Source organism: Pseudomonas sp. ENNP23, assembly GCF_001728945.1.
GTDB lineage: Bacteria > Pseudomonadota > Gammaproteobacteria > Pseudomonadales > Pseudomonadaceae > Metapseudomonas > Metapseudomonas otitidis.
Window position 1 is genome coordinate 1 of sequence record NZ_LYSP01000045.1, and the last position, 47,677, is coordinate 47,677.

The window sequence follows — 47,677 nt, forward strand, 5'->3', positions numbered from 1 at the left end:
AAAGAAAAAGCCCCCAGGTATTTCTACCTGAGGGCTTTTGTATGTGGCGCAGCGGACGGGACTCGAACCCGCGACCCCCGGCGTGACAGGCCGGTATTCTAACCGACTGAACTACCGCTGCGCGTCGGTTTGGACTTGCGTCCGGTGAAGCTTTGCTTTGGAGCGTCTGGCGCTTGCCTTTCGGCTTTCGCCTCATCCCGGGCATGACCCTGGATGGGAAATAAGTGGCGCAGCGGACGGGACTCGAACCCGCGACCCCCGGCGTGACAGGCCGGTATTCTAACCGACTGAACTACCGCTGCGCGTCGGCCGGACTTTCGTCCGAAGTATCACAAGGAGTGGTGGGTGATGACGGGATCGAACCGCCGACCCTCTGCTTGTAAGGCAGATGCTCTCCCGGCTGAGCTAATCACCCATCGCCTTGCGAGGCGCGCAATTTACGCAGAGGGCTCACCTAAGTCAACACCCTGCTTGAAGTTTTTTTCATTGAGGCGATTTTTCGAGGGGTGAAGGAAAGCCCTCGCGACCGCCCTTTCACCCTCAGGCGGAGCACTCAGTTACCGACCCTCAATGTCAGCCGGGCAGCAACGCGTCCCTCTTCCGCACGATCAAGGCCTGCTTCCTCGATGCGCACGCCCTGGGCCTCCAGCGCCACGAACCAACGCAGCAGTTGGGGGAAGGCGGTGGGCTGCAGGCTGACCTGTACCTGGCCGGGTGCGTCGCTGTCCATGCGCTCGACCGAAAGGCCCTGTTCTGCGGCACTGGCGGTGACCAGCCCCTGCAGGCGTTCGGGTTCGACGCTGGCCTGGGGCCGCTCGACGCCGGCCCGCGCCTGGGGCGCCTGGGCCTGCATGTAGAGGTTCAGCGCACGTTGCTGCTCGAAATACCGACGCGCCTCCAGCATCCCGTTGTGGGCTGGACGCCAGAGGGCGAGGTACAGCAGGACCAGCGCCAGAAAGCCGCCCAGCGCCGCCAAGGCCAGCCGGTCACGGGGCGGCAGGGCTTGCCAGCGAGTTGCCGCGCTGGAGGTCTGCCAGTGGGTATGCAAACGATCCCTGAGAGTGGCCATGCTCATCCTCCGATCACCAATCGTGCGCTTACACCGTCACCTTCACGGCTGGCAGAGCCCATCTGCACGGCCAGCCCGGCACCGATCAGGCGCTCGCGCAGCCGCTCGAGCGCGTCAAACCCAGGCGCCTGCACCTGCAGGGCCAGGTCGCCACGTGTCTCGCTGAAATCCAGTTGCTGAATGCGCACCACGGCGCCGTCCTCCAGCAAAGCCCCGGAGGCCTGCCCGAGGGTTTCCAGCAACTTGCCTTGCCCGGGGCGGCTGCCCTCGGCCAGGTGCTGGTCGAACTGCGCCCGCAGGTTCACCAGCCGGGTGTCCTGGGGGAACAGCTCGCGGTAAAACGCCTCGTTGGCCTGGGCATAGGCATTCCCCTGGTGCCGCAAGTGCCAGCCCTGAGCCAGGTAGAAGCCGCACTGCAGGATGGCCCACAGCCCCACGAGCCCCAACGCCGGCCGCCACAATGCCCACTGCCGGTTGGGCTGGCGGACTTCGAACTCGCCTTGCGCCAGCTCGGTGCCTTGCCAGCGGGCCAGGTCGACATGGCTGTCCTGCACGCCCTCCCAGCGTTCGATACCCTCCAGGCTGCGCCGGTCAGCGCTCGCCTGACCGATCCACGGGTGCGAACAGGCTTCACGCAGCATCGACCAGTCCTCGTCCTGCACGCTGAGGCGGGAAACACCCTCGCCGCCCAACAGCCAGCGGCCGTCCAGCCAGAACAGCCGGGTGCCTTCCAGCGGCAGCAGGTCCGCGTCCACCTGCAGGCTGCTCGGTGCTGCGCCGCTCGCCGTTGCCAGGTCGATCCATGACGTCAGCCACGCCTGGCGCACGGCAAGCACCCGGTGGCGACCGTCCTCCAGGGGCTCCCCAACGGCCAGATGCAGGCCGTCCACATCTTCGGCCAGCAGCTCCTCCACTGCGAACGGCAGGGCCTGGCGCAACCAGCGTGCCTTCTGCGTCGGCAGGCGCACGGCGCAGGCGGTCACCGCCTCCACGGGCAGCACCAGCCGCCAGTTGCTGCCTGCGGCCGCCACGGCATCGGCAAACGGCAGTCGCCGCACCTCGCCCCCACTGACCAGTCGTACCTCCAGGTCACCCATCACCCACTGCAGGGCCTGGGGCGGGAGGAACACGCTCGTCTGAATCATTGTTTGTCCTGCTCCTTGTTGAGGGTGAGCGGCACTCCGCCCTGTCCCAGATCGCGTGCCAACACCCGTACCCGACCGTCATTGCTGCGCTGCAGGGTGCTCACCAGCACCTGCCGGCGGTCGCCCAGACGGACTTCGCTGATCACGCGGAAATATTCACTGCCCACCGCCAGGCCCTGGGCTTCGAGACCGAGGCCCGCCAAAACAGGCTGGCCGAGGAAGGCGTCCACTGTCTTGAACCCTTCGCGGCCGCGGGTCGCCACCAGGGATTCGGCCACGGAGGGGCTGAGGGTATCGCCCAGGCTGGAGAGCACCAGAGCCCCGGCGGTGTTGACATTGAGGGTGGCGTCGCTGGGCAGAGCGGTGACGAAGGGCAGCAGGCGACGATAGTCGGCCTCTGTCATGCCGGCCAGCAGACGCAATTCGGATACATCCGCCATCACGCGGTTGGCTGCGCGGTAAGGCGGCTGATTCAGCAGGTACTGGTTGTCTTCGGCGCCATTGGCACCGGTCGGTTCCTGGTCCTTGTCCAGCCAGTCCACCAGGCGATCGCCGTAGGGCGCCTCGATGCCCAGGCGCAGCAACAGGCGGCGGAACTGCTTGAGCCCCTGCTCGTTCACCCGCCCCTGGCGCACCACGCCATTGAGGTTGAAGCGTGCAGTGGCGTCCTCGATGCGCACCACCAGTTCACCGCCGTCGTCCAGTGGGAAGCTGGTCAGCGGACGCGCCCAGGCTTCACCCGGGTGGTCCACCGGGGTGCGCGGGTCGCCGGTGCGCAGGTCGCGAACCAGGATCGCCCGGGCCAGCGCCTCACCCCCCAGGGCGTACTGCAACGCCTGGCGGGTATGCAACTGGTTGGCACTGGAGCGAATGGCCAGCTCCTGGCGGGCGATGAGCCCGGCACAAACGACCGTCACCACAGCCACCACCAGCAGCACGGTGATCAGGGCCACGCCCCGCTGCGCTCTCATTGGGCACCTTCCTCGGGAAGCGGTGTTTCCGAGTTGGGGTCGTTGCTGTTGGGTCCCGGCTTGCGCTCCTGCGGCTCGTCCACCAACCGCAGGACACGACGCAGCTCGCCGTAGCGGCGGTGCTCCAGGGTCACTTCGACGGCCTTCGGTACTTTCTCCAGGCGCTTGCTGTCGCTTTCGCCGTCCGGCGGCCAGGCCTCCAGCCAGTTGTCGTCCTTGTCCAGATAACGCAGGCGCAGCCGCGTGACACCATCCAGCGCCTCCTGGACCCGGGGCTGGCTGTCCTGAGCCTGATCGAGCACCGTCCAGTAGCGGCGTTCGAGTTTTTCCCCGGAGAGCTGCCAGCGCACCCGCTGCAGGCCTGAGCGCAGCGCGCCCATGGGATTGCGCCAACCGCTGCGGGTGAACTCGAAGCTGTCGTTGTCGGCGCGCTCGCCCAGCAGCGCACTGCGCCATTCGCCGTTGGGGTCGCGCACGGGGCGCACCACCACCTGCTGCAGGTCACGCTCCAGTGCGGCCATGGCACGCACCAGCTCGCGCAGTTGCTGCTCCTGCACGCGGGTGGCGCGGTCAGTGGCCAGCACGCTGTCGAGCATGCGGTAGGTGCCCAGGGCCAGCAGCGCGAAGATGGCGATGGCGATCAGCAGTTCCAACAGGGTGAAGCCACGCTGGCGGGTCATGGCGTGGTCTCGATGAAGCCGACCAAGCGGGCGGCAGCGCGCTCTTCGAGCTTGCCGCGCTCGCTGCGCTCGGGCCGCTGGGCCACCCACAGGGTGACCCGGCGCAGGGCGGGGTCGGAGGTGGCCTCTACCTGGCTCTGCCATTCCCAGCGCCGGCCGGCCATCTGCACCTCACCCTGGTCACGACCTTCCGCAGGAGGCGTGCGGCTCAGTTGCATCTCGGTGAGACGGTTATCGGCCACCCACATGGCCAGGGTCTTGTCTTCCAGGCGGGCGGCATTGCGCAGGCTGCGGCCACTGGCCGTCAGCACCGAGGCGGCGACCACGGCGAAGATCGCCAGGGCCACCAGCACTTCCAGCAGGGTGAAGCCGCGCAGCGCTTTCATCCCGCGCGTCCACGCACGACCGGCTCGACCCGAGGCAGGCGGAAGCCGTCGCTGCTCAGTTGCAGACGAATACCGTCCTTGCTGCGCTCGCCCATCTCCAGGCGGAACGGGCTGAGCTCACCGCTGGAGAGAATCAGCAGTTGTGGCGTCCGAGCATTCGGGTTGCCCTTCTTCTCATCCCCATCGGCAGCACTGCCCGGCAGCACCAGGGCATCGCCTTCCAGTTCGAGCTTCATCTCCGCCCAGGCGGGCAAGGTGTGGGGCTGCTTCCCCACTGGCTCCCAGCGGGCCTTGGCCTCGTCGAAGCGCAGCACCTGATAGCGGTCGCTTTCCAGGCGCAGGCCGTACTCACGGTTGTCCAGCACGGCCTCGTCCACCAGCACGCCGATGAGACCGGCCAGGCGTTCGGCTTCGTTGTTCAGTTCGCGCGAGGGCCCGGCAATGCCAGTGCTGAAGACCGCCAGCCCGACCAGGCAGCCGATGATCACCAGGACCACCAGCAGCTCGATCAGGGTGAAGCCCCGGGCCCCGCGCGCGCCCATCAGTTGTCCCAGTTACCGATGTCGGCATCGGCGTCGGTACCGCCTTCCTTGCCGTCGGCGCCAAAGGAGTACAGGTCATACGGGCCCTTGGTGCCCGGCGCCAGGTACTGGTAGGGGTTGCCCCACGGGTCGACCGGCAGACGCTTGAGGTAGCCGTCCTTGTTCCAGTTCTTCGGCTGCGGGTTGCCGCTGGGCTTCTTCACCAGCGCCTCCAGCCCCTGCTGGGTGCTGGGGTAGGCGAAGTTGTCCAGCTTGTACATGTCCAGGGCGGCGCCGACGGCCTTGATGTCGCCCTTGGCGACGGTGATCTTGGCCTGGTCCGGGCGGTTCATCACCTGGGGCACCACCAGCGCGGCGAGGATGCCGAGGATGACCACCACCACCATGATTTCGATGAGGGTGAAGCCCCTCTGTAGACGGCTCGATTTCACGCGTTTACCCCACGAGTTGGTTGAGAGAAAGGATGGGCAGGAGAATAGCCAGGACGATGACCAATACCACGGCGCCCATGAACACCAGCATGAAGGGCTCGAACAGCCCCACCAGCAGCGCGATCTGCGCGGCCAGGTCGCTTTCCTGGTTGCGGGCAGTGCGGGCCAGCATCTGGTCCAGCTCGCCGGAACGTTCGCCACTGGCCACCATGTGCAGCATCATCGGCGGGAACTGGCCGGTCTGCTCCAGGGCGCGGGTCAGGCTGCCGCCTTCACGGACCTTCTGCGCCGCCAACACCACCTCGGCGCGGATCACCCGGTTGGCGATGACTTCGGCGGCAATGCCGAGGGCCTCCACCAGCGGCACGCCGCTCTGGGTGAGAATCGCCAGGGTGGAGGCGAAGCGCGCGGTGTCGGTGGCACGCACCAGGCGCCCCACCAACGGTATCCGCAGCAGGATGCCATGCCAGCGCTGGCGCGCTGCCTCCTGGCGCAGCGCCAGACGGATCGCGGTGATGCCGGCCACCGCCAACAAGACGGCCAGCCAACCCCAATGCTTGACCAGGTCGCTGAGGGCGATCAGGCCACGGGTGAGCAGCGGCAGGGTCTGCCCGGAATCGATGAACACCCGAACCACATCCGGCACCACGAAGCCCAGCAGGAAACCGACGATGCCGAGGGAGGCGCACATCAGGATCACCGGGTAAAGCAGGGCCAGCTGGATCTTCTGCCGCGACTGCTGGCGTTGCTCGGTGTAGTCCGCCAGTTGCTCCAGCACCGGGCCGAGGTGGCCAGCGTGCTCGCCCGCCGAAACGGTGGCGCGGTAGAGCTCGGGGAAGGCAGCAGGAAACTCGCGCAGGCTGCCGGCCAGGCTGTGACCCTCCAGTACCTTGGCGCGCACCGCCAACAGCATCGACTGGATGCGCGAAGAGGTGGACTGAGCCGCCGCAGCGCGTAGCGCCTCCTCGATGGGCAGCGCCGCCTGCACCAGGGTCGCCAGTTGGCGGGTCACCAGGGCCAGGTCACGGGCGGACAGCCCCCGGGCGAAGCCGAAACGTTGGCCGCCGACGGCCTGCTCGCGGGTGCGGGTGGCCTTGACCTCCAGCGGCGCCAATTGCCGCTCGCGCAGCAGTTGGCGGACCTGGCGGGCACTGTCGGCCTCCAGCACGCCCTTCTGCTGGCGCCCGCGGGCGTCCAGGGCGATGTATTCGAAGGCGGCCATTTACTCCTCCCGGGTGACGCGGAGGACTTCTTCCACGGTCGTCACGCCTTCCAGCACCTTGCGCTTGCCGTCGTCACGGATGCTCGGGCCGAAGCGACGGGCGTGGCGGGTCATTTCCTGCTCGGAAGCGGCATTGTGGATCAGGCTGCGCATGTGGTCGTCGAACACCACCAGCTCGTAGATGCCGGTTCGCCCACGGTAACCCTGCTGGTGGCACTCACTGCACCCGCGCGCGTGATAAAGGGTGGCCGGCTGAGCCGGATCGACGCCCAGCAACTGGCATTCCGCCGCGTCGGCCTGGTAGGCCTCCTTGCAGTGGGGGCAGAGCACCCGCACCAGGCGTTGAGCCAGCACACCCAGCAGCGAAGACGACAGCAGGAAGGGCTCGACACCCATGTCCACCAGGCGGGTGATGGCACCGATGGCGCTGTTGGTGTGCAGGGTCGAGAGCACCAGGTGGCCGGTGAGTGAGGCCTGTACGGCGATCTCGGCGGTCTCGTGGTCGCGGATCTCACCCACCATCACCACGTCCGGGTCCTGACGGAGGATGGCCCGCAGGCCCCGTGCGAAGGTCATATCCACCTTGGGATTGACCTGGGTCTGGCCGATGCCTTCCAGGTGGTACTCGATGGGGTCCTCGACCGTGAGGATGTTGCGGGTGCGGTCGTTGAGGGTGGTGAGGCTGGCGTAGAGGGTGGTGGTCTTGCCCGAGCCGGTGGGGCCCGTGACCAGCAAGATGCCGTGGGGCTTGCGCACGGTCTCCTCCATCAGCGCGCGGTCCCGCGCACTCATGCCCAGGTGCTGCAGCGTGAGGCGCCCGGCCTGCTTGTCCAGCAATCGCAGCACCACCCGCTCGCCGTTGGCCGAAGGCAGCGTGGAGACGCGAATGTCCACCTCGCGGCCGGCCACCCGCAGGGAAATGCGGCCGTCCTGGGGAATGCGCTTCTCGGCGATGTCGAGCTTGGCCATGACCTTGATTCGCGACACCAGCAACGTCGCCAGCTCGCGCTTGGGCTCCAGCACTTCACGCAGGATGCCGTCGACGCGGAAGCGCACCACGAGGCGCTTCTCGAAGGTCTCCAGGTGGATGTCCGAGGCGTTCTCACGGATCGCTTCGCCGAGGATGGCGTTGATCAGGCGGATGATCGGTGCATCGTCCTCCTGCTCCATCAGGTCGGTGGTCTCGGGCATCTGCTCGGCCAGCGCGGCCAGGTCCAGGCTGCCGCCCAGGTCCTCGGCCAACTGCATGGTGGCGGACGAATCGTGTTGATAGGCCTGGGCCAGGGCCTGGTCGAAGGCCTCGGGGGCAAGCGCTCGGAACGGCAGGCTGCGCCCGACGAAGCGTCGGGCCTCGGCCAGGGCCACCAGCTCGGCACCCTGGCGATGGGCCAGGCAGGGTTCGGCGCCATCCTGAAGGAAGACACCGTGGCGCTTGGCGAAACCGAATGGCAGGCGCCGTAGCGGCGCGTCCAGCGAAGAGGAATTCATCCGTGTCATGCCTTAATGAAATCACCCCGGAATCGTCTAGCACGGGGTCTGACGGTTGTTCGGCGAATCCCTGCCGAATTCTTTTCGTTGTGCTGCCGGATGCACGGCAAGTCGTAAAAAAACGGCGCTATCTTTAGCACATCGTCGCCGGTCGTACATCTTCCGGACGCTTGCAGCGTGATCCATTCGTGCTGCTATGATCAACGCACTTTTTCCCCGACATACCCCCACAATCACCACTGACTCGCCTCGCGGAGACTCTCTTTTGCACGTTCCAGGTGCCCGATATCGCTTGCAGGAAAAGGCCCCCGTCGTCGTCGGGGTGGCGCTGATCGCAGCGATGAGCCTAAGCCTCGCCTGGCAGACTGCCGACTGGATCCGCCTGCTGCGCACCCCCTCCCCTACCGGTAGCGATACCCCGCAGATGGCGGCAGTTCCGCCCAGCCTGGACCGTCTGGAAAGGCTGTTCGGCCCCGTCCGCATCCAGCAGGAGGGACCGCCGCCGGCAACCAACCTGCGCCTGGTCCTGCTGGGCAGTTTCATCAACGCCGACCCGGCACGTTCCAGTGCCATCATCCGCGCGGACGACAGCAAGCCGAGGCGGATACTGGCAGGCGAGTCGATCAGCGACGGCGTACGCTTGCACGCTGTCTACCGCGACCGGGTGGAGATCGAACGGGGAGGCCGCCTGGAGACCCTGACCTTTCCCCACACCCGCACCACCCGTGCATCCGTTTCGCCGGTGATGGACGCAGCGCCCGCCGATGGAGCGATCGAGGCACTCGAAGGCCTTCAGGACGAGAATGCCGCCGAGCTGCGTGAGCGCATGGAAGCCCTCAGAAAACAGATGGAAGAATCCGGTGGCCTGCCCCTGGACTCACCGCCCGAACAGCCCATGGAAAGCGAATGAATCAATGCCCACAGCCCTCTCGCGCCTGAGTATTGCCGTACTGGTCGCCGGACTCGCGACCGCCCCGCTCCCCGTTTTCGCTGCCGAACCCGTGTCCGCCTCCAGCAGCAGCCAGCAGGACAGCTGGACGATCAACCTCAAGGACGCGGACATCCGCGAGTTCGTCGACCAGGTGGCCGACATCACTGGGCAGACCTTCATCGTCGACCCGCGAGTGAAGGGCCAGGTGAGCGTGGTATCCAAGGCGCCACTGAGCCTGTCCGAGGTCTACCAGCTGTTCCTCTCGGTGATGGCCACCCATGGCTTCACCGTCATCACCCAGGGTGACCAGGCGCGTATCATCCCCAACGCCGAGGCCAAGGCCGAAGCCGGCAACGGCCCGCAAGCGCCGGATACGCTGGAAACCCGGGTCATCCAGGTCCAGCACGCCTCGGTCACCGAGCTGATCCCGCTGATCCGCCCGCTGGTGCCGCAATACGGCCACCTGGCGGCGGTGACCTCAGCCAACGCACTGATCATCAGCGACCGCGCCGCCAACATCGCCCGCATCGAAGACCTGATGCGCCAGCTGGACCAGAAGGGCGACCGCGACTACACCGTGCTCAACCTGCAGAACGCCTGGGTGATGGACGCTGCCGAGGTGCTCAACAACGCCGTCACCCGGGGCCAGGCCAAGGGCACCAACGCCGCCCAGGTGATCGCCGATTCCCGTACCAACCGCCTGATCATCGTCGGCCCGCCTTCGGCCCGGGCCAAGCTGGTGTCCCTGGCGCAGTCCCTCGACACACCCACCGCGCGCTCGGCCAATACCCGAGTGATCCGCCTGCGCCACAACGATGCCAAGTCCCTGGCGACCACCCTCGGCGAGATTTCCGAGGGCCTCAAATCCCCTGAAGGCACCGAGCAGAAGGGCAAGCCACAGAACATCCTCATCCGCGCCGACGAGAGCCTCAATGCCCTGGTGCTGCTGGCCGAGCCGGACACGGTGAATGCACTGGAAGACATCGTCCGCCAGTTGGACGTGCCCCGCGCCCAGGTGATGGTGGAAGCCGCCATCGTGGAAATCTCCGGCGACATCAGCGACGCCCTCGGCGTGCAGTGGGCCGTGGATGCCCGCGGCCGTACCGGTGGCCTGGGCGGCGTGAACTTCGGCAACACCGGCCTGTCGGTGGGGACCGTGCTCAAGGCCATTCAGGACGACAAGGTCCCGGACGCGCTGCCGGATGGCGCCATCATCGGTATCGGGACCGACCATTTCGGCGCCCTGGTCACCGCACTGTCGGCCAACAGCAAGAGCAACCTGCTGTCCACGCCCAGCCTGCTGACCCTGGACAACCAGAAGGCGGAGATCCTGGTGGGCCAGAACGTGCCGTTCCAGACCGGCTCCTACACCACCGATTCGTCCGGAGCCAACAATCCCTTCACGACCATCGAACGCAAGGACATTGGCGTGACCCTCAAGGTCACTCCGCACATCAACGAAGGCGCCACCCTGCGCCTGGAGATCGAGCAGGAAATCTCCTCCATCGCCCCTAGCGCAGCGGTCACCGCCAAGGCCGTCGACCTGGTCACCAACAAGCGCTCGATCAAGAGCACCATCCTCGCCGAGGACGGCCAGGTGATCGTGCTCGGCGGCCTGATCCAGGACGACATCACCAGCACTGACTCCAAGGTGCCGCTGCTGGGCGACATTCCCCTGCTCGGCCGGCTGTTCCGCTCTACCAAGGACAGTCATGTAAAGCGCAACCTGATGGTGTTCCTGCGGCCTACCGTGGTGCGCGACCGTGCCGGCCTGGCGGCGCTGTCGGGCAAGAAGTACAGCGACATCCGCGTGCTCGGCGACCCGGGCCCGCAACGCAGCCGCCCGAGCATCCTGCCGGCCGAACCCGTGCAACTGTTCGACGGCCAGGGCACCCCGGCCATCGACCTGCGCCCCTGAAACGCAAACGGGCGGTGACGCGCCAGCGCCACCGCCCGTTCAGGCCCCTCCCCGACCTCAGGGCACCTCTAAAAACTACCTGCGTTGTCATCGCAGCGTTAAAAGCAGGCTCAAAATGCTCATTTACCGCACGTAAACTGCGCTTTTTCGCCTGCTTTCGCCTTGCGCTGACCGCCTCGCCTACGTTTTTAGAGCCCCCCCCCTCAGTCGAGGTAGACCATTTTGCGGGTCATCCCGCCGTCGACGCGGTAGTCCTGACCGGTGACGAACGCCGCCTGGTCGGACAGCAGCCAGGCCACCAACGGTGCCACATCCTCCACCAGCCCGACCCGGCCCACCGGGTGCTGGTCGTGATCCAGCTCGGTGAGCGGCACGGCTTCGCGCTCGGCACGGTCACGACTATCGATCCAGCCTGGGCTGACCGCATTCACCCGTACATCCGGCCCCAGGCTGATGGCCAGGGCATGGGTCAGCGCCACCAGGCCCCCCTTGCTCGCGGCATAGGCCTCGGTATCCGGCTCGGACTGGTGGGCACGGGTGGAGGCGATGTTGACGATCGCTCCCTTGTGGGCCCGCAGGTACGGCGCGCAGTACTTGGCCAGCAGCATGGGCCCGGTGAGGTTGATCGCCAGGGTGCGGTTCCAGGCCGACAGCTCAAGACTTTCCAGCGGTGCGCCGTGGGGGTCGGCAACGGCGGCATTGCACACCAGGGCATCCAGCCGGCCGAACTGGCCGAGGACCTCGGCGATGCCCACCGCCACTTGGCTCTCATGGGCCACATCCATGCCGACGAACCAGGCGTTGGGTCCCAGCGCCTTGGCGACCTTGGACCCCCGAACCCGGTCGATATCGGACAACACCACTTGCCAGCCTTCAGCCAGCAGCCAGGCCGCTACGCCCAGCCCGATGCCACGGGCCGCGCCGGTGACCAGCGCGACCTTGCCGTTGTTGGCGAGGCAGGTTTCGACACGCCACTCCATCACAGAACCGCCAGGCCTCGCGCCAGATCCGCCTGGATGTCGGCCACGTCTTCCAGGCCCACCGCCACGCGGATGAGGTTGTCGGCGATGCCGGCATTGGCCCGCTCCTGGGGCGACAGCCGCCCGTGGGAGGTGGTGGCCGGGTGGGCGATGGTGGTCTTGGTGTCTCCCAGGTTGGTGGTGATGGAGATCATCCGGGTGGCATCGATGAAGCGCCACGCCGCCTCCTTGCCGCCCTTCACCTCGAAGCTGACCACGGCACCGAAGGCCTTCTGCTGGCGCTTGGCGAGCTCATGCTGGGGATGGCTTTCCAGGCCGGCGTAGTGCACACGCTCGATGCCTGGCTGGGTTTCCAGCCAGCGCGCCAGCTCCAGCGCGCTCGCGCTGTGGGCCTGCATACGCACGCGCAGGGTTTCCAGGCCCTTGAGCATCACCCAGGCGTTGAAGGGGCTGAGGGTCGGGCCGGCGGTCCGCAGGAAGCCCACCACCTCCTTCATATGCTCAGCTCGCCCGGCCACTACGCCCCCCATGGCGCGGCCCTGGCCGTCGATGTACTTGGTGGCCGAGTGCATGACGATGTCCGCTCCCAGCTTCAGCGGCTGCTGCAAGGCCGGGGTGCAGAAGCAGTTGTCCACCACCAGCAGGGCGCCCTTGGCGTGGGCGATTTCGGCCAGGGCGGTGATGTCCACCAGCTCGGCCAGGGGGTTGGACGGCGACTCGACGAACAGCAGGCGGGTGTTGGGCTTGATCGCCGCTTCCCAGCCGGCCAGGTCCGAAAGCGCCGGGTAGTCCACCTGCACGCCGAAGCGCTTGAGGTACTTCTCGAACAGGCTGATGGTGGAGCCGAACACGCTGCGCGAGACCAGCACGTGGTCACCGGCACTGCACAGGCTCATGGCGATGGCGAGGATGGCGGACATGCCGGAGGCGGTGGCCACGGCCTGCTCGGCACCTTCCAGGGCAGCGATGCGCTCCTCGAAGGCGCGCACGGTGGGGTTGGTGTAGCGCGAGTAGACGTTGCCCGGTACCTCACCGGCGAAGCGCGCGGCGGCGTCGGCGGCGGTGCGGAACACGTAGCTGGAGGTGAGGAACATGGCCTCGCCGTGCTCGCCCTCCGGCGAGCGGCGCTGGCCGGCACGCACGGCGAGGGTGTCGAAGGAGGCGCCTTCGAGGTCACTGTCCAGCCTTCCGGCTTCCCATTCTTGCGTCATAACCCTATCTCTCCAGAAACGAAGCCCGGAGCGGGTCCGGGCTGCGGGGTGTCACGGAGGGCGTGGCCAGGGCCACGCCTGGCTCAGTTGTTGTACAGGTCGATGATGGCGCTGACCGCACTGGCCTTGACCTTGGCGAGGTCGTTACGGGCCTGTTCGATCTTGTCCAGATACTGCTCGTCGACGTCACCGGTGATGTACTGGCCGTCGAACACGGCACAGTCGAAGTGCTCGATCTTCACCTTGCCGCCGCCAACCGCTTCGATCAGGTCCGGCAAGTCCTGATAGATCAGCCAATCAGCACCGATCAGCTCGGCCACGTCCTCGGTTGTCCGGTTGTGGGCGATCAGTTCATGAGCACTCGGCATATCGATGCCGTAGACGTTGGGGTAGCGCACTGCCGGAGCAGCGGAACAGAAATAGACGTTCTTGGCGCCGGCTTCGCGGGCCATCTGGATGATCTGCTTGCAGGTGGTGCCGCGAACGATGGAGTCATCCACCAGCATCACGTTCTTACCACGGAACTCCAGTTCGATCGCATTGAGTTTCTGGCGCACGGATTTCTTGCGCGCCGCCTGGCCCGGCATGATGAAGGTCCGACCGATGTAGCGGTTCTTCACGAAGCCTTCGCGGAACTTCACACCCAGATGGTTGGCCAGCTCCAAGGCTGCAGTGCGGCTGGTGTCCGGGATCGGGATGACCACATCGATGTCGTGATCAGGACGCTCGCGCTGGATCTTCTCGGCCAGTTTCTCGCCCATGCGCAGGCGCGCCTTGTAGACGGAGACGCCGTCGATGATGGAGTCCGGACGCGCCAGGTAGACATGTTCGAAGATGCACGGGGAGAGCTTCGGCGCCTTGGCGCACTGGCGGGTGTAGAGCTTGCCTTCCTCGGTGATGTACACCGCCTCGCCCGGGGCAAGGTCACGGATCAGGGTGAAGCCAAGCACGTCCAGAGCCACGCTCTCGGACGCGATCATGTATTCCACGCCTTCGTCGGTGTGACGCTGGCCGAACACGATCGGACGGATGGCATTGGGGTCGCGGAAGCCGACGATGCCGTAGCCGGTGATCATCGCCACCACGGCATAGCCCCCCAGGCAGCGGTCATGCACGCCGGAGACGGCGGCGAACACATCTTCCTCGGTGGGTTGCAGCTTGCCGCGGTGGGCCAGCTCGTGGGCGAACACGTTGAGCAGCACTTCCGAGTCGGAGTTGGTGTTCACGTGCCGCAGGTCGGACTCGTAGATCTCCTTGGCCAGTTGCTCGACGTTGGTCAGGTTGCCGTTGTGCGCCAGGGTGATGCCGTAGGGCGAGTTGACGTAGAACGGCTGCGCCTCGGCGGAGCTGGAGGAACCAGCAGTGGGATAGCGCACATGACCGATGCCCATGTGGCCGACCAGGCGCTGCATGTGACGCTGCTGGAACACATCGCGCACCAGGCCGTTGTCCTTGCGCAGGAACAGGCGGCCGTCATGGCTGGTCACGATCCCGGCCGCATCCTGGCCGCGATGTTGGAGAACGGTGAGCGCGTCATACAGCGCCTGATTGACGTTCGACTTGCCGACGATACCGACGATGCCACACATGTGACGCAACCCCTGCTAGTAGTTCAGGCCAATACTGGGTGCCGCACGGGGTTTACCCGGGGTGGCGCCCTTCGTCTGGCAGCTCAGCCGGGTGGGCTGACGCTGCCGTTGAGCCACTGACCGGTCAGACCCAGGATCAGGTTCTTGGACCAGTCGGCGACCATGAGAAAGTGCGGCAGCAGCGTGGACTGCTGCCACCAAGGATCCTGTTGCACCGGCGCCAGGCTGAGCAGGCCGACCAGCACAACCACCAACAAGGCCCCGCGCGCTGCGCCGAAGACCATGCCGAGGAAGCGGTCGGTGCCGTCCATGCCGGTGACCCTGATCAGCTCGCCGATCAGGAAGTTGACCAACGCCCCTACCAACAGGGTAGCGATGAAGAGAATGGCGCAAGCCGCGATGACGCGAGCCGAGGGCATTTCGATGAATTCAGTGAGGTGCTGCGACAAAGCCCCCCCGAACATCCAGGCGACCGCACCGGCGATGATCCAGGTGAGCAACGAGAGGGCTTCCTTGACGAAGCCGCGCTTCAGACTGATCAAGCTGGAAATGGCGATGACGGCGATGATCGCCCAATCGACCCAGGTGAATGCCACGTATGCAGCCCACGAACGGAAAAGGCGGGCATTTTAACAGAGGCCCTTGGCTCCGGTAACCCGCGAATCAGAAAGGTCCGACGGCGGCTGCGACTCAGCCCTTCTCCGGCTGGAAACGCACCACGAAGCCATTCAGCTTCTGCTGGCGGCTGAGGGCGTCGCGCAAGCGTTCGGCCTCGGCACGTTCGATCACCGGCCCGACGAAGACCCGGTTCATTCCGTCCGCGCTACGGATGTAGGCGTTGTAGCCCTGATTGCGCAGGGTCTTCTGCAGGTTCTCGGCACTGGCCCGATTGGACAGACTGGCCAACTGGATGGACCAACTGACGGGCAAGCCGTTGGGGTCCAGGCGCTTCTCCTCAACCCTCGTCGCAGGCTGCGTCGCAGCAGCCTGGGGTTGGGCCTGGACGACCAGAGAGGCTGCAACGGGTTGTGTCGGAGCCGGCCGCTGGCGCGGCGCCTGGCTGGGCGCCGGAACGGCGGGGGGCGTGGTAGGCACCTGAGCCACACCACCGTTGGCGTCCAGCGGGGGTACGGGCTCGTCCGGCAGGACCTGGGGCTCGGGGACCTGGACGCCCTCCAGCTCGGTCGAAGGCATGGCAGGCGCCTGGGGCATCGGCGGTGCTTCGACCTGCACCTGGCGCAACTCGTCCTCACGGGTGAACAGCATCGGCAGGAAGATCACGGCCAATGCCAGCAGCACCACGGCGCCAACGATGCGTTGCTTGAGTCCCTTGTCCAGCACGGCTACCCCCAACTATCAAGCCTGCTGCGCGAGCCAGGCCAGGGCCTCGGCCACGCAATAGAACGATCCGAACACCAGGATTTCATCCCCCTCCCCGGCCTGTTCGCACTGCGCCTGCAGGGCGGCGACCACGGACTCATGGCCATGCACCCGAGCCCCCAGGGCATCGAGGGCGGCCTGCAGTTCGCCGGCCGGCCGGGAACGGGGCGACGGTAACGCAGTCACCGCCCAGTCCGCCAGATGCGCGTGCAGGGGGCGGAGCACACCGTCGAGGTCCTTGTCCGCAAGCAGACCGAACACCGCCAGTCTGCGGCCAGCCACGGGCCGCGCAACCAGACGCCCGGCGAGGAATTCGGCGGCATGGGGGTTGTGTCCGACATCCAGCACCAGGGAGACATGCTTGCCTTGCCACAGGATGTTGCGGCGCTCGAGTCGGCCACTCACCCGGGTAGCTGACAGGGCCTGCACCAGGCGCTCGGGCTGCCAGGGCAGGCCAAGCAGTGCATAGGCCTGCAATGCGAGGGACGCATTCTCCTGGGGCAGATCCAGCAAAGGCAGGTCGTGCAAGTACAGCAACTCGCCGGACAGCGAGCAGCCACGCCAGTGCCAGCTCTGCTCGGCCTCGGCCAGGTCGAAGTCGCGCCCGCGTACCAGCAACGGTGCACCGATCTCGGCAGCCCGGCCCAGCAGGGGCTCCGGCGGGTCGAGATCGCCACAAACGGCGGGTTTGCCCGGACGGAAGATGCCGGCCTTCTCGAAGGCCACGCTTTCACGGGTGTCGCCGAGCCAGTCGGCATGGTCGATGCCAATACTGGTGACAAGTGCCAGGTCGGCATCGGCCAGGTTCACGGCATCGAGCCGTCCGCCCAGGCCGACTTCCAGCACCACGGCATCCAGGGCTCGGCGCTGGAACAGCCAGAAGGCCGCCAGAGTGCCCATCTCGAAATAGGTCAGGGTGATATCGCCACGCGCCGCTTCGACTGCGGCGAAGGCGTCACAAAGCGCCTCATCGCTGGCCATACCGTCGTCGAACTGGACGCGCTCGTTATAGCGCAGCAGGTGCGGCGAGCTGTAGACCCCGACGCGCAACCCCTGGCTGCGCAACAGCGCAGCCAGGAATGCACAGGTGGAACCCTTGCCGTTGGTGCCGGTGACGGTGATCACCTTGGGGGCAAGCTGCCCGATACCCAGGCGCTCGGCCACCTGCCGGCTGCGCTCCAGCCCCATGTCGATGGCGCTGGGGTGGAGGTGTTCGAGGTAATCGAGCCAGTCGGCGAGGGTTCTCTGGGTCATGCAGTGGCCGGTACGGGAGTGGGTACGGGAGACGGCAGGTTCTGGAACTGGGCGAGCAGGCGCGACAGGCGGCTGCGCAGTTCCTGGCGGGGGATGATCATGTCGATGGCGCCGTGCTCCAGCAGGAACTCGCTGCGCTGGAAGCCTTCAGGCAGTTTCTCGCGCACGGTCTGCTCGATCACGCGCGGGCCGGCGAAGCCGATGAGGGCCTTGGGTTCACCGACGATCACATCGCCCAGCATGGCCAGGCTGGCAGACACGCCGCCGTAGACCGGGTCGGTCAGCACGGAGATGAAGGGAATGCCCTCTTCGCGCAGGCGCGCCAGGACGGCGGAGGTCTTGGCCATCTGCATCAGGGAGATCAGCGCCTCCTGCATGCGCGCGCCACCGGAGGCGGAGAAGCACACCAGCGGGCAGCGCTTCTCCAGCGCAACGTTGGCAGCACGCACGAAACGCTCACCGACGATGGCCCCCATGGAGCCGCCCATGAAGGAGAATTCGAAGGCGCAGGCCACGATGGGGTTGCCTTCGAGGCTGCCGCTCATGGCAATCAGGGCATCCTTTTCACCGGTGTCCTTCTGCGCGGCGGCCAGGCGGTCCTTGTACTTCTTGCTGTCACGGAACTTCAGGCGATCCACTGGTTCGAGGTCGGCGCCCAGTTCTTCCCGGCCTTCGGCATCGAGGAAGATGTCCAGGCGGGTGCGCGCATCGATGCGCATGTGGTGGTCGCACTTGGGACAGACATTCAGGGTCTTCTCGAGCTCGGGCTTGTACAGCACGGCGTCGCAGGACGGGCACTTGTGCCAGAGGCCTTCGGGTACCGAGCTCTTCTTAACTTCGGAACGCATGATCGAAGGGATCAGCTTGTCTACCAGCCAGTTGCTCATGCTCTCGTTCTCCATAGCTTCAGGCCCGAACACACGCTAGCGGCTCGAAGCGCTGCGCCTGTTCCTGAGCGAAATCAAATTCATGGCCGGGTTCGCCCCGACCGCCGCCGTCCACGCCAATCAAACGTGCCAGCAGCACCTGGTTTCGGCCCGGCTCGCGGCGCTCCCGGGGAGCGTCCGAGCGGACAACTGGGTTATGGACGGCAGCCCGCTCGCCGTCGTCACATCCAGTCGAACGCCTCCGCTCGACACGGTGAGGGGAAAGACGATCATGCGGCAGTGCGCACGGCATCGATGAAGGCCCGGATCAGTACTGGGTCCTTGATGCCCTTGGCCGCTTCGACCCCACCACTGACATCGACGGCATAGGGGCGCACACGACGGATGGCCTCAGCGACGTTGCCGGGAGTCAGGCCACCGGCGAGCACCACCGGGCGGGACGGCGCACTGGGCACCAGGCTCCAGTCGAAGGCCTCGCCTGTGCCGCCAGGCGTGCCGGGCACGTAGGTGTCCAGCAGAACGCCGGATGCATCCGAGTAACGTTCGATCAGCGCCGGGACATCATCACCGGGACGGATACGCAGGGCCTTGAGATAGGGGCGCCCATGGCGCCGGCACACATCCGGCGATTCGTCGCCATGGAACTGCAGCAGGTCGAGGGGTACCGTCGCCAGCACGCTGTCCAGCTCTTCCCCCGGCATGTCGACGAACAATCCGACCGTCGTCACGAAGGGCGGCAGAGCGGAGATGATCACCCTTGCCTGCTCTGCGGTCACGGCTCGGGGACTGGGTGCATAGAACACCAGCCCGATGGCATCGGCACCCGCGGCGACAGCCGCCAGGGCGTCCTCGACACGGGTGATGCCACAGATTTTGACGCGAACGGTAGACAACGTGCAGACACCTGCTGGGCAAAAAGTTGCTGGATGGTAGCAAAGGTCTGCTACAGCGTCAGCTTGCGTCTTCCGGCATCCAGGAAAGGAAATGCGGCCCCAGGTAGCGCTTGGGAAGCTCGAACTCCTCCGGGTATTCCACCTCTACCAGGTAGAGCCCATAGGGGTGCGCGGTGACACCGCCGGTACGCCGGCAGCGGCTCTCGAGGATTTCCTGTGCCCACGCCGGCGAACGCTCCCCAGCACCGATGGCCATGAGCACGCCGGCGAAGTTGCGCACCATGTGATGGAGGAAGGCATTGGCCCGAACGTCCAGCACGATGAAACGGCCATGCTCGTGGATCTGCAGGTGATGGACCGTCTTCACCGGCGACTTGGCCTGACACTGTTTGGCACGGAACGAGGTGAAGTCGTGGGTGCCCACCAGGTAGGCAGCCGCCTCGCGCATACGCTCGACGTCAAGCGGGCGATGGTTCCAGGTCACCTCTTCGGCCATGTGGGCCGGGCGGATCGGGTCACTGTAGATGACGTAGCGATAGCGCCGCGCCATGGCGCTGAAGCGCGCATCGAAATGCGCGGGCATGGCCTGGGCCCAGGTGACACTGATATCGCCGGGGAGATTCATGTTCGCGCCCATGGTCCAGGCATGCATGGAGCGCGGGACCGGCGCATCGAAATGCACGACCTGTCCGCTGGCGTGAACCAGCGCATCGGTCCGGCCTGCGCAACTCAGGGTGATGGGATGCCCGCCAGCCACCTTGGTCAGCGCCTTTTCCAGGGATTCCTGAATGGACGGCACCCCGGCGATCTGACGCTGGAAGCCACGGTAGCGGGAACCCTTGTACTCAACGCCAAGGGCGATTCTGGAAATGCCAACGGCAGCCTTTTCGGCTGCCGTTGCGGGTACTGCTTGTGTCATGGATCAACTGATACGGGCGATCAGGTCGCGCGCTTCCTGTTGCTGGGTTTCGCTGCCTTCGGTCAATACCTCGTCGAGGATGTCGCGAGCACCTTCGGTGTCGCCCATGTCGATGTAGGCACGCGCCAGGTCGAGCTTGGTGGAGGTTTCGTCGGTTCCCGAAAGGAAATCGAAGTCATCGTCCCCTTCCAGTTCCGCAGCAGGCGCTGCGACTTCAGGGGCCGGTGCCGGGATGGGAGCTTCCTCGGCCGGCTGGTCGAGGCTCTCGGCGAGCTGATCCAGTTCGGCGGTGACTTCATCCAGCTTGGCGGCGAAGCTGTCCGTCTGCGGCTCGGCGTGTGCCGAATCTTCAGGCATGGACAGGTCGAAGTCGGAAGGCAGGTCGAAGTCACTGGTTTCAAGCTTGGTGGGCTCGGCAGTGGCCGGCAGGTCATCGTCCAAGCTCAGCAGGAAGTCGTCTTCCGTGACAGCGGAGGGCTTGGCGTCTTCGTCCAGGTCCAGACTGAAGTCAGCCAGGTCGTCCCCCAGGGCGAGGTTGTCATCAGCCAGCGGCTTGCTGTCGAGCTCCAGGTCAAAGCCAAGGTCATCATCGGCAGCGGCCGGGCTGGAGGCCGGCAGGTCGAGGCTCAGGTCGGCATCCAGGTCCAGGTCGTCGAGGCTGGGCAGGGACTCTTCGGCAGAAGAACGGGCTGCAGGCGCCGCATCCAGCTCGTCGTCGAGACTCAGGTCGAAGGCATCATCCAGGTCCTGCGGCTTCTGGGCCGGTGCAGCCGGTTCGTCCAAGGTCAGATCGTCGAGGCTGAAGCTGTCCAGGTCATCTGCAGCAGAGGCAGCGGCGAAACCCGCACCAGCGGCTGCCACGGCAGCCATGGCCGGGTAGCGGGACTTGAGCAGATCCACGTCGGCCTGGGCGCCACCGATCTCACGCAGCTCGCCTTCCTGGCGTGCGAAACCGTCACGATCACCCAGTTCGGCGTAGACCTCCATCAGCTTCAGGCGCAGATCTGCGCGCTGAGGCTCGTCGTTGATGGCGTTCTGCAGCAGCTCGGCAGCCTGGTTGAAGCGACCGTAGGCGATATAGATGTCGGCCTCGCTGAGGGCATCTCCGGTCTGGGCGGTGACGCGCTCTTCAGCGGCAGCCTGAGTCGCGACGGCAGGCGCCGCAGCGGGCTCGACATCAAAGCCGGAGAACGCATTGTCCTGCAGGTCGAGGTCACTGTCTGCGCTGGCTTCGCCATCCTGTCCAGCCAGGCTGTTCTGCAGCTCGGCCTCCTTCATGGCGTTGCGGCGGGAAAGGATCATCAGCACCACCAGCAGCACCAGCAGCGCACTACCGCCAATGATCCCCAGCAGCATGGTGTTGCCCATCAGCTCGTCGAGGAAGCTCGGCTGCTCGGCCTCGACCGGGGGAACCGGCGCAGGAGTCGGGGCCGGGGCCGGGGCCGGCTGGGCAGCGGGCTTCTCAACGGCTTCAGCCGGCTCTGTGGCCGGCTGCTCGTTCTGGGTCTGGCTGGCCGCATCGGGTGCGGCCGGCTCCTGATTGTAGTTGTAGTCCGGCGCGGCGCCGGCCGGCGGAGTCGCCGGGGCGCCCGCCTCGGCGGGCGCCTGGGGCTGCGGCGCAGGTGCAGGCTGTTCGGCAGCGGGGGCCGGCGCGGGAGCAGGCGCTGCCGGAGCGGCGGCCTCGGGCTTCTTGGACAGGTCGCCCTGCATCTTGGCGAGCTGGTCGTCCTTGAGCTGGATCAGGCGCTGCAGCTTATCGAGCTGGCTTTGCAGATCCGTCATCCGGCTCTTCAGTTCTTCGTTCTCGCGGCGGGTGGTGTCCAGGCTTTCCTGGGTAACCGCCAGTTTCTCGGCCAGGGCCTTGGCGTTACCGTTGGCGGCACCTTTATCGCTGCCAACAGTTGCCTTGCCGCTCTCGGCGGATACCAGACGCAGACTGTCCTTGCTCTCGACCTTGGCCGGAGCGGCGCCTGCGGTCGAGCGCTTGGTAGCATCCAGCTGGCGCTGACCAGCGGTATCGGCTACGGCACCGCCGCTGCGCCAGGCAGCATTCTGGGCGGCGACCTGGGCAATTGCCTCGGACTGGGAACGGCTGGCGATCTGCTGCTCGGTCGGCATGCGCAGGACCTGGCCACTCTTCAGACGGTTGATGTTGCCGCCGACGAAGGCGTCGGGGTTCAGGTCCTGGATGGCCAGCATGGCCTGGTGGACGCTGCCACTGGCGCGGTTGCGCTGGGCAATGTCCCACAGGGTGTCCTTGCTGGTGGTTCGGTAGTCACCGCCCCCCGCAACCTTGCTGCTGGCAGCAGCCGGCGCTGAAGACGGGGTCTGTGCAGCAGAAGCAGAGGCTCGCGAAGCTGTCGGGCGAGCCTTCTGAGCCGGCGCGGTGGCAGCCAGCGCAGGTGCAACAGCGGCGGTTTCAGGCGAGTAGGCCGGCGGATCGAGCAGCAGGGTGTACTCACGCAGCAGACGCCCATTGGGCCATAGCACTTCCACCAGGAAGTTGAGATAAGGCTCACGCACCGGCTTGCTGGAAGTCACGCGCACCACACTCTTACCGTTGGGCTTGAGTACAGGCGTGAACTTGAGGTCAGTGAGGAAGTACTGGCGATCAACGCCAGCCTTGCCGAACTCTTCGGCGGAGGCGAGGCTGGGAACGACTTCGCTGGACGACAGATCGCGGACGTCGAGCAACTCGATCTCAGCATCCAGCGGCTGGTTCAATGCAGACTTGAGAGTGACTTCACCCAGTCCGAGGGCATGTGCCATGCCGGAAGACAGAGCCGAAGCTGCCGCAATTGCCAGTACCAGTTTGCGAACCCGAACCATAGCGTAATCCCTTGTTTTATCTTTTCTTCTCGCTCGAACGAGAGGGTAATTGACCGCCGCCACAACGCGCGCTTGGCGCTTCCCCGCCAGCGATCAACCAGATCAGTATTGTCAAGCTAGAAAAGTACTTCAAATTTTCAGGTAAGTATCTTTTACAGATAGTGTTTTATCAACAACTCGCCAGACTGTATGGCATTGAGCGCAGCGCCTTTTCGCACATTATCTGACGCAATCCACAAATTGAGTTGACGCGGGTCTTCCAGGCCCTTTCTAACGCGGCCGACGTAGATCACATCCTGCCCAACAGCGTCACCTACTGCCGTGGGGTAGTCGCCCAACTCGACGCACTCCAGTACATCGGCGCCTTCAAGTGCAGCGTTAACGGCATCGAGGTCAACGTCCCTAGCGGACTGGATGCTGACACTCAGGCTGTCGCCAAAGAACACCGGCGCCAGAATGCAGGTCGCCGCGATATCCAGCCCGGGCGAAGCGAGAACTTCCTTCAATTCCCGTGCCAGACGCCGCTCAAGCGGTGCATGCCCTTCACCATCCACCGCATCGGGCTGCGCGAGGATGTTGAAGGCCACTTGCCGATCGAAGAAGCGCGGCTCCAAGGGGCGTGCGTTGAGCAACTCGGCTGTCTGGCGGGCCAGTTCATTCACGCCCTCGCGCCCCCGGCTGGATACCGAGAGGCACGCCGTCACACAGACGCGCTCAGGCGTCAGGACCTCCCCCAACGGCGCGAGCACACTAGCAAGCGCGACGGCAGAGGGGCTGGGGCTGATCAGCGCGAACGGGGCCTGCAACTGCGCCAGGGCCGAGTCGTTGGCCCCTGCGACCAGGGCCACGCCCTGCTCCAGCGCTCCGGACAGGTCGATCACCGAGCATCCGGCCTGCAACGCGCGCGACGCAAAGCTGCGGGTAACGGCCTCTCCAGCGGCAAAGAAGGCCAGGCGGACACGGGCGAAATCGAATTCGGCGACATCCCGCACGCGCAGGTTCTTGCCGCGAAACGGCACGGAGGCGCCAGCAGACTCGATGCTGGCCAGAAGATGCAGGGTGGATACGGGGAACTCGCGCTCCTCGAGGAGCTGGACGAGGGTTTCGCCGACGGTGCCGGTGGCGCCGATCACGGCGATTTCAAGGGACGGGCTCATGGTCATTGCCTATGGCGAAACGGGGAGCGGCACTTTAACCGTCACCCCGTATGCAGGCAATCGGACCGATTGGCGCGGGCGAGCCCCGCCCGCGCCAGGTTCGATCAACGCTCCAGCAGGATGCGCAGCATACGGCGTAGCGGCTCTGCGGCGCCCCATAGCAACTGGTCGCCCACGGTGAAGGCCCCCAGGTACTGCGACCCCATGTTCAGCTTGCGCAGGCGGCCGACGGGGACCGACAGAGTGCCGGTCACGGCAGTTGGCGTCAGCTCACGCATGCTGATCTCGCGCTGGTTCGGCACCAGCTTGACCCAGGGGTTGTGCTGGCTGATCAGCCCCTCGATGTCGGCGATCGGCACGTCCTTGTTCAGCTTGATGGTCAGCGCCTGGCTGTGGCAGCGCATGGCACCGATGCGCACGCAGATGCCATCCACCGGGATCGGGCTCTTGAAGCGCCCGAGGATCTTGTTGGTCTCGGCCTGGCCTTTCCATTCCTCGCGGCTCTGGCCGTTGGGCAGTTCCTTGTCGATCCAGGGGATCAGGCTGCCGGCCAGCGGTACGCCGAAGTTCTCAGTGGGGAAGGCTTCGCCGCGCATGGTCTCGGCGACCTTGCGGTCGATGTCGAGGATGGCGCTGGCGGGGTTGGCCAGGTCATCGGCGACAGCTGCGTGGGTGGCGCCCATCTGCTTGATCAGCTCACGCATGTTCTGCGCGCCGGCGCCCGAGGCCGCCTGGTAGGTCATGGCGCTCATCCACTCCACCAGGCCGGCTTCGAACAGGCCGCCCAATGCCATCAGCATCAGGCTGACGGTGCAGTTGCCGCCGATGTAGTTCTTGGTGCCGGCGTCCAGGGAATGGTCGATGACCCTGCGGTTCACCGGGTCGAGAACGATGACCGCGTCATCCTGCATGCGCAGGCTGGAGGCCGCATCGATCCAGTAGCCGTTCCAACCCGCTTCGCGCAGCTTGGGGAAGACCTCGTTGGTGTAGTCGCCGCCCTGGCAGGTCAGGATCACGTCGAGGGTCTTCAGCTCTTCGATGCTGTAGGCATCCTTCAGCGGGGCAATGTCCTTGCCGACCGCCGGGCCCTGCCCACCGACGTTGGAGGTGGTGAAGAACACCGGCTCGATCAGGTCGAAGTCCCGCTCCTCAAGCATCCGCTGCATGAGCACCGAACCCACCATGCCGCGCCAACCGATCAGACCTACACGCTTCATGACAACTGCACCTTTCAGGAAAAAAGTGGGCCGCTGCCGCGCAGCGGGCCCGACAGATTACAGATTACGCAGGGCCTCGACCACTGCATCGCCCATGGCCTGGGTACCGACCTTGGTCGTGCCCGGGGAGTGGATGTCACCGGTGCGCAGGCCCTGGTCCAGCACGCGGCTCACGGCCTGTTCGATGGCATCGGCGGCGGCGCCTTGGTTGAAGCTGTAGCGCAGCATCATCGACACCGAGAGGATGGTCGCCAGCGGGTTAGCGATGCCCTGGCCGGCGATGTCCGGCGCGGAGCCGTGGCAGGGCTCGTACATGCCCTTGTTGTTGGCGTCCAGGGAGGCGGACGGCAGCATGCCGATGGAGCCGGTGAGCATGGAGGCTTCATCGGAAAGGATGTCACCGAACATGTTGTCGGTGACCATCACGTCAAACTGCTTCGGCGCCCGCACCAGTTGCATGGCAGCGTTGTCGACGTACATGTGGCTGAGCTCGACGTCCGGGTAGTCCTTGGCCACTTCCTCCACCACCTCGCGCCACAGCTGGCTGGAGGCGAGGACGTTGGCCTTGTCCACCGAGCAGAGCTTCTTGCCGCGCACGCGGGCCATGTCGAAGCCGACGCGGGCGATGCGGCGGATCTCGCTCTCGCTGTACGGCAGGGTGTCATAGGCCTGGCGCTCGCCATTCTCCAGCACGCGCTGCTCACGGGGCTGGCCGAAATAGATGCCGCCGGTCAGCTCGCGGACGATGAGGATGTCCAGCCCGGCGACCACTTCCGGTTTGAGGCTGGACGCCTCGGCCAGTTGCGGATAAAGGATGGCCGGACGCAGGTTGGCGAACAGGCCCAGTTGCGAGCGGATCTTCAGCAGGCCGCGCTCCGGGCGGATGTCACGCTCGATTTTGTCCCACTTCGGGCCGCCCACGGCGCCCAGCAGCACGGCATCGGCCTTGCGGGCGCGCTCCAGGGTCTCGTCGGCCAGGGGCACACCGTGCTTGTCGATGGCGGCGCCGCCGATCACGTCGTGCACCAGCTCGAAGCCCAGTTGGTACTTGTCGTTGGCCACCTCGAGCACCTTGACCGCCTCGGCCATGATCTCCGGACCGATGCCGTCACCGGGGAGAACCAGAATCTGCTTGCTCATGCTTTCCTCGTCATTCATTTGTCGGCGCCTCGGCGCCGGGGTGTTCAGTGTTCAGCGCTCGGCCCAGAGCACCAGCACATCGGTGCTGAAGGAGCCGTCCGCTGCAATCTCGAAATACTCGCGCACCTCGTCGCCCACCGAGCGCTGCAATGCCAGGATGGCCTCGCGGAATACGTCCGGCGTGCGCATGCGCTCGATCCAGGTGGCGAACTCCAGCCGCAGGCGCTGCCGCTTGGAAGCAGTCAGTACCAGCCCGGCCTCGCCGACCAGCCGTGCCCATTCGGAGGGTGAATAATCGCGCACATGGCTGGTGTCGCGCAGCACTTCCACCGTCTGCAGGTGGGTATCCAGCAACGGCAGGCCGGGCGCGACCACATCGATGAAGCACACCGCGCCGCCCGGACGCAGGACCCGACGTACCTCGCGCAGGGCCTGACCGACATCCCGCCAGTGGTGGGCGGAATAGCGGCTGAAGACGTAGTCGAAGGCCTGGTCATCGAACGGCAGGCGCTCGGCAGCGCCCTGCTGGGTGCGGATGTTGTCCAGCCCGCGCTCGGCGGCCGTGCGGGCGACCACGTCCAGCATCTGGGCGGACAGGTCGTAGGCCACCACCTCGTCGCAGAACTCGGCGACCTGGAAGCTCACATGACCGGCACCGCAGCCCAGGTCGAGCACCCGGGCGCCGGCGTCAGCCGCCACCGTCTCCCGCAGCAGGACGAACTCCTCGCCCTGGGCGTGAACGGCACTGTTCAGATAGGCGGTGGCCTGGCTGCCGAACTGGCGCTGGACCACATCCTCATGCTGGCTGGTGGTCATGGTGAGCCTCCTCTGGCTGATCAGTCCTGGAACAACCAGGGCTGGCGCTGGCGATAGCCGGCTTCGAAGGTGCGAATGGCGTCGGCGTCCTGCAGGGTCAGGCCGATGTCGTCGAGGCCGTTCAGCAGGCAATGCTTGCGGAAGGCGTCCACCTCGAAGGCATAGGACTTGCCATCCGGACGGGTCACGGTCTGGGCCGCCAGGTCGACGGTCAACTGGTAGCCCTCGGTGGCCTCGCATTGCTCGAACAGCTCATCCATCTCTTCATCTTTCAGCACGATCGGCAGCAGGCCGTTCTTGAAGCTGTTGTTGAAGAAGATGTCGGCGAAGCTCGGCGCGATGACCGCGCGGAAGCCGTACTCATCCAGCGCCCAGGGAGCGTGCTCGCGGGAGGAGCCGCAGCCGAAGTTCTCGCGGGCCAGCAGCACACTGGCGCCCTGGTAGCGCGGGAAGTTGAGCACGAAGTCCTTGTTCACCGGGCGCTTGGAGTTGTCCTGGTTGGGCTGGCCCACGTCCAGGTAGCGCCACTCGTCGAACAGGTTGGGGCCGAAGCCGGTGCGCTTGATCGACTTGAGGAATTGCTTGGGGATGATCTGGTCGGTGTCGACGTTGGCGCGATCGAGCGGGCAGACCAGGCCGGTGTGTTGGGTAAAGGCTTTCATGACTCTGCTCCTCAGGCCTGCATCAATTCACGGACGTCGATGAAGTGGCCGGTCACCGCAGCGGCGGCGGCCATGGCCGGGCTCACCAGGTGGGTACGGCCGCCCGCGCCCTGGCGCCCTTCGAAGTTGCGGTTGGAGGTGGAGGCGCAATGCTCGCCACTTTCCAGCCGGTCCGGGTTCATCGCCAGGCACATGGAGCAGCCCGGCTCACGCCATTCGAAGCCGGCCTCGATGAAGATCTTGTCCAGCCCTTCCTGCTCGGCCTGGGCCTTGACCAGGCCGGAGCCCGGCACCACCAGCGCCTGCTTGACGGTGGATGCGACCTTGCGGCCCTTGGCGACGGCGGCGGCGGCACGCAGGTCTTCGATCCGCGAGTTGGTGCAGGAACCGATGAACACGCGATCCAGGCGGATGTCGGTGATCGCTTGGTTGGCGTTCAGGCCCATGTACTTGAGCGCGCGGACAATGGAGTCGCGCTTGACCGGGTCGGCTTCGACGGCCGGGTCCGGCACGTTCTGGTCGACGGCCAGGACCATCTCCGGCGAGGTGCCCCAACTGACCTGGGGCTTGATGTCCTCGGCACGCAGCTCGACCACGGTGTCGAAGTGGGCGTCGGCATCAGATACCAGGTCCTTCCAGGCGACCACGGCCTTGTCCCAGTCAGCGCCCTTCGGCGCGAAGGGTCGACCCTCGACGTAGGCAACGGTCTTCTCGTCCACCGCCACCATGCCGACGCGGGCACCGGCTTCGATGGCCATGTTGCAGAGGGTCATGCGGCCCTCCATGGAGAGATCGCGGATCGCGCTGCCGGCGAACTCCAGCGCATGGCCGTTGCCACCGGCGGTGCCGATCTTGCCGATCACGGCGAGGACGATGTCCTTGGCCGTGACGCCGAAGGGCAACTGGCCCTCCACGCGAACCTGCATGTTCTTCATCTTCTTGGCCACCAGGCACTGGGTAGCGAGCACATGCTCCACCTCGGAGGTGCCGATGCCGTGGGCCAGAGCGCCGAACGCACCGTGGGTGGAGGTGTGGGAGTCGCCGCAGACCACGGTCATGCCCGGCAGGGTGGCGCCCTGCTCCGGCCCGACCACGTGGACGATGCCCTGGCGCACGTCGTTCATCTTGAATTCGAGGATGCCGAAGTCATCGCAGTTCTCGTCCAGGGTCTTGACCTGGATGCGCGACACCTCGTCGGCGATAGCCTCGAGGCCACCCTTGCGCTCGGCGGTGGTGGTGGGGACGTTGTGGTCCGGGGTGGCGATGTTGGCATCGATGCGCCACGGCTTGCGACCGGCCAGGCGCAGGCCCTCGAAGGCCTGGGGCGAGGTCACCTCGTGGAGGATGTGACGGTCGATGTAGATGAGCGACGAACCATCGTCGCGGCGCTTCACCTCATGCAATTCCCAGAGCTTGTCGTAGAGCGTCTTGCCAGCCATCGGACTTTCCTCATCGGCGTGTTTCTATGCGGGGGCTCTGCAAAGGCCCCTTGGCTCGTGTGGGGATGCTAGGGGCTTGCATTGAATAACTCAAATTCATATTTTTTATCCGAAGGATTCCTGACAGGAATCCAAAACCCGGAAGCCGACAGGCACCGGAATACGCCCGCGATGCATCTGCCGTCGCCGCCAGGAGCCGATACCGATGGACCTCGCCAGCCTCAATGCCTTTATCGCCATCGCCGAGACCGGCAGCTTCTCCGAAGCCGGTGAGCGCCTGCACCTCACCCAGCCGGCCGTGAGCAAGCGCATCGCCTCACTGGAGCAGCAACTGAACGTCCGCCTGTTCGACCGCCTGGGTCGCGAGGTGGGGCTGACGGAAGCCGGGCGCGCCCTCCTCCCCCGCGCCTACCAGATCCTCAACGTGCTGGACGATACCCGCCGCGCACTGAGCAACCTGTCCGGCGACATCAGCGGTCGGCTCACCCTGGCCACCAGCCACCACATCGGCCTGCATCGTTTGCCGCCGCTGCTACGTGCCTTCACCCGCGCCTACCCGCAGGTGGCGCTGGACATCCAGTTCCTCGACTCCGAAGTGGCCTATGAGGAGATCCTCCACGGCCGCGCCGAGCTGGCGGTGATCACCCTGGCCCCGGAGACCGCCGACCCGGTCCAGGCCGTGCCGGTGTGGGACGACGCCCTCGACTTCGTCGCCGCCCCCGAACACCCGCTGGCCCGCGACAAGACCATCTTCCTCGCCGACGTCGCCAAGCACCCGGCGGTGTTCCCCGGCGGCAACACCTTCACCCACCACATCGTCCGCCGCCTGTTCGAGGCGGAAGGCCTGACGCCGAACATCGCCATGAGCACCAACTACCTGGAGACCATCAAGATGATGGTTTCCATCGGCCTGGCCTGGAGCGTGCTGCCGCGCACCATGCTCGACGAGCAGGTGGTGCGCCTGCCGCTGCAGGACATCCAACTGAGCCGTCAGCTCGGCTATATCTTCCATACCGACCGCACCCTCTCCAACGCCGCCCGGGCTTTCATGGTCCTGCTGGATGGGCAGCGCGCCCCGCTTGCCTGATCCGGGGGGCTGGGGCTAACGTGAAGGCCATAACGATAAGAAAAGGCCTTCCCATGCCTGCCTCGGTTCCAGGCCTCAACCGCGCCAATTCGTACCCTCCTGACAGACCCAGGCGCCATGACCCAATCTTCCGATAGCCCCCCGCTGCCCTTCATACCCGCCCTGGACCCGGTCGAGTTCGAACAGAGCTGGCAGGACGCCCCGCGCCTGATCGCCGCGCTTAACGGCGCGCGACTGGGGGCGTGGGACTGGGACCTGGCCAGCGGCCGGGTCAACTGGTCACGGGGCGCCCAGGCATTGTTCGGCTTCGACCCCCGGGTACCTTTGGCGCAGCGGGTCGACTACATGGAACTGATCCCGGCGGACGACCGCGACCGGATCATCGACCTGTTCAGGCTGGTGCTGGAGAACCGCCCCATTTCCCACGCCTACCGGCACCGCATTCGCTGGCCCGACGGCAGCCTGCACTGGTTGGAGATCAGCGGCAGCCTGCAGCAGGACGACGATGGCCGTCGCCACGTTATCGGCGTGATCCGTGACGTCACCACCCAGCAGGAACGTGACGAAGCCCTGGCCAGCTCGCAACGGCGCTTCTCCACCCTGTTCCAGCTCAGCCCGGACGTGGTGATGCTGGTGCGCGTGAAGGACGGCCGCATCACCGAGGCCAACCAGCACTTCGAAACACTGTTCGACTGGCCCTCCTCCGAAGTGATCGGGCGCAACACGCTGGAACTGAACCTTTGGGTCGATACCCGCCAGCGCGAGCACCTCTATCGCATCGGCCCCGGCTCCAGCGAACCCGTGGTGCAGGAAGTGCAGATGCGCACCCGCGCCGGCCGCCTGCTCGACGGCGTGCTGTCCACCCAGTACGTGGAGCTGGACGGCGAGGCCTTCTTCATCAGCACCTTCCTCGACACCACGAAGCGTCGGCAGGCCGAAGCCGCGCTGCGCACCAGCGAGGAGAAGTTCGCCAAGGCCTTCCACAGCTCGCCGGACGCCATCGTCATCACCGAGCGCGAGAGCGGGCTGTTCATCGAGGCCAACCCCAGCTTCGCCCGCCAGTTCGGCTGGACCAACGCCGAGACCATTGGGCGCACCTCTGCAGAGCTGGGCTTGTGGATCGACCCCGAGCAACGCCGGCAGATGCTGCTCAGCCAAGACGAGAATGGCCGGCTGATGGGCGTGGAAGTGGAACTCCGCCACCGCGACGGCACCACCAGCACCAACCTGATCTACGGCGACCAGATTCAATTGCAGGGGCGCGACTGCCTGGTCCTCACCGTGCGCGATATCACCACAGTGCGCGCCCAGGAGCGCGCCCTGCGCGACAGCCAGGAACGCCTGGCCCTGGCCCTGGAGTCAGCGGACCTGGGCACCTGGGATTGGCACATCCCCAGCGGGCGGCTGCATGGCTCGGCGCGCGCCTCCGCCCTCCACGGGCTGCCACCGGAGCCCTTCGACGGCGACTTCCACCTGTTCTTCGCCAGCGTTCCCGCCGAGGACCGCCGCACGATGCGCAAGGCCTATCAGGACCTGCAGGACGGCCGCCAGACGCGCTATGAGCTGATCTACCGCTCACGCTTCGCCAATGGTGAGGTGCATTATCTGGAGAGCACCGCCAAGCTCTACTACGACGCCAACGGGGCCCCGCTGCGCATGGCGGGCACGCTCATGGACATCACCGAGCGCGTGCGCCGCGAGCAGCGCCTGGCGGCCTCGGAGGAGAAGTTCTCCACCCTGTTCCAGGCCAGCCCGGACCCGATCTGCGTCACCCGCCTGCGCGACGGCGCCTTCATCGAGATCAACCCCAGCTTCACCGAGGTATTCGGCTGGAAACCGGAAGAGATCGTCGGCCGTCGCGCCCCCGAGATCCATTTCTGGGCCGACCTGGAGCAACGCGAGCAACTCTCCGCCCAGTTGATGCGGGAAAAGAGCCTGGACAATGTCGAGGCCCACTACCTCAAGCGCTCCGGCAAACCGATCACCTGCGTGGTCTCCAGCCGCTTTATCCGCGTCGAACGGCAGCTGTGCATCACTACCACCTTCCGCGACGTGACCGAGCGCAAGCAGGCGGAATCCGCGCTCAAGGCCAGTCAGGAGAAATTCGCCAAAGCATTCCACAGCTCGCCGGATGCCATCACCATCACCGACCTGGAAAGCGGCCGCTACATCGAGGTCAACGAAGGCTTCTGCCGCCTCACCGGCTACAGCGCGGAGGAGGTGATCGGCCGTACCGCCGGCGAGATGCAGATCTGGTCGGACCCGGCCGAGCGCCGCCGGCTGCTGGAAGTGCTGGACCGGGACGGCCGCGCGCTGCACCTGGAAATGGTCGGTCGCCACCGCGACGGACACACCAAGACGGTGGAAGTGTCGGTGGAGCGCATCGAGCTGGACGGCAAGGCCTGCCTGCTGCTCACCGCGCGGGATATCAGCGCCCTGAAGGACGCTCAAGCGCAGATCCACCACCTGGCCTACCACGACCCGCTGACCAACCTGCCCAACCGCGCCCTGTTGATGGACCGCCTCACCCAGCAGATCGCCCTGCTCAAGCGACACGGCCTGCGCGGCGCCCTGCTCTTCCTCGACCTGGATCACTTCAAGCACATCAACGACTCCCTCGGCCACCCGGTGGGCGACGCCGTGCTGAAGATGGTCACCGCGCGCCTCGAAGCCAGCGTGCGCCTGGAAGACACCGTGGCACGCCTGGGCGGTGACGAGTTCGTGGTGCTGCTCAGCGGCCTGGAGGGCAAGCGCTCGGACGTGACGCGCCAGGTCCGCCTTATCGCCGACAAGCTGCGCAAACTGCTGGCCGAGCCGATGCTGCTGGACGGCCACCACCTGCAGGTGACGCCAAGCATCGGTATTGCGTTGATCCCGGACCACGGCCAGACCCCGGCCGACCTGCTCAAGCGTGCCGATATTGCGCTTTACCGGGCCAAGGACTCGGGGCGCAATGCCATCCAACTGTTTCGCTCCACCATGCAGGAAGCGGCCAGCGAGCGATTGCGCCTGGAGAACGACCTGCGCCTGGCGCTCGCCCGCAGCGAGTTCGAACTGCACTACCAACCCCAGGTGGATGCCCGCAGCAACTGCATCGTCGGTGCCGAAGCCCTGTTGCGCTGGGTACACCCGACCCTGGGCCCGCAATCGCCAGGCCAGTTCATTCAGGTGCTGGAGGAAAGCGGACAGATCCTGGAGGTGGGCAACTGGGTACTGGAAGAAGCCTGCCGCAACTGCGCCACACTGATCGCCGATGGCCTGATTGACCCGAGCGACTTCAGCCTGTGCGTCAACATCAGCCCCCGGCAGTTCCGCCAGAATGACTTCGTCGAACGCATCGAGAAAAGCCTGGCCGACAGCCACCTGCCCCGCCGCGTTCTCAAGCTGGAAGTCACCGAAGGCATCGTGATCCAGAACATCGACGACACCATCGGCAAGATGCGCCGGTTGAAGAAGCTCGGCGTGAGCTTCGCCATGGACGACTTCGGCACCGGGTACTCGTCCCTCACCTACCTCAAGCGCCTGCCGGTGGACGTGCTGAAGATCGACCAGTCCTTCGTCCGCGACGCCACCAACGACCCCAATGACGCCGAGATCATCCGCGCCATCGTCGCCATGGCGCGCAGCCTTGGCCTGGGCATGGTGGCCGAAGGCGTGGAGCAGCCCGAGCAACTGGAATTCCTCGAGCAGCAAGGCTGCTACCTCTACCAGGGCTACCTGTTCAGCCGCCCCCTACCCTTCTCCGCTTTCCGCACGCTGCTCAAACCAACGACGGCCGCCAACGCCTGATTTCCGGACAGGAAAAAGGGCGCCACTCGGGCGCCCTTGTTTCGCACGGCCAGGAGTCGATCAGTGCTCCAGCATGGCCGGCCCGCCGTTGCCACCGATGGGAATGCGCTTGGGCTTGGCCTCTTCCGGCACGACACGCACCAGGTCGATGTTGAGCAGGCCGTTCTGCAGCGATGCGCCCTTCACCTCGATGTGGTCGGCCAGACGGAACGACAGCTTGAAAGCGCGCTGGGCGATGCCCTGGTGCAGGTAGGTCACGCTGCTCTCGGCGCCCTTGTCGCGCTTGCCACCGCTGACGGTCAGCACGCCACGCTCGACCTGCAGTTCGAGGTCGTCTTCCTGGAAGCCGGCGGCCGCGACCACGATGCGGTACTGATCATCGCCATGCTTCTCGACGTTGTAGGGCGGGTAGCTGCTGCCCCCTTCGTTGCGCAGGGCCGACTCGAACAGGTCGTTGAAGCGATCGAAACCCACGGAATGGCGGAACAGGGGGGCCAGGGAAAATGCAGTGCTCATAGTGTTCTCCTGAATAGATCAGCAAGGGTTCTACGGGTGCGGGACCCGACTTCGGCATCCCGCAGTACCCTAGATAGGGACAGGCCGATACTTTTCAAGGGGGTAAATCATGTGCAAGGTCATGCTCGTCACAGGAGCCAGTCGTGGCATCGGTGCTGCCACGGCACGTCTCGCCGCGCAACGCGGCTACGCCGTGGGTATCAACTACCGGGAGCGGCGCGAAGAGGCCGAGGCGCTGGTCAATGCCATACGCGCGGGGGGTGGCGAGGCGTTGGCAATCCAGGCCGACGCGGGCGTCGAAGAACAGGTCGAGCAGATGTTCCAGCGCCTGGACGAGGCGCTCGGCCAGCTGGACGTGCTGGTGAACAACGCCGGCATGCTGGAGCGGCAGATGCGCCTGGAGGCGATGGACGCAGCCCGCTTCGAGCGCGTCCTGCGGGCCAACGTGATAGGCAGCTTCCTCTGTGCGAAGCAGGCCATCCGCCGCCTGTCGACCCAGCACGGCGGCACCGGTGGCGCCATCGTCAACCTGTCCTCGGTGGCAGCCCGTATCGGCGCTCCCGATGAATACATCGACTATGCCGCTGCCAAGGGCGCCATCGATGCCATGACCCTGGGCATGGCGAAGGAACTGGCCGGCGACGGCATCCGGGTCAACGCGGTTCGTCCGGGGGTGATCCACACCGACATCCATGCCAGCGGCGGCGAGCCCGACCGGATCGAACGGGTGCGCCACGCCGTGCCAATGAAGCGCGGGGGCGAAGCGGAGGAAATTGCAGCGGCCATCCTGTGACTGGCCAGCGACGAGGCGTCCTACACCACCGGCGCCATTCTGGACGTTTCGGGCGGCCGCTGAATTGCGAGCAGATCGCAGCCCAGCAGGCTGTCGATGCGCAGGCAGTCATGCTCCCGGCGGATCTCGGCGAACAGCGCCACCGCCTCGGGGTAGGTCCGGGTCAGCATGCCCACCCATTGCTTGAGGCGACCGGGGGCGTAGCGCGGCGCGAGCTTGTGCCGGGCCTGGCGCCAGAAGTCCTGCAGCAGCGGGAAGAACGCCTCCCAGCTCATCTCCTCCGGCTCGCGACCATCGCGCACGGCCGCGATCTGCCGGGCCAGCGAGGGGCGCGAAACCAGGCCGCGACCGAGCATGATGTCCTCCACCCCGCTCACCTCCCGGCAACGGAGCCAGTCGTCCAGGGTCCACACCTCGCCGTTGGCGAACACCGGCACGCGCACCACGTCCTGCACCCGCGCGACCCACTCCCAGTGGGCAGGTGGCTTGTAACCCTCCACCTTGGTACGGGCGTGGACCACGATCTGCTGGGCGCCGCCGTCGGCAAGCGCGCGAGCACAGTCGAGGGCGACTTCCGGGCTGTCGTAGCCCAGACGCATCTTCGCCGTCACCGGAATGGCCGCCGGTACCGCGCGCCGCACCTCGGAAACAATGGCATGCAGCAACTCGGGCTCCTTGAGCAGCACGGCGCCACCCCGGGACTTGTTCACTGTCTTGGCCGGGCAGCCGAAGTTCAGGTCGATGACCGGCGCCCCGAGCTCGCAGGCAAAGGCGGCGTTCTCGCCCAGGCACACCGGATCAGAGCCGAGGAACTGCACCCGCATGGGCGTGCCTGCACGGGTGCGTGCACCGTCGGCCAGCTCAGGTGCCAGCTTCTGGTAGGTGGTGGCGGGCAACAAGCGGTCGCACACGCGGATGAACTCGGTGACGCACCAATCGATGCCGCCCACGCGGGTGAGGACGTCACGCAGGATTTCGTCGACCAGGCCTTCCATGGGTGCCAAGGCGATTTGCATAGGTACTGAAGGGGGGGAGTGTTGAGGGGCGCGTAGTGTAATGGGCGGCCCTGAGGGTTAGAACCCTTGAATGGGTGGGAGCCGAAGCCGCTCGTCCGTGGTCCAAACCGCAGGACCAGAACCGTGAGCCCCGTATGAAAGCCCCCTGCCTCGCCCTCGCCTGCTGCCTGACCGCGTCCGCCAACGGCTTTGCGGCCACGCTGCAGCCTGCGCCAGACGCTCTGGCCGAACTGGAAGTCCGCCGGGACGAAAACGCCGCGAACGCCTGCGACATCAACCTCTACCTGCGGGATGAGGCCGTGGCGCAGCTCGTGCCGGGGCAAGCGGTGGTACTGGAGATACCGGCAGGCGAGCAGGTGCTGGCCTTGCGGCAAGCACCTTCGGGGTACTGCAGCGCCGGCCCGGTGGGGCGGCCGCAATCGATCCTCCTGCAACCGGGGGAGCATCGTGGCTTGCGCATCATGCAAAGCCCGACGGAGCTGTACCTGGCGCCCGCCCTGGAATGAGCTCAATCGGCCGGCAGCAGCGCCCGGCCGTAACCCTCGACGAACTCGACGGGCATGCGCTTGGGTCGACCGGTGGACAGTTCGATGCACACGAAGGTGGTGCGTGCTCGCAGGAGCGTCGCGCCATCTTCAGGGCGGATCAACTGGAAGCAGCGGTCCATCTTCAGGCGCTGGTCCGACTCGACGATCCAGGTGCCCATCTGCAGCGCCTGCCCTTCATAGGCGGCGGCCAGGTAGTCGATCTCGTGGCGCACCACCGCCATGGCGCGGTCGAGGCGACGGTATTCGGCAAGGTCCAGGCCCAGGCTTTGGGAGTGGCGCCAGGCACAGCGCTCCAGCCAACTGACGTAGACAGCGTTGTTGGCATGACCAAGGCCATCGATGTCATCAGCCGCCACGATCAGGTCGATCACGAATGGATCAGGTCGGTCCCAGTTCATCAGCCGTGCTCCGCCTTGTGCACCAGTTCCCGGGCCTCCCGCGCCAACTGGGTGATCTGGTCCCAGGCGCGGGCGCGGATCAGACTCGACGGCGCGATCCAGGTACCGCCCACGCACGCGACGTTGGGCAGTTGCAGGAAGCCCAGCAGGTTGTCCGGCGTGACGCCGCCGGTGGGGCAGAAGCGGATGCCGGTGAAGGGTCCCTTCAGGCTCTTGAGCATCTTCACGCTGGCATTGCCGTTGGCGGGGAACAGCTTCAGCGAGCGGTAGCCGTATTCCAGCGCCAGCAGCACCTCGGACGGTGTCATGACGCCGGGCAGGTAAGGCAGGCCGGAGTCCTCGGCGGCGGCGGCCAGGCGCTCGGTGCAGCCCGGGCTCACGGCAAAATGCGCACCGGCATCGCGAACCTCCAGGAACTGCTCGGTGTGGATCAGCGTGCCCGCCCCCACCAGCAGGTCCGGGAACTCCTTGCGGATCGCCGCGACCGCGTCCAGCGCACGCGGCGTACGCAAGGTCACCTCCAGCACCTCGACCCCACCGGCACTCAGCGCACCGGCCAGGTCCAGCGCCAGGGCGGTGTCTTCGATCACCAGCACCGGCAAGACGGGGCGCGCCCTGCGCAACACCACATCCATCGTCAGACTCATTTGCCTCTATCCCCTCAATGCAGATGCCACGGCCCACCGGGCCGGCCACTCCAGATGTCGACCGACACCGGGCCGACGTGTTCCTTGGAAGCGAACAGCACCCACCCGGTCACGGCGGCCGCCAATGGGCTGCCATCTTCCAGCACGCGCAGGCCGCCGCCAAGGGCCAGCCGGCCAAAGGCACGAGGGAAAGGAGGAATTTTTTCAGGCCCAAAAACAAAAGGGCCACTCCATGACGGAATGACCCTTTAAACCCCGCAGAGCGGGAAAAGTGGCGTCCCCTAGGGGACTCGAACCCCTGTTACCGCCGTGAAAGGGCGGTGTCCTAGGCCACTAGACGAAGGGGACAGTAACCTTCGAAAAGCAAGGCCAGCTAAGTGCTGGCCTTGGATTTGATGCTGTACGCATCGGATTTGGTGGAGCTAGACGGGATCGAACCGTCGACCTCTTGCATGCCATGCAAGCGCTCTCCCAGCTGAGCTATAGCCCCGAAAACCGCTTCGGTGCGCGATTTGCCTGATGGCAATCGCTGCTGGAAAGTGGCGTCCCCTAGGGGACTCGAACCCCTGTTACCGCCGTGAAAGGGCGGTGTCCTAGGCCACTAGACGAAGGGGACTTAACCTTCGCGAACATGAAGCGTTCGCTTCACATTCCGGTAAATTGGTGGAGCTAGACGGGATCGAACCGTCGACCTCTTGCATGCCATGCAAGCGCTCTCCCAGCTGAGCTATAGCCCCAAAGTACCGCTGGATTGCTTCGCTACGTTGAGTTCGTCGCGAAGACGGGGCGCATATTAAGGGCGACCCTGGAGGTCGTCAACAAATTTTTTCATCGGAATCGAAAATTTTTCGTCGGCAGAACAAACACTTACCCGTCTCTGCCATTGCCGCGCGGCAAAACCGAAGCCACCGCCCTACCCACACATACGAAAAGGCCCGCATCAGGCGGGCCTCTTCGGTACTCGATCACTCAACCAGGAATGGCGTCGCGGATCTTCTCCCACTCCTTGGTTTCCTTCTTCGACGTGCCCCCAAGCAGCTCGAGTGCCTGGCGCAGACGGAAACGGGTGAGATCGGCACCGAGGATCGCCATGGCATCCAGCACCGAGACCGAGCTGGATTGCCCGGTGATGGCCGGGAACATCAGCGGCATGACATCCCGCAGCTTCAACCCGAGGTGCTCGGCCACAGCCTGGATGCAGCCGGTGATGCGGTCCTTCTCCCACTGGCGCAGCGACTCCAGCTTCCACAGCACCAACTGCAGGACCTGGCGAACCTGGTCGGACGAGAGCTTCTTGTGCTCGAACAGCGATGCATCCAGAGGCAGAGCACCGGCGAAGAAGAAGCCGGCCAGCGGAGCGATCTGGCTGAAGGTCTCGACCCGGCCCTGTACGTGGGGGGCGATCTTCATCAGGTAGTCAGGATTCAGCGCCCACTTCTGCACCTCAGCTGCGAAGCGCTCCACCGGCAGCTCGCGTATCCACTGGCCGTTGAGCCAGGAGAGCTTCTCCAGGTCGAAGATCGGGCCGCCCAGGGACACGCGCGACAGATCGAAGTGCTCGATCATCTCCGTCAGGGAGAACTTCTCGCGCTCGTCCGGCATCGACCAGCCCATGCGGCCGAGGTAGTTGAGCATCGCCTCGGGCAGGTAGCCCATGCGCTCGTAGAAGGTGATGGAGGTCGGGTTCTTCCGCTTGGAGAGCTTGCTCTTGTCCGGGTTGCGCAGCAGCGGCATGTAGCAGAGCGTGGGCTGCTCCCAGCCGAAATACTCGTAGAGCTTGATCAGCTTGGGCGCCGACGGCAGCCACTCCTCGCCACGGAGCACATGGGTGATGCCCATCAGGTGGTCATCGACCACGTTGGCCAGGAAGTAGGTGGGCAGGCCATCGGTCTTCATCAGCACCTGCATGTCCATGCGGTCCCACGGGATCTCGACGTCGCCGCGGAGCATGTCCGGAACCACGCAGACGCCCTCGGTGGGCATCTTCATGCGGATGACATGGGGCTCGCCCGCTGCGATGCGCTTGGCCGACTCCTCGCGGGGAAGGTGCATGCAGTGGCCGTCATAGCGCGGGGTTTCCTTGCGCTCGGTCTGCTCGGCACGCAGCTTGTCCAGGCGCTCGGCGGTGCAGAAGCAGGGGAAGGCATGGTCCTTGTCCACCAGCTCCTGGGCGTACTTCTTGTAGATCTCGCCGCGCTCGCTCTGGCGGTAGGGACCATGCGGGCCGCCCACATCCGGGCCCTCGTCCCATTCGATGCCCAGCCAGCGCAAGGCGTCGAATATCTGCTGCTCGGACTCGCGGGTGGAGCGCAACTGGTCCGTATCCTCGATGCGCAGGATGAACTGGCCACCGTGCTGACGGGCGAAGCAGAGATTGAAGAGGGCGATGTAGGCGGTACCGACGTGCGGGTCACCGGTGGGCGACGGCGCGATGCGGGTGCGGACAGTGGTCATGGAGGGTCCTGATACAGAGGAACGGTCAAGGGCGCGATGTTAGCAGGCGCGAGCCAGCGGGCTCCAGCCACGCGGCCTCCTCCTCCATGGCCAGCCGGGCCATGAGGAAATCCAGGAAGGCCTTGACCTTCATCGCCTGGAATCGCCGTGACGGGTAGACGGCGTAGATCTCGCCGCTGGGCAGCGGAACTCCAGGCAGCAGCTCGACCAGCTCCCCACGGCGCACCGCCTGCTCGGTAATCATCAGCGGTAACGAGGCAATGCCCGCGCCCCACAGCACCGCCTCGCGGGCAAAGGTGATGTTGTTGCAGTGCAGCACCCGCTGGCAGGGCACGGAGGTCTCCAGCAGCGGCCAGTAGCGCTGGGAGTCGATGGGCAACAAAACGGCGCGGTGCAGGGCCAGGTCTTCGGCCGTACGCGGCACGCCATGAGCCGCCAGGTAGGCCGGGCTGGCGCAAAGACGCCGTCCGGCCTCGAACAGCTTGCGAGCGATCAGGCTCGAGTCCTGCGGCTGGCCCACCAGGATGGCGATGTCCACCCCCTCCTCCAGCGGGTCCACTTCCCGGGAGGTGAGCTCCACCTGGGCGGTGATCTGCGGGTACTGGCTCATGAACTGCCCCAGCACCCGGCCCAGGAACATCTGGCCGAACTCGATGGGGGCCGTGATACGCAACAATCCGGACGGCGCCTGCTGCAACTGCATGACCGCCTGCTCAGCCTCGGCGAAGTCGAGCATGATCTGCCGGCATCGGTCGTAATAGGCCTGCCCCACTTCCGTGAGCCGCAATTTGCGGGTGGTGCGGTTGAGCAGGCGCACGCCCAGCCGCTCCTCCAACAACGCGATGCGCCGGCTCACCGTGGACTTCTGCATGCCCAAGCTATGGGCTGCCTGGGTAAAGCTGTGCAGTTCCACGACGCGAGTAAAGATCAGCGCATCATCCAAGCCCATTATTGTTCCCCATAAGCAACAAAGTTTACGAAGTGTACTGGCTACTTGCCTGACTGGAACAGTGCTAGATTCCCGCGTCTTTGATCACAGATTCGAGCCTGCCTATGCCTGCCCCACTGAAACGCCGCCTGTTCATCTTCCTGACGCTGTTGGTGCTGGTGGTTGGTGGTTTCTTCGCGCATTGGCTGCTGATCGGGCGCTTCCTGGAGAGCACCGATAACGCCTATGTCCAGGGCGAAATCACCCGGGTCTCGAGTCAGCTCGGTGCGCGTATAGAAGAGGTGCTGGTGGGAGACAACCAGGCCGTGAAGAAGGGAGACCTGCTGGTACGCCTGGAGTCGGCGGACTTCCGCGTCGCCCTCGAGCGCGCCCAGGCCACCCTGGCCACCCGCGAGGCCGAGCTGGCACAGGCCCAGAGCAAACTTACCCAGCAGTCCAGCCTGATCGCCGCCAGTGAAGCGGATGTCTCCGCGAGCCAGGCCACACTGGGCCGTACCCAGATCGACCTATCCCGCGCACAGACCCTGCGCAAGCCCGGCTACGTGTCGGAAGAGCGCGTCACCACCCTTTCGGCCGACTCCCGCGTGGCCCGTTCGCAACTGGCCAAGGCCGAAGCCGACCTCAAGGCCCAGCGGGTGCAGACCGATGCGCTGCGTGCCGACATCAAGCGCCTGGAGGCACAGATCGCCACCGCCCGGGCAGACATTGCCCAGGCTGAACTGAACCTGGCGCGCACCGAGATTCGCGCCCCCATCGACGGCTTCGTCGGCCAGCGCGCAGCACGCAATGGCCAGTATGTCCAGGTAGGCGCCCATCTGATGTCTCTGGTGCCGGACCAGGACATCTGGGTGCAGGCCAACTTCAAGGAAACCCAGATCGAGCACATGCAGCCGGGCCAGAAGGTTGAGTTGGTGTTCGACAGCTTCCCCGGCACCCCGATCGAAGGCCGCGTGGATAGCCTGTTCGCCGCCTCCGGCGCGCAGTTCAGCCTGCTGCCACCGGACAATGCCACCGGCAACTTCACCAAGGTGGTGCAGCGCATCCCGGTGAAGATCACCTTCGACCACGAAAGCTTCCTGAAAGGCCGCATCCGCCCCGGCATGTCGGTGCTGGCGAAGGTTTCCATTCAGCAGGATCAATGACTGTGGCCGCTGACGCGCTGCTGCGCCCTACCGGCGAGCCCAGTCGACGGGACTGGATCGCCGTGATGAGCGCCATGCTCGGCGCCTTCATGGCGGTGCTGGACATCCAGATCACCAACTCATCGCTCAAGGACATCCAGGGCGCTCTGTCAGCCACTCTGGAAGAAGGCTCGTGGATCTCCACCTCCTATCTGGTGGCCGAGATCATCATGATTCCCCTCACCGCCTGGCTGGTGCAGTTGCTTTCGGCACGCCGGCTGGCCGTATGGGTTTCCCTGGGCTTCCTCGCCTCATCGCTGCTCTGCTCATTGGCCTGGAACCTGGAGAGCATGATCGTCTTCCGCGCCATGCAGGGTTTCACCGGCGGGGCACTGATCCCGCTGGCCTTCACGCTCACACTGATCAAGCTGCCGGAGCACCACCGCGCCAAGGGCATGGCGCTGTTCGCTATCACCGCCACCTTCGCGCCTTCCATCGGCCCGACACTGGGTGGCTGGCTCACCGAGAATTTCGGCTGGGAATACATCTTCTACATCAACGTGCCCCCGGGCCTGCTGATGATTGCAGGCCTGATGTACGGCCTGGAGAAAAAGGCGTCCCACTGGGAACTGCTCAAGCGCACGGACTATGCCGGCATCGTCACCCTCGGCCTGGGGCTGGGCTGCCTACAGGTGTTCCTAGAGGAAGGACACCGCAAGGACTGGCTGGAATCGAGCCTGATCGTCGGGCTGGGCAGCATCGCCCTGGTGAGCCTGGTCCTGTTCGTGATCCTCCAGCTCTCGAGACCCAACCCGCTGATCAACCTGGGCATCCTGGCCAACCGCAACTTCGGGCTGAGCAGCATCTCCAGCCTGGGGCTGGGCGTGGGGCTCTACGGGTCCATCTATGTGCTGCCGCTCTACCTGGCGCAGATCCAGGGCTATAACGCGCTGCAAATCGGCGAAGTGATCATGTGGATGGGCGTACCCCAGCTGTTCCTGATCCCACTGGTGCCCAAACTTATGAAGGTCATTTCGCCGAAGCTGCTGTGCGCAATCGGTTTTGGACTGTTCGGTGTGGCTAGCTTCGCCTCGGGTGTCCTCAATCCGGACTTCGCCGGCCCTCAGTTCCACCAGATACAGATCGTCCGTGCCCTGGGCCAACCTCTGGTCATGGTGACCATCTCACTGATTGCCACGGCGTACATCCTGCCCCAGGACGCGGGCTCTGCTTCCAGCCTGTTCAACATCCTGCGCAACCTGGGCGGCGCCATCGGCATCGCCCTGCTGGCCACTCTGCTGGACAGCCGCGCCAAGGTCTACTTCGACTACCTGCGTGAATCACTGGTGCCCAGCAATCCCCAGGTCGCAGAGCGCCTGGCCCTGCTTTCAGAGACACTCGGCAGTGATCAGGCTGCGCTGGGCAAGTTGAGTGAGATTGCCCACCAGCAGGCAGCAATCATGGCGTACAACGATGCCTTCCATTTCATCGGTATCGCACTCGGGGTCAGCATGATTGCCGTACTGCTGACACGCAGTCTGCCGGCCGGTGGCAGTGGGGCCGGCGCTACGGCCCACTGATACGGGGTATCAGACCTTCAACAACAGGTCGCGCAGCTTCTGGATTTCGTCCCGCAGTTGCGCGGCGGCTTCGAATTCCAGATCGCGGGCGAGCTGGAACATCTTCTCCTCCATCTGCCGGATGCGCTTGTTGATCTCGCTGGGCGAGCGCAGCTCGGCCTCATAACGCGCACTCTCTTCGGCTGCCTTGGCCTGGGCCTTGCGCTTGTTGCTGCGCGCTCCGGGTACGGTCGCGCCTTCGAGGATGTCCTTGATGTCCTTCTGGACACCCCTGGGCACGATGCCGTTGGCTTCATTGAAGGCGATTTGCTTGGCGCGACGACGCTCGGTCTCGTCGATTGCACGCTGCATCGACCCCGTCACGTTGTCGGCATAGAGAATCGCCCGCCCGTGCAGGTTCCGCGCGGCGCGACCGATAGTCTGGATCAATGAACGCTCCGAACGCAGGAAGCCTTCCTTGTCGGCATCGAGGATGGCCACCAGCGAAACCTCAGGCATGTCCAGCCCCTCACGCAGCAGGTTGATCCCCACCAGGACATCGAAGGCACCGGTGCGCAAGTCGCGAATGATCTCGACCCGTTCGACGGTGTCGATGTCGGAGTGCAGATAGCGCACACGAACGTCGTGGTCCCCCAGGTAGTCGGTGAGGTCCTCCGCCATCCGCTTGGTCAGGGTGGTGACCAGCACGCGCTGCTCCAGCGCGACGCGCTTGCGGATCTCCGAAAGCAGATCGTCCACCTGGGTGACGGCCGGACGCACTTCGATCTCAGGGTCCACCAGGCCGGTGGGCCGGACCACCTGTTCGACCACGCGCCCGGCATGCTCCCCCTCGTAGGGACCGGGCGTGGCCGAGACGAAGATGGTCTGCGGCGCCATCAACTCCCATTCATCGAAGCGCATCGGACGGTTGTCCAGGGCGGACGGCAAGCGGAAGCCATACTCCACCAGGGTTTCCTTGCGGGAACGGTCACCTTTGTACATGGCGCCGATCTGCGGGACGGTGACGTGAGATTCGTCAATCACCAGTAGGGCATTCGGCGGGAGGTAGTCATACAGGGTGGGTGGCGCCTGCCCGGGATCGCGCCCGGACAGATAGCGGGAGTAGTTCTCGATGCCGTTGCAGTAGCCCAGTTCAAGAATCATCTCCAGGTCGAAACGGGTGCGCTGCTCCAGTCGCTGGGCCTCCAGCAGCTTGTTGGCGCCACGCAGCTGCTCCAACCGCTCCTTGAGCTCTTCCTTGATCTTCTCTACCGCCTCGAGCAGCGTCTCGCGCGGCGTGACGTAGTGGCTCTTGGGGTAGAAGGTGAAGCGGGGCAGCTTGCGAATCACCTCGCCGGTGAGCGGGTCGAACGCCGACAGGCTCTCGACCTCGTCGTCGAACAGCTCGACGCGAATAGCCTCCAGATCGGATTCGGCGGGGAAGATGTCGATCACATCGCCACGCACCCGGAAGGAGGCTCGGGCGAAATCCATGTCATTGCGGGTGTACTGCAGATCCGCCAGGCGCCGAAGCAACGCGCGCTGGTCGATACGATCGCCCCGGTCCAGGTGAAGGACCATCTTCAGGTAGGACGCGGGATCACCCAGGCCATAGATCGAGGACACGGTGGCCACGATGATCGCGTCCGAACGCTCCAGCAGCGCCTTGGTTGCCGAGAGGCGCATCTGCTCGATGTGGTCGTTGATCGAGGCATCCTTCTCGATGTAAGTGTCCGAGGACGGAACGTAGGCCTCCGGCTGGTAGTAGTCGTAATACGAGACGAAGTACTCGACGGAATTGTTCGGAAAAAAGGCCTTGAACTCACCATACAACTGGGCAGCCAAGGTCTTGTTGGGCGCCAGAACCAAGGTAGGCCGCTGCACCTTGGCGATCACATTGGCGATGCTGAAGGTCTTGCCGGAGCCGGTCACGCCCAGCAGGGTTTGATGCGAAAGGCCCGCCTCCAGGCCCTCCACCATCTGACGGATGGCCTCGGGCTGATCGCCGGCGGGCTGGAAACGCGTGACGAGCTGAAAGTCTGACATGGCGATCCTCGGACTTGCGATGTGACCCCCTCGCGCAGAGGGCGTCAAAACTGGCGAAAAGCGGGCGTTTGATGTCGCCCCTGGCGAGCGTGACCGCTATAATACCGGCCCGATTGCGCAACCCCAATGCAGACGCTCGGGGTTGCTCAGGCCCCCTACCCTTCCCTCTCCTCGAGCAGCCGCATCATGAGTCTGTTTTCTGCTGTCGAAATGGCCCCACGCGACCCGATCCTGGGCCTTAACGAAGCATTCAACGCCGATACCCGCCCCACGAAGGTGAACCTCGGCGTAGGCGTCTACTACAACGAGCAAGGCCGTATCCCCCTGCTCCGCGCTGTAGCCGAAGCCGAAAAAGCCCGCATCGAAGCCCATGCACCCCGCGGCTACCTGCCAATCGAAGGCATTGCCGCCTACGATCAGGCCGTGCAGAAGCTGCTCTTCGGCGCCGACTCCCAGCTGCTGGCTGAAGGCCGTGTCGTCACGACCCAGGCTGTAGGCGGCACCGGCGCACTGAAAACCGGCGCAGACTTCCTCAAGCGCCTGCTGCCCGATGCGGTTGTGGCCATCAGCGATCCGAGCTGGGAAAACCACCGCGCGCTGTTCGAGTCCGCCGGCTTCCCGGTCCAGAACTACCGCTACTACGATGCCGCCACCCATGGCGTAAACCGCGCTGGCCTGCTGGAAGACCTGAAAGCCCTGCCCGCACGCTCCATCGTGGTCCTCCACGCCTGCTGCCACAACCCGACCGGCGTCGACCTGGAACTGGATGACTGGAAGGCGGTACTGGAAGTCCTGCGCGAGCGCGAGCATGTTCCGTTCTTGGACATCGCCTACCAGGGTTTTGGTGCAGGTATCGACGAAGACGCCTTCGCTGTCCGCCTGTTCGCTGAATCCGGGCTGCAGTTCTTCGTTTCCAGCTCCTTCTCCAAGTCGTTCTCGCTGTACGGTGAACGTGTTGGCGCGCTGTCTGTCGTCACCAGCTCGAAGGAAGAGGCCGGCCGCGTCCTGTCCCAGGTCAAGCGCGTCATCCGCACCAACTATTCCAACCCACCGACCCACGGCGCCACCGTGGTAGCCAGCGTACTGAACAGCAATGAACTGCGCGCCATGTGGGAAGCCGAACTTGCCGAGATGCGCAGCCGCATCCACAGCATGCGCCTCGCCATGGTCGAGCAACTCGCCGCCCAAGGCGCCAAGCGTGACTTCAGCTTCGTTGCTCGCCAGCGCGGCATGTTCTCCTACTCCGGTCTTACTGCCGAGCAGGTCGAGCGCCTGAAGAACGAGTTCGGCATCTACGCCGTCAGTACCGGCCGCATCTGCGTAGCGGCACTGAACGGCAGCAACCTGGACAGCGTTACCCACGCCATCACCCAAGTGCTCTGAGCAAGGCAGGAGAAGCTCAAGCCAGGTGCTTGACTTCTCCTTTCTAATCAGTAAGATACGCACCGTTGTTCCGCGATAGCTCAGTCGGTAGAGCAAATGACTGTTAATCATTGGGTCCCTGGTTCGAGTCCAGGTCGCGGAGCCAAATTCAAAAGCCCTCAGCATGTGCCGGGGGCTTTTTCGTTTATGCACCCGATTCGTACGTAAGCGCTCCA

At 65.3% G+C, this 47,677-nt stretch carries 40 protein-coding genes, 8 tRNA genes and 1 pseudogene; 10 read left to right on the forward strand and 39 right to left on the reverse strand.

Annotated features, from left to right (window positions below; translation table 11 throughout):
• Positions 1–44: 44 nt before the first annotated feature.
• From A9G05_RS21720 to gspE, 12 genes are all read right to left on the reverse strand, one after another.
• Positions 45–121: transfer RNA gene (locus tag A9G05_RS21720), tRNA-Asp, on the reverse strand.
• A gap of 104 nt (positions 122–225) precedes the next feature.
• Positions 226–302 (reverse strand) — tRNA-Asp (locus A9G05_RS21725).
• Between the two features lie 37 nt (positions 303–339).
• Positions 340–415 (reverse strand) — tRNA-Val (locus A9G05_RS21730).
• 138 nt (positions 416–553) lie between these two features.
• Positions 554–1,069, reverse strand: a complete 516-nt coding sequence (locus tag A9G05_RS21735) for a type II secretion system protein M (protein WP_069562928.1) — start codon at positions 1,067–1,069, stop codon at positions 554–556.
• A 2-nt stretch (positions 1,070–1,071) separates the two neighbouring features.
• Positions 1,072–2,214 carry a type II secretion system protein GspL gene (gene gspL / locus A9G05_RS21740; protein ID WP_069562929.1) on the reverse strand — a complete coding sequence of 381 codons (1,143 nt, stop codon included), beginning with the start codon at positions 2,212–2,214 and terminating at the stop codon, positions 1,072–1,074.
• On the reverse strand, positions 2,211–3,185 hold the full coding sequence (gene gspK, locus A9G05_RS21745; protein WP_069562930.1) for a type II secretion system minor pseudopilin GspK: 975 nt from the start codon (positions 3,183–3,185) through the stop codon (positions 2,211–2,213). The genes gspL and gspK overlap by 4 nt, the downstream gene beginning before the upstream one ends.
• Positions 3,182–3,865, reverse strand: a complete 684-nt coding sequence (gspJ, locus tag A9G05_RS21750; RefSeq protein ID WP_069562931.1) for a type II secretion system minor pseudopilin GspJ — start codon at positions 3,863–3,865, stop codon at positions 3,182–3,184. The genes gspK and gspJ overlap by 4 nt, the downstream gene beginning before the upstream one ends.
• Positions 3,862–4,251 carry a type II secretion system minor pseudopilin GspI gene (gene gspI, locus A9G05_RS21755; protein ID WP_069562932.1) on the reverse strand — a complete coding sequence of 130 codons (390 nt, stop codon included), beginning with the start codon at positions 4,249–4,251 and terminating at the stop codon, positions 3,862–3,864. The genes gspJ and gspI overlap by 4 nt, the downstream gene beginning before the upstream one ends.
• Complete coding sequence (gene gspH / locus A9G05_RS21760) at positions 4,248–4,793, reverse strand: type II secretion system minor pseudopilin GspH (protein WP_069562933.1); 546 nt, start codon at positions 4,791–4,793, stop codon at positions 4,248–4,250. The genes gspI and gspH overlap by 4 nt, the downstream gene beginning before the upstream one ends.
• On the reverse strand, positions 4,793–5,179 hold the full coding sequence (gspG, locus tag A9G05_RS21765; protein ID WP_044408614.1) for a type II secretion system major pseudopilin GspG: 387 nt from the start codon (positions 5,177–5,179) through the stop codon (positions 4,793–4,795). The genes gspH and gspG overlap by 1 nt, the downstream gene beginning before the upstream one ends.
• 49 nt (positions 5,180–5,228) lie before the next feature.
• On the reverse strand, positions 5,229–6,446 hold the full coding sequence (gene xcpS / locus A9G05_RS21770) for a GspF family T2SS innner membrane protein variant XcpS (RefSeq protein WP_069562934.1): 1,218 nt from the start codon (positions 6,444–6,446) through the stop codon (positions 5,229–5,231).
• Complete coding sequence (gene gspE / locus A9G05_RS21775) at positions 6,447–7,934, reverse strand: type II secretion system ATPase GspE (RefSeq protein WP_083265664.1); 1,488 nt, start codon at positions 7,932–7,934, stop codon at positions 6,447–6,449.
• Positions 7,935–8,274: 340 nt separating this feature from the next.
• Here gspE and A9G05_RS21780 point away from each other — a divergent pair, with 340 nt between their 5' ends.
• Positions 8,275–8,844: a type II secretion system protein N gene (locus tag A9G05_RS21780; protein WP_083265672.1), complete on the forward strand. Its 570-nt coding sequence runs from the start codon at positions 8,275–8,277 to the stop codon at positions 8,842–8,844.
• Between the two features lie 4 nt (positions 8,845–8,848).
• Entirely contained in the window at positions 8,849–10,783 is a 1,935-nt protein-coding gene (gene gspD, locus A9G05_RS21785) for a type II secretion system secretin GspD (RefSeq protein ID WP_069562937.1), read from the forward strand.
• 203 nt (positions 10,784–10,986) lie between these two features.
• On the opposite strand, the gene A9G05_RS21790 is transcribed toward gspD, so the two are convergent.
• The 16 genes from A9G05_RS21790 to leuC form a co-directional block, all read right to left on the reverse strand.
• Positions 10,987–11,763 carry an SDR family oxidoreductase gene (locus tag A9G05_RS21790; protein WP_139131220.1) on the reverse strand — a complete coding sequence of 259 codons (777 nt, stop codon included), beginning with the start codon at positions 11,761–11,763 and terminating at the stop codon, positions 10,987–10,989.
• Positions 11,763–12,974, reverse strand: coding sequence for an O-succinylhomoserine sulfhydrylase (locus A9G05_RS21795; protein ID WP_069562939.1), 1,212 nt, complete (start codon positions 12,972–12,974; stop codon positions 11,763–11,765). Before A9G05_RS21795 ends, A9G05_RS21790 begins: the two co-directional genes overlap by 1 nt.
• Positions 12,975–13,057: 83 nt before the next feature.
• Positions 13,058–14,563: an amidophosphoribosyltransferase gene (gene purF, locus A9G05_RS21800; RefSeq protein ID WP_069562940.1), complete on the reverse strand. Its 1,506-nt coding sequence runs from the start codon at positions 14,561–14,563 to the stop codon at positions 13,058–13,060.
• Between the two features lie 83 nt (positions 14,564–14,646).
• A complete protein-coding gene (locus A9G05_RS21805) occupies positions 14,647–15,159 on the reverse strand; it encodes a CvpA family protein (RefSeq protein ID WP_069562941.1) in 513 nt (170 codons plus the stop codon).
• A 94-nt stretch (positions 15,160–15,253) separates the two neighbouring features.
• Positions 15,254–15,904: an SPOR domain-containing protein gene (locus A9G05_RS21810; RefSeq protein ID WP_256548476.1), complete on the reverse strand. Its 651-nt coding sequence runs from the start codon at positions 15,902–15,904 to the stop codon at positions 15,254–15,256.
• A 15-nt stretch (positions 15,905–15,919) separates the two neighbouring features.
• A complete protein-coding gene (gene folC / locus A9G05_RS21815; RefSeq protein ID WP_069562943.1) occupies positions 15,920–17,197 on the reverse strand; it encodes a bifunctional tetrahydrofolate synthase/dihydrofolate synthase in 1,278 nt (425 codons plus the stop codon).
• Positions 17,194–18,084, reverse strand: coding sequence for an acetyl-CoA carboxylase, carboxyltransferase subunit beta (accD, locus tag A9G05_RS21820; protein ID WP_069562944.1), 891 nt, complete (start codon positions 18,082–18,084; stop codon positions 17,194–17,196). The genes folC and accD overlap by 4 nt, the downstream gene beginning before the upstream one ends.
• A gap of 269 nt (positions 18,085–18,353) precedes the next feature.
• Positions 18,354–18,977 (reverse strand): phosphoribosylanthranilate isomerase, encoded by a 624-nt coding sequence (locus A9G05_RS21825; protein WP_069562945.1) that lies wholly within the window; start codon positions 18,975–18,977, stop codon positions 18,354–18,356.
• Between the two features lie 58 nt (positions 18,978–19,035).
• Positions 19,036–19,896: a tRNA pseudouridine(38-40) synthase TruA gene (gene truA / locus A9G05_RS21830; protein ID WP_069562946.1), complete on the reverse strand. Its 861-nt coding sequence runs from the start codon at positions 19,894–19,896 to the stop codon at positions 19,036–19,038.
• A 3-nt stretch (positions 19,897–19,899) separates the two neighbouring features.
• A complete protein-coding gene (locus A9G05_RS21835; RefSeq protein ID WP_069562947.1) occupies positions 19,900–22,725 on the reverse strand; it encodes a FimV/HubP family polar landmark protein in 2,826 nt (941 codons plus the stop codon).
• 152 nt (positions 22,726–22,877) lie between these two features.
• The gene (locus A9G05_RS21840) at positions 22,878–23,882 is read right to left on the reverse strand and encodes an aspartate-semialdehyde dehydrogenase (RefSeq protein WP_069562965.1); all 1,005 of its coding nucleotides are present in this window, start codon (positions 23,880–23,882) and stop codon (positions 22,878–22,880) included.
• A gap of 104 nt (positions 23,883–23,986) precedes the next feature.
• Complete coding sequence (gene asd, locus A9G05_RS21845; protein ID WP_069562948.1) at positions 23,987–25,099, reverse strand: aspartate-semialdehyde dehydrogenase; 1,113 nt, start codon at positions 25,097–25,099, stop codon at positions 23,987–23,989.
• 57 nt (positions 25,100–25,156) lie between these two features.
• On the reverse strand, positions 25,157–26,239 hold the full coding sequence (leuB, locus tag A9G05_RS21850) for a 3-isopropylmalate dehydrogenase (RefSeq protein WP_069562966.1): 1,083 nt from the start codon (positions 26,237–26,239) through the stop codon (positions 25,157–25,159).
• Between the two features lie 51 nt (positions 26,240–26,290).
• The gene (locus tag A9G05_RS21855) at positions 26,291–27,055 is read right to left on the reverse strand and encodes a class I SAM-dependent methyltransferase (RefSeq protein ID WP_069562949.1); all 765 of its coding nucleotides are present in this window, start codon (positions 27,053–27,055) and stop codon (positions 26,291–26,293) included.
• Positions 27,056–27,075: 20 nt separating this feature from the next.
• Positions 27,076–27,717 (reverse strand): 3-isopropylmalate dehydratase small subunit, encoded by a 642-nt coding sequence (gene leuD, locus A9G05_RS21860; RefSeq protein ID WP_069562950.1) that lies wholly within the window; start codon positions 27,715–27,717, stop codon positions 27,076–27,078.
• Between the two features lie 11 nt (positions 27,718–27,728).
• Positions 27,729–29,156 (reverse strand): 3-isopropylmalate dehydratase large subunit, encoded by a 1,428-nt coding sequence (gene leuC, locus A9G05_RS21865; RefSeq protein WP_069562951.1) that lies wholly within the window; start codon positions 29,154–29,156, stop codon positions 27,729–27,731.
• Between the two features lie 205 nt (positions 29,157–29,361).
• Between leuC and A9G05_RS21870 the strand changes: the two genes are divergently transcribed.
• Positions 29,362–30,243 (forward strand): LysR family transcriptional regulator, encoded by an 882-nt coding sequence (locus A9G05_RS21870; RefSeq protein WP_069562952.1) that lies wholly within the window; start codon positions 29,362–29,364, stop codon positions 30,241–30,243.
• Positions 30,244–30,360: 117 nt separating this feature from the next.
• Positions 30,361–34,032, forward strand: a complete 3,672-nt coding sequence (locus A9G05_RS21875) for a PAS domain S-box protein (protein ID WP_069562953.1) — start codon at positions 30,361–30,363, stop codon at positions 34,030–34,032.
• 60 nt (positions 34,033–34,092) lie between these two features.
• Here the strand turns inward: A9G05_RS21875 and A9G05_RS21880 are convergent, their stop codons facing one another.
• Positions 34,093–34,548 carry an Hsp20 family protein gene (locus A9G05_RS21880; protein ID WP_069562954.1) on the reverse strand — a complete coding sequence of 152 codons (456 nt, stop codon included), beginning with the start codon at positions 34,546–34,548 and terminating at the stop codon, positions 34,093–34,095.
• Between the two features lie 109 nt (positions 34,549–34,657).
• Here A9G05_RS21880 and A9G05_RS21885 point away from each other — a divergent pair.
• A pseudogene (locus A9G05_RS21885) lies at positions 34,658–35,404 on the forward strand (SDR family oxidoreductase).
• On the opposite strand, the gene A9G05_RS21890 reads toward A9G05_RS21885, so the two are convergent.
• The gene (locus A9G05_RS21890; RefSeq protein ID WP_069562955.1) at positions 35,362–36,357 is read right to left on the reverse strand and encodes a tRNA-dihydrouridine synthase; all 996 of its coding nucleotides are present in this window, start codon (positions 36,355–36,357) and stop codon (positions 35,362–35,364) included. The pseudogene A9G05_RS21885 and the gene A9G05_RS21890 overlap by 43 nt on opposite strands.
• A 134-nt stretch (positions 36,358–36,491) precedes the next feature.
• On the opposite strand from A9G05_RS21890, the gene A9G05_RS21895 reads away from it, so the two are divergent.
• Entirely contained in the window at positions 36,492–36,863 is a 372-nt protein-coding gene (locus tag A9G05_RS21895) for a hypothetical protein (protein WP_069562956.1), read from the forward strand.
• Between the two features lie 2 nt (positions 36,864–36,865).
• Here A9G05_RS21895 and A9G05_RS21900 read toward each other — a convergent pair whose 3' ends face one another.
• From A9G05_RS21900 to A9G05_RS21935, 8 genes are all read right to left on the reverse strand, one after another.
• Positions 36,866–37,303 (reverse strand): thioesterase family protein, encoded by a 438-nt coding sequence (locus A9G05_RS21900; RefSeq protein WP_069562957.1) that lies wholly within the window; start codon positions 37,301–37,303, stop codon positions 36,866–36,868.
• Positions 37,303–37,950, reverse strand: a complete 648-nt coding sequence (locus A9G05_RS21905) for a bifunctional 4-hydroxy-2-oxoglutarate aldolase/2-dehydro-3-deoxy-phosphogluconate aldolase (protein ID WP_069562958.1) — start codon at positions 37,948–37,950, stop codon at positions 37,303–37,305. The genes A9G05_RS21900 and A9G05_RS21905 overlap by 1 nt, the downstream gene beginning before the upstream one ends.
• Positions 37,951–38,222: 272 nt before the next feature.
• Positions 38,223–38,298 (reverse strand) — tRNA-Glu (locus tag A9G05_RS21910).
• Between the two features lie 66 nt (positions 38,299–38,364).
• Positions 38,365–38,440, reverse strand: a tRNA-Ala gene (locus A9G05_RS21915).
• A 50-nt stretch (positions 38,441–38,490) separates the two neighbouring features.
• Positions 38,491–38,566 (reverse strand) — tRNA-Glu (locus A9G05_RS21920).
• A gap of 45 nt (positions 38,567–38,611) precedes the next feature.
• Positions 38,612–38,687: transfer RNA gene (locus A9G05_RS21925), tRNA-Ala, on the reverse strand.
• Positions 38,688–38,919: 232 nt separating this feature from the next.
• Entirely contained in the window at positions 38,920–40,404 is a 1,485-nt protein-coding gene (gene gltX / locus A9G05_RS21930) for a glutamate--tRNA ligase (RefSeq protein ID WP_069562959.1), read from the reverse strand.
• 25 nt (positions 40,405–40,429) lie between these two features.
• Entirely contained in the window at positions 40,430–41,353 is a 924-nt protein-coding gene (locus A9G05_RS21935; protein ID WP_069562960.1) for a LysR family transcriptional regulator, read from the reverse strand.
• 104 nt (positions 41,354–41,457) lie between these two features.
• On the opposite strand from A9G05_RS21935, the gene A9G05_RS21940 reads away from it, so the two are divergent.
• The gene (locus A9G05_RS21940; protein WP_069562961.1) at positions 41,458–42,495 is read left to right on the forward strand and encodes an HlyD family secretion protein; all 1,038 of its coding nucleotides are present in this window, start codon (positions 41,458–41,460) and stop codon (positions 42,493–42,495) included.
• Between the two features lie 62 nt (positions 42,496–42,557).
• Positions 42,558–44,054, forward strand: coding sequence for an MDR family MFS transporter (locus A9G05_RS21945; RefSeq protein WP_171902738.1), 1,497 nt, complete (start codon positions 42,558–42,560; stop codon positions 44,052–44,054).
• Between the two features lie 9 nt (positions 44,055–44,063).
• Here A9G05_RS21945 and uvrB read toward each other — a convergent pair whose 3' ends face one another.
• On the reverse strand, positions 44,064–46,079 hold the full coding sequence (uvrB, locus tag A9G05_RS21950) for an excinuclease ABC subunit UvrB (protein ID WP_069562963.1): 2,016 nt from the start codon (positions 46,077–46,079) through the stop codon (positions 44,064–44,066).
• Between the two features lie 186 nt (positions 46,080–46,265).
• Between uvrB and A9G05_RS21955 the strand changes: the two genes are divergently transcribed.
• Together A9G05_RS21955 and A9G05_RS21960 are read left to right on the forward strand one after the other, a co-directional pair.
• Positions 46,266–47,462: an amino acid aminotransferase gene (locus tag A9G05_RS21955; protein ID WP_069562964.1), complete on the forward strand. Its 1,197-nt coding sequence runs from the start codon at positions 46,266–46,268 to the stop codon at positions 47,460–47,462.
• A 69-nt stretch (positions 47,463–47,531) separates the two neighbouring features.
• Positions 47,532–47,607, forward strand: a tRNA-Asn gene (locus A9G05_RS21960).
• The last annotated feature ends 70 nt before the right edge of the window (positions 47,608–47,677 follow it).

Bases quoted from the DNA above. Each gene is read 5' to 3' on its own strand.
- A9G05_RS21735 (WP_069562928.1), bottom strand. From the start codon at position 1,069: ATGGCCACTCTCAGGGATCGTTTGCATACCCACTGGCAGACCTCCAGC.
- gspL (WP_069562929.1), bottom strand. From the start codon at position 2,214: ATGATTCAGACGAGCGTGTTCCTCCCGCCCCAGGCCCTGCAGTGGGTG.
- gspK (WP_069562930.1), bottom strand. From the start codon at position 3,185: ATGAGAGCGCAGCGGGGCGTGGCCCTGATCACCGTGCTGCTGGTGGTG.
- gspJ (WP_069562931.1), bottom strand. From the start codon at position 3,865: ATGACCCGCCAGCGTGGCTTCACCCTGTTGGAACTGCTGATCGCCATC.
- gspI (WP_069562932.1), bottom strand. From the start codon at position 4,251: ATGAAAGCGCTGCGCGGCTTCACCCTGCTGGAAGTGCTGGTGGCCCTG.
- gspH (WP_069562933.1), bottom strand. From the start codon at position 4,793: ATGGGCGCGCGCGGGGCCCGGGGCTTCACCCTGATCGAGCTGCTGGTG.
- gspG (WP_044408614.1), bottom strand. From the start codon at position 5,179: ATGGTGGTGGTGGTCATCCTCGGCATCCTCGCCGCGCTGGTGGTGCCC.
- xcpS (WP_069562934.1), bottom strand. From the start codon at position 6,446: ATGGCCGCCTTCGAATACATCGCCCTGGACGCCCGCGGGCGCCAGCAG.
- gspE (WP_083265664.1), bottom strand. From the start codon at position 7,934: ATGAATTCCTCTTCGCTGGACGCGCCGCTACGGCGCCTGCCATTCGGT.
- A9G05_RS21780 (WP_083265672.1), top strand. From the start codon at position 8,275: ATGAGCCTAAGCCTCGCCTGGCAGACTGCCGACTGGATCCGCCTGCTG.
- gspD (WP_069562937.1), top strand. From the start codon at position 8,849: ATGCCCACAGCCCTCTCGCGCCTGAGTATTGCCGTACTGGTCGCCGGA.
- A9G05_RS21790 (WP_139131220.1), bottom strand. From the start codon at position 11,763: ATGGAGTGGCGTGTCGAAACCTGCCTCGCCAACAACGGCAAGGTCGCG.
- A9G05_RS21795 (WP_069562939.1), bottom strand. From the start codon at position 12,974: ATGACGCAAGAATGGGAAGCCGGAAGGCTGGACAGTGACCTCGAAGGC.
- purF (WP_069562940.1), bottom strand. From the start codon at position 14,563: ATGTGTGGCATCGTCGGTATCGTCGGCAAGTCGAACGTCAATCAGGCG.
- folC (WP_069562943.1), bottom strand. From the start codon at position 17,197: ATGACCCAGAGAACCCTCGCCGACTGGCTCGATTACCTCGAACACCTC.
- accD (WP_069562944.1), bottom strand. From the start codon at position 18,084: ATGAGCAACTGGCTGGTAGACAAGCTGATCCCTTCGATCATGCGTTCC.
- truA (WP_069562946.1), bottom strand. From the start codon at position 19,896: ATGACACAAGCAGTACCCGCAACGGCAGCCGAAAAGGCTGCCGTTGGC.
- A9G05_RS21835 (WP_069562947.1), bottom strand. From the start codon at position 22,725: ATGGTTCGGGTTCGCAAACTGGTACTGGCAATTGCGGCAGCTTCGGCT.
- A9G05_RS21840 (WP_069562965.1), bottom strand. From the start codon at position 23,882: ATGAGCCCGTCCCTTGAAATCGCCGTGATCGGCGCCACCGGCACCGTC.
- asd (WP_069562948.1), bottom strand. From the start codon at position 25,099: ATGAAGCGTGTAGGTCTGATCGGTTGGCGCGGCATGGTGGGTTCGGTG.
- leuB (WP_069562966.1), bottom strand. From the start codon at position 26,239: ATGAGCAAGCAGATTCTGGTTCTCCCCGGTGACGGCATCGGTCCGGAG.
- A9G05_RS21855 (WP_069562949.1), bottom strand. From the start codon at position 27,055: ATGACCACCAGCCAGCATGAGGATGTGGTCCAGCGCCAGTTCGGCAGC.
- leuD (WP_069562950.1), bottom strand. From the start codon at position 27,717: ATGAAAGCCTTTACCCAACACACCGGCCTGGTCTGCCCGCTCGATCGC.
- leuC (WP_069562951.1), bottom strand. From the start codon at position 29,156: ATGGCTGGCAAGACGCTCTACGACAAGCTCTGGGAATTGCATGAGGTG.
- A9G05_RS21870 (WP_069562952.1), top strand. From the start codon at position 29,362: ATGGACCTCGCCAGCCTCAATGCCTTTATCGCCATCGCCGAGACCGGC.
- A9G05_RS21875 (WP_069562953.1), top strand. From the start codon at position 30,361: ATGACCCAATCTTCCGATAGCCCCCCGCTGCCCTTCATACCCGCCCTG.
- A9G05_RS21880 (WP_069562954.1), bottom strand. From the start codon at position 34,548: ATGAGCACTGCATTTTCCCTGGCCCCCCTGTTCCGCCATTCCGTGGGT.
- A9G05_RS21890 (WP_069562955.1), bottom strand. From the start codon at position 36,357: ATGCAAATCGCCTTGGCACCCATGGAAGGCCTGGTCGACGAAATCCTG.
- A9G05_RS21895 (WP_069562956.1), top strand. From the start codon at position 36,492: ATGAAAGCCCCCTGCCTCGCCCTCGCCTGCTGCCTGACCGCGTCCGCC.
- A9G05_RS21900 (WP_069562957.1), bottom strand. From the start codon at position 37,303: ATGAACTGGGACCGACCTGATCCATTCGTGATCGACCTGATCGTGGCG.
- A9G05_RS21905 (WP_069562958.1), bottom strand. From the start codon at position 37,950: ATGAGTCTGACGATGGATGTGGTGTTGCGCAGGGCGCGCCCCGTCTTG.
- gltX (WP_069562959.1), bottom strand. From the start codon at position 40,404: ATGACCACTGTCCGCACCCGCATCGCGCCGTCGCCCACCGGTGACCCG.
- A9G05_RS21935 (WP_069562960.1), bottom strand. From the start codon at position 41,353: ATGGGCTTGGATGATGCGCTGATCTTTACTCGCGTCGTGGAACTGCAC.
- A9G05_RS21940 (WP_069562961.1), top strand. From the start codon at position 41,458: ATGCCTGCCCCACTGAAACGCCGCCTGTTCATCTTCCTGACGCTGTTG.
- uvrB (WP_069562963.1), bottom strand. From the start codon at position 46,079: ATGTCAGACTTTCAGCTCGTCACGCGTTTCCAGCCCGCCGGCGATCAG.
- A9G05_RS21955 (WP_069562964.1), top strand. From the start codon at position 46,266: ATGAGTCTGTTTTCTGCTGTCGAAATGGCCCCACGCGACCCGATCCTG.